At 69.5% G+C, this 53,397-nt stretch carries 63 protein-coding genes and 1 tRNA gene (2 of these 64 only partly in view); 43 read left to right on the plus strand and 21 right to left on the minus strand.

What is annotated here, in order from left to right; translation table 11 throughout:
- Positions 1-201, minus strand: partial view of a halocyanin domain-containing protein gene (locus tag ACT4MF_RS00825; RefSeq protein WP_444681468.1) — the beginning only. It extends 363 nt beyond the left edge of the window; 201 of the gene's 564 nt are visible here — the first part of the coding sequence; its start codon is at positions 199-201; the stop codon falls past the left edge of the window.
- Positions 202-336: 135 nt separating this feature from the next.
- Between ACT4MF_RS00825 and ACT4MF_RS00830 the strand changes: the two genes are divergently transcribed.
- Positions 337-936, plus strand: coding sequence for a hypothetical protein (locus ACT4MF_RS00830; RefSeq protein WP_099254954.1), 600 nt, complete (start codon positions 337-339; stop codon positions 934-936).
- Between the two features lie 11 nt (positions 937-947).
- Here ACT4MF_RS00830 and ACT4MF_RS00835 read toward each other — a convergent pair whose 3' ends face one another.
- Positions 948-1,301, minus strand: a complete 354-nt coding sequence (locus tag ACT4MF_RS00835) for a helix-turn-helix transcriptional regulator (RefSeq protein ID WP_004050160.1) — start codon at positions 1,299-1,301, stop codon at positions 948-950.
- A 136-nt stretch (positions 1,302-1,437) separates the two neighbouring features.
- Positions 1,438-2,262: an NRDE family protein gene (locus tag ACT4MF_RS00840; protein ID WP_099254955.1), complete on the minus strand. Its 825-nt coding sequence runs from the start codon at positions 2,260-2,262 to the stop codon at positions 1,438-1,440.
- A 107-nt stretch (positions 2,263-2,369) separates the two neighbouring features.
- Here ACT4MF_RS00840 and ACT4MF_RS00845 point away from each other — a divergent pair, with 107 nt between their 5' ends.
- The 5 genes from ACT4MF_RS00845 (at position 2,370) to ACT4MF_RS00865 (ending at position 6,207) form a co-directional block, all read left to right on the plus strand.
- On the plus strand, positions 2,370-3,440 hold the full coding sequence (locus tag ACT4MF_RS00845; protein ID WP_099254956.1) for a glucose 1-dehydrogenase: 1,071 nt from the start codon (positions 2,370-2,372) through the stop codon (positions 3,438-3,440).
- Entirely contained in the window at positions 3,427-4,062 is a 636-nt protein-coding gene (gene gfcR / locus ACT4MF_RS00850) for a transcriptional regulator GfcR (RefSeq protein ID WP_099254957.1), read from the plus strand. The genes ACT4MF_RS00845 and gfcR overlap by 14 nt, the downstream gene beginning before the upstream one ends.
- A gap of 109 nt (positions 4,063-4,171) precedes the next feature.
- Positions 4,172-4,516 (plus strand): glutaredoxin family protein, encoded by a 345-nt coding sequence (locus ACT4MF_RS00855; protein ID WP_099254958.1) that lies wholly within the window; start codon positions 4,172-4,174, stop codon positions 4,514-4,516.
- A gap of 268 nt (positions 4,517-4,784) precedes the next feature.
- Positions 4,785-5,354: a DUF7110 family protein gene (locus ACT4MF_RS00860; RefSeq protein WP_008849440.1), complete on the plus strand. Its 570-nt coding sequence runs from the start codon at positions 4,785-4,787 to the stop codon at positions 5,352-5,354.
- 136 nt (positions 5,355-5,490) lie between these two features.
- Positions 5,491-6,207: a diphthine--ammonia ligase gene (locus ACT4MF_RS00865; RefSeq protein WP_099254959.1), complete on the plus strand. Its 717-nt coding sequence runs from the start codon at positions 5,491-5,493 to the stop codon at positions 6,205-6,207.
- A 21-nt stretch (positions 6,208-6,228) separates the two neighbouring features.
- On the opposite strand, the gene ACT4MF_RS00870 is transcribed toward ACT4MF_RS00865, so the two are convergent.
- Both ACT4MF_RS00870 and ACT4MF_RS00875 read right to left on the minus strand, forming a co-directional pair.
- Positions 6,229-7,482, minus strand: coding sequence for a Glu/Leu/Phe/Val family dehydrogenase (locus ACT4MF_RS00870; RefSeq protein ID WP_099254960.1), 1,254 nt, complete (start codon positions 7,480-7,482; stop codon positions 6,229-6,231).
- Between the two features lie 55 nt (positions 7,483-7,537).
- Positions 7,538-8,431, minus strand: a complete 894-nt coding sequence (locus tag ACT4MF_RS00875) for an HpcH/HpaI aldolase/citrate lyase family protein (RefSeq protein WP_099254961.1) — start codon at positions 8,429-8,431, stop codon at positions 7,538-7,540.
- Positions 8,432-8,517: 86 nt separating this feature from the next.
- Here ACT4MF_RS00875 and ACT4MF_RS00880 point away from each other — a divergent pair, with 86 nt between their 5' ends.
- Positions 8,518-8,985, plus strand: a complete 468-nt coding sequence (locus ACT4MF_RS00880; RefSeq protein ID WP_099254962.1) for a MaoC family dehydratase — start codon at positions 8,518-8,520, stop codon at positions 8,983-8,985.
- A gap of 33 nt (positions 8,986-9,018) precedes the next feature.
- Here the strand turns inward: ACT4MF_RS00880 and cyaB are convergent, their stop codons facing one another.
- Entirely contained in the window at positions 9,019-9,615 is a 597-nt protein-coding gene (gene cyaB, locus ACT4MF_RS00885; protein WP_099254963.1) for a class IV adenylate cyclase, read from the minus strand.
- 161 nt (positions 9,616-9,776) lie between these two features.
- Here cyaB and ACT4MF_RS00890 point away from each other — a divergent pair, with 161 nt between their 5' ends.
- Together ACT4MF_RS00890 and ACT4MF_RS00895 are read left to right on the plus strand one after the other, a co-directional pair.
- Positions 9,777-10,694, plus strand: coding sequence for an FKBP-type peptidyl-prolyl cis-trans isomerase (locus tag ACT4MF_RS00890; RefSeq protein ID WP_099254964.1), 918 nt, complete (start codon positions 9,777-9,779; stop codon positions 10,692-10,694).
- 101 nt (positions 10,695-10,795) lie between these two features.
- Positions 10,796-11,059: a DUF8049 family protein gene (locus ACT4MF_RS00895; RefSeq protein WP_099254965.1), complete on the plus strand. Its 264-nt coding sequence runs from the start codon at positions 10,796-10,798 to the stop codon at positions 11,057-11,059.
- Positions 11,060-11,078: 19 nt separating this feature from the next.
- Here ACT4MF_RS00895 and ACT4MF_RS00900 read toward each other — a convergent pair whose 3' ends face one another.
- The 4 genes from ACT4MF_RS00900 to ACT4MF_RS00915 form a co-directional block, all read right to left on the minus strand.
- Positions 11,079-11,732: an RAD55 family ATPase gene (locus ACT4MF_RS00900; protein WP_099254966.1), complete on the minus strand. Its 654-nt coding sequence runs from the start codon at positions 11,730-11,732 to the stop codon at positions 11,079-11,081.
- A 74-nt stretch (positions 11,733-11,806) separates the two neighbouring features.
- Positions 11,807-12,481: a MinD/ParA family ATP-binding protein gene (locus ACT4MF_RS00905; RefSeq protein WP_180271743.1), complete on the minus strand. Its 675-nt coding sequence runs from the start codon at positions 12,479-12,481 to the stop codon at positions 11,807-11,809.
- An 82-nt stretch (positions 12,482-12,563) separates the two neighbouring features.
- Positions 12,564-12,956, minus strand: a complete 393-nt coding sequence (locus ACT4MF_RS00910) for a YlbF/YmcA family competence regulator (protein WP_099254968.1) — start codon at positions 12,954-12,956, stop codon at positions 12,564-12,566.
- A 98-nt stretch (positions 12,957-13,054) separates the two neighbouring features.
- On the minus strand, positions 13,055-13,717 hold the full coding sequence (locus ACT4MF_RS00915) for an alpha/beta hydrolase (RefSeq protein ID WP_099254969.1): 663 nt from the start codon (positions 13,715-13,717) through the stop codon (positions 13,055-13,057).
- 190 nt (positions 13,718-13,907) lie between these two features.
- Between ACT4MF_RS00915 and ACT4MF_RS00920 the strand changes: the two genes are divergently transcribed.
- The 3 genes from ACT4MF_RS00920 to ACT4MF_RS00930 all read left to right on the plus strand — a co-directional run bounded on the left by ACT4MF_RS00920 (position 13,908) and on the right by ACT4MF_RS00930 (position 17,042).
- Positions 13,908-14,609: a hypothetical protein gene (locus tag ACT4MF_RS00920; protein ID WP_099254970.1), complete on the plus strand. Its 702-nt coding sequence runs from the start codon at positions 13,908-13,910 to the stop codon at positions 14,607-14,609.
- A 96-nt stretch (positions 14,610-14,705) separates the two neighbouring features.
- On the plus strand, positions 14,706-15,749 hold the full coding sequence (dph2, locus tag ACT4MF_RS00925; RefSeq protein WP_444681469.1) for a diphthamide biosynthesis enzyme Dph2: 1,044 nt from the start codon (positions 14,706-14,708) through the stop codon (positions 15,747-15,749).
- A 216-nt stretch (positions 15,750-15,965) separates the two neighbouring features.
- The gene (locus tag ACT4MF_RS00930) at positions 15,966-17,042 is read left to right on the plus strand and encodes a receiver/sensor box histidine kinase (RefSeq protein WP_099254972.1); all 1,077 of its coding nucleotides are present in this window, start codon (positions 15,966-15,968) and stop codon (positions 17,040-17,042) included.
- An 11-nt stretch (positions 17,043-17,053) separates the two neighbouring features.
- On the opposite strand, the gene ACT4MF_RS00935 is transcribed toward ACT4MF_RS00930, so the two are convergent.
- Entirely contained in the window at positions 17,054-17,503 is a 450-nt protein-coding gene (locus ACT4MF_RS00935; protein ID WP_099254973.1) for a TIGR00725 family protein, read from the minus strand.
- Between the two features lie 93 nt (positions 17,504-17,596).
- On the opposite strand from ACT4MF_RS00935, the gene ACT4MF_RS00940 reads away from it, so the two are divergent.
- The gene (locus ACT4MF_RS00940; RefSeq protein ID WP_099254974.1) at positions 17,597-18,253 is read left to right on the plus strand and encodes an HAD family hydrolase; all 657 of its coding nucleotides are present in this window, start codon (positions 17,597-17,599) and stop codon (positions 18,251-18,253) included.
- A 65-nt stretch (positions 18,254-18,318) separates the two neighbouring features.
- Complete coding sequence (locus ACT4MF_RS00945) at positions 18,319-20,691, plus strand: ATP-dependent DNA helicase (RefSeq protein WP_444681470.1); 2,373 nt, start codon at positions 18,319-18,321, stop codon at positions 20,689-20,691.
- A 350-nt stretch (positions 20,692-21,041) separates the two neighbouring features.
- On the opposite strand, the gene ACT4MF_RS00950 is transcribed toward ACT4MF_RS00945, so the two are convergent.
- The 3 genes from ACT4MF_RS00950 to ACT4MF_RS00960 form a co-directional block, all read right to left on the minus strand.
- Positions 21,042-21,653: a translation initiation factor IF-2 subunit beta gene (locus ACT4MF_RS00950; protein WP_050034145.1), complete on the minus strand. Its 612-nt coding sequence runs from the start codon at positions 21,651-21,653 to the stop codon at positions 21,042-21,044.
- A 159-nt stretch (positions 21,654-21,812) separates the two neighbouring features.
- Positions 21,813-21,887, minus strand: a tRNA-Met gene (locus tag ACT4MF_RS00955).
- A 106-nt stretch (positions 21,888-21,993) separates the two neighbouring features.
- Positions 21,994-22,242 (minus strand): hypothetical protein, encoded by a 249-nt coding sequence (locus ACT4MF_RS00960; RefSeq protein WP_099254976.1) that lies wholly within the window; start codon positions 22,240-22,242, stop codon positions 21,994-21,996.
- A 159-nt stretch (positions 22,243-22,401) separates the two neighbouring features.
- Between ACT4MF_RS00960 and ACT4MF_RS00965 the strand changes: the two genes are divergently transcribed.
- A complete protein-coding gene (locus tag ACT4MF_RS00965) occupies positions 22,402-24,018 on the plus strand; it encodes a long-chain-fatty-acid--CoA ligase (RefSeq protein ID WP_099254977.1) in 1,617 nt (538 codons plus the stop codon).
- 48 nt (positions 24,019-24,066) lie between these two features.
- On the opposite strand, the gene ftsY is transcribed toward ACT4MF_RS00965, so the two are convergent.
- The 7 genes from ftsY to ACT4MF_RS01000 all read right to left on the minus strand — a co-directional run bounded on the left by ftsY (position 24,067) and on the right by ACT4MF_RS01000 (position 28,489).
- Entirely contained in the window at positions 24,067-25,170 is a 1,104-nt protein-coding gene (gene ftsY / locus ACT4MF_RS00970; protein WP_099254978.1) for a signal recognition particle-docking protein FtsY, read from the minus strand.
- Between the two features lie 9 nt (positions 25,171-25,179).
- Entirely contained in the window at positions 25,180-25,635 is a 456-nt protein-coding gene (pfdA, locus tag ACT4MF_RS00975) for a prefoldin subunit alpha (RefSeq protein WP_099254979.1), read from the minus strand.
- Positions 25,635-25,811: a 50S ribosomal protein L18Ae gene (rpl18a, locus tag ACT4MF_RS00980; protein ID WP_004050131.1), complete on the minus strand. Its 177-nt coding sequence runs from the start codon at positions 25,809-25,811 to the stop codon at positions 25,635-25,637. The genes pfdA and rpl18a overlap by 1 nt, the downstream gene beginning before the upstream one ends.
- A 364-nt stretch (positions 25,812-26,175) precedes the next feature.
- A complete protein-coding gene (locus ACT4MF_RS00985; RefSeq protein ID WP_099254980.1) occupies positions 26,176-26,841 on the minus strand; it encodes a translation initiation factor IF-6 in 666 nt (221 codons plus the stop codon).
- Between the two features lies 1 nt (position 26,842).
- Positions 26,843-27,121, minus strand: coding sequence for a 50S ribosomal protein L31e (locus ACT4MF_RS00990; RefSeq protein WP_099254981.1), 279 nt, complete (start codon positions 27,119-27,121; stop codon positions 26,843-26,845).
- The gene (locus tag ACT4MF_RS00995; RefSeq protein ID WP_004050128.1) at positions 27,122-27,274 is read right to left on the minus strand and encodes a 50S ribosomal protein L39e; all 153 of its coding nucleotides are present in this window, start codon (positions 27,272-27,274) and stop codon (positions 27,122-27,124) included.
- A 96-nt stretch (positions 27,275-27,370) separates the two neighbouring features.
- Positions 27,371-28,489 (minus strand): M20 family metallopeptidase, encoded by a 1,119-nt coding sequence (locus ACT4MF_RS01000; RefSeq protein WP_099254982.1) that lies wholly within the window; start codon positions 28,487-28,489, stop codon positions 27,371-27,373.
- A gap of 108 nt (positions 28,490-28,597) precedes the next feature.
- Here ACT4MF_RS01000 and msrA point away from each other — a divergent pair, with 108 nt between their 5' ends.
- The 28 genes from msrA to ACT4MF_RS01140 all read left to right on the plus strand — a co-directional run.
- Positions 28,598-29,134 (plus strand): peptide-methionine (S)-S-oxide reductase MsrA, encoded by a 537-nt coding sequence (gene msrA / locus ACT4MF_RS01005; RefSeq protein ID WP_099254983.1) that lies wholly within the window; start codon positions 28,598-28,600, stop codon positions 29,132-29,134.
- Between the two features lie 540 nt (positions 29,135-29,674).
- Positions 29,675-30,079, plus strand: a complete 405-nt coding sequence (gene ribH, locus ACT4MF_RS01010) for a 6,7-dimethyl-8-ribityllumazine synthase (RefSeq protein WP_099254985.1) — start codon at positions 29,675-29,677, stop codon at positions 30,077-30,079.
- Between the two features lie 31 nt (positions 30,080-30,110).
- On the plus strand, positions 30,111-31,265 hold the full coding sequence (locus ACT4MF_RS01015; RefSeq protein ID WP_099254986.1) for a pyridoxal phosphate-dependent aminotransferase: 1,155 nt from the start codon (positions 30,111-30,113) through the stop codon (positions 31,263-31,265).
- 128 nt (positions 31,266-31,393) lie between these two features.
- The gene (locus ACT4MF_RS01020) at positions 31,394-31,906 is read left to right on the plus strand and encodes a universal stress protein (RefSeq protein WP_099254987.1); all 513 of its coding nucleotides are present in this window, start codon (positions 31,394-31,396) and stop codon (positions 31,904-31,906) included.
- 79 nt (positions 31,907-31,985) lie between these two features.
- Entirely contained in the window at positions 31,986-32,336 is a 351-nt protein-coding gene (gene gatC / locus ACT4MF_RS01025) for an Asp-tRNA(Asn)/Glu-tRNA(Gln) amidotransferase subunit GatC (RefSeq protein ID WP_099254988.1), read from the plus strand.
- Positions 32,337-33,644: an Asp-tRNA(Asn)/Glu-tRNA(Gln) amidotransferase subunit GatA gene (gene gatA / locus ACT4MF_RS01030; RefSeq protein WP_099254989.1), complete on the plus strand. Its 1,308-nt coding sequence runs from the start codon at positions 32,337-32,339 to the stop codon at positions 33,642-33,644. It begins immediately after the preceding gene.
- A 108-nt stretch (positions 33,645-33,752) separates the two neighbouring features.
- Positions 33,753-34,469 (plus strand): hypothetical protein, encoded by a 717-nt coding sequence (locus ACT4MF_RS01035; RefSeq protein ID WP_444681471.1) that lies wholly within the window; start codon positions 33,753-33,755, stop codon positions 34,467-34,469.
- 133 nt (positions 34,470-34,602) lie between these two features.
- Positions 34,603-35,109 (plus strand): DUF5797 family protein, encoded by a 507-nt coding sequence (locus ACT4MF_RS01040; RefSeq protein ID WP_444681472.1) that lies wholly within the window; start codon positions 34,603-34,605, stop codon positions 35,107-35,109.
- 102 nt (positions 35,110-35,211) lie between these two features.
- Positions 35,212-36,381 carry a bifunctional phosphopantothenoylcysteine decarboxylase/phosphopantothenate--cysteine ligase CoaBC gene (coaBC, locus tag ACT4MF_RS01045; protein ID WP_444681473.1) on the plus strand — a complete coding sequence of 390 codons (1,170 nt, stop codon included), beginning with the start codon at positions 35,212-35,214 and terminating at the stop codon, positions 36,379-36,381.
- A 154-nt stretch (positions 36,382-36,535) separates the two neighbouring features.
- On the plus strand, positions 36,536-37,810 hold the full coding sequence (locus ACT4MF_RS01050) for a monovalent cation/H+ antiporter subunit E (protein ID WP_444681474.1): 1,275 nt from the start codon (positions 36,536-36,538) through the stop codon (positions 37,808-37,810).
- Positions 37,807-38,112, plus strand: coding sequence for a cation:proton antiporter (locus ACT4MF_RS01055; protein ID WP_099254994.1), 306 nt, complete (start codon positions 37,807-37,809; stop codon positions 38,110-38,112). Before ACT4MF_RS01050 ends, ACT4MF_RS01055 begins: the two co-directional genes overlap by 4 nt.
- Complete coding sequence (mnhG, locus tag ACT4MF_RS01060) at positions 38,112-38,438, plus strand: monovalent cation/H(+) antiporter subunit G (protein WP_099254995.1); 327 nt, start codon at positions 38,112-38,114, stop codon at positions 38,436-38,438. Before ACT4MF_RS01055 ends, mnhG begins: the two co-directional genes overlap by 1 nt.
- Before the next feature lie 17 nt (positions 38,439-38,455).
- Positions 38,456-39,052 (plus strand): DUF4040 domain-containing protein, encoded by a 597-nt coding sequence (locus tag ACT4MF_RS01065; protein WP_180271746.1) that lies wholly within the window; start codon positions 38,456-38,458, stop codon positions 39,050-39,052.
- Positions 39,049-39,738: an MnhB domain-containing protein gene (locus ACT4MF_RS01070; RefSeq protein WP_099254997.1), complete on the plus strand. Its 690-nt coding sequence runs from the start codon at positions 39,049-39,051 to the stop codon at positions 39,736-39,738. The genes ACT4MF_RS01065 and ACT4MF_RS01070 overlap by 4 nt, the downstream gene beginning before the upstream one ends.
- Positions 39,735-40,229, plus strand: a complete 495-nt coding sequence (locus ACT4MF_RS01075; protein ID WP_180271744.1) for a cation:proton antiporter subunit C — start codon at positions 39,735-39,737, stop codon at positions 40,227-40,229. The genes ACT4MF_RS01070 and ACT4MF_RS01075 overlap by 4 nt, the downstream gene beginning before the upstream one ends.
- Positions 40,222-41,856, plus strand: a complete 1,635-nt coding sequence (locus ACT4MF_RS01080; protein ID WP_444681475.1) for a proton-conducting transporter transmembrane domain-containing protein — start codon at positions 40,222-40,224, stop codon at positions 41,854-41,856. The genes ACT4MF_RS01075 and ACT4MF_RS01080 overlap by 8 nt, the downstream gene beginning before the upstream one ends.
- Positions 41,853-44,075, plus strand: coding sequence for a cation:proton antiporter (locus ACT4MF_RS01085; protein WP_444681476.1), 2,223 nt, complete (start codon positions 41,853-41,855; stop codon positions 44,073-44,075). Before ACT4MF_RS01080 ends, ACT4MF_RS01085 begins: the two co-directional genes overlap by 4 nt.
- Positions 44,072-45,859, plus strand: coding sequence for a Na(+)/H(+) antiporter subunit D (locus tag ACT4MF_RS01090; protein ID WP_099255000.1), 1,788 nt, complete (start codon positions 44,072-44,074; stop codon positions 45,857-45,859). Before ACT4MF_RS01085 ends, ACT4MF_RS01090 begins: the two co-directional genes overlap by 4 nt.
- A gap of 129 nt (positions 45,860-45,988) precedes the next feature.
- Positions 45,989-47,440: a CRTAC1 family protein gene (locus tag ACT4MF_RS01095; protein WP_444681477.1), complete on the plus strand. Its 1,452-nt coding sequence runs from the start codon at positions 45,989-45,991 to the stop codon at positions 47,438-47,440.
- A gap of 121 nt (positions 47,441-47,561) precedes the next feature.
- Complete coding sequence (locus tag ACT4MF_RS01100; protein WP_099255002.1) at positions 47,562-47,762, plus strand: DUF7576 family protein; 201 nt, start codon at positions 47,562-47,564, stop codon at positions 47,760-47,762.
- Between the two features lie 102 nt (positions 47,763-47,864).
- Positions 47,865-48,590, plus strand: coding sequence for a ribosome assembly factor SBDS (locus ACT4MF_RS01105; protein WP_099255003.1), 726 nt, complete (start codon positions 47,865-47,867; stop codon positions 48,588-48,590).
- Between the two features lie 117 nt (positions 48,591-48,707).
- The gene (locus ACT4MF_RS01110; protein ID WP_099255004.1) at positions 48,708-49,202 is read left to right on the plus strand and encodes a YbaK/EbsC family protein; all 495 of its coding nucleotides are present in this window, start codon (positions 48,708-48,710) and stop codon (positions 49,200-49,202) included.
- 139 nt (positions 49,203-49,341) lie between these two features.
- Entirely contained in the window at positions 49,342-50,367 is a 1,026-nt protein-coding gene (locus ACT4MF_RS01115) for a metal ABC transporter solute-binding protein, Zn/Mn family (RefSeq protein WP_099255005.1), read from the plus strand.
- A gap of 91 nt (positions 50,368-50,458) precedes the next feature.
- A complete protein-coding gene (locus tag ACT4MF_RS01120; RefSeq protein ID WP_099255006.1) occupies positions 50,459-51,199 on the plus strand; it encodes a metal ABC transporter ATP-binding protein in 741 nt (246 codons plus the stop codon).
- Positions 51,199-52,278, plus strand: coding sequence for a metal ABC transporter permease (locus ACT4MF_RS01125; RefSeq protein WP_444681478.1), 1,080 nt, complete (start codon positions 51,199-51,201; stop codon positions 52,276-52,278). Before ACT4MF_RS01120 ends, ACT4MF_RS01125 begins: the two co-directional genes overlap by 1 nt.
- 125 nt (positions 52,279-52,403) lie before the next feature.
- Positions 52,404-52,688, plus strand: coding sequence for a DUF7545 family protein (locus tag ACT4MF_RS01130; RefSeq protein ID WP_444681479.1), 285 nt, complete (start codon positions 52,404-52,406; stop codon positions 52,686-52,688).
- Between the two features lie 114 nt (positions 52,689-52,802).
- Complete coding sequence (locus tag ACT4MF_RS01135) at positions 52,803-53,237, plus strand: thioredoxin domain-containing protein (RefSeq protein ID WP_099255008.1); 435 nt, start codon at positions 52,803-52,805, stop codon at positions 53,235-53,237.
- Positions 53,234-53,397: the 5' portion of a GIY-YIG nuclease family protein gene (locus tag ACT4MF_RS01140; protein ID WP_444681480.1), read on the plus strand. It continues 373 nt past the right edge of the window; 164 of the gene's 537 nt are visible here — the first part of the coding sequence; the start codon lies at positions 53,234-53,236; its stop codon lies off the right edge, out of view. The genes ACT4MF_RS01135 and ACT4MF_RS01140 overlap by 4 nt, the downstream gene beginning before the upstream one ends.

The raw sequence follows: 53,397 nt of genomic DNA on the forward strand, positions 1-53,397 counted from the left end.
GACGTCGTCGGACGCGGAGCCGCCGCCGTCGGATCCGTCCGAACCATCAGAACCGTCGGATCCGTCCGAACCGTCGGATCCGTCCGAACCGTCACCGCCGTCCCCGCCGTCCCCGCCGCCGGAACAGCCGGCGAGCGTTCCCAGGGTCAGCGCGGCTCCGGTTCCGGCGACGTACCGCCGTCTAGACAGTCTATTAGACATCACTGTTTGGTAGGGGTTGGAGCCTTACAAACCCCTTGATGCGCCTCACCGTTCGGGAACTGAGCGACGGTTCTTGAGCGGGAGAAACGGCCCGCCGTCGGCGGCTTTATTCGCTGTCGCCTCCGAGGTCGGTCCATGCGGGAGGACGAGCTGGCGACGCGCGTGGTCGACCACTACGCCGCGGTCCACGACGACCCCGAGATCCGGTTGGAGGAGCCGTACGACGCGGAGGGTCGTCGCGGGGTCGTCGACGTGTACGTCCGGGTTCGCACGCCCGAGCGCGTCGACCACGTCATCGAGCTCAAGGGCGACGCCGCCGTGCGGGGCGCGACCGGCGCCAACGAGGTCCTCCGGCAGTACCGCCGGATGGAGCGGTACTTCCACGCCGACGCGAGCCACGCGCTCCGCCCGAAGCTCGGACGCACCGAGCCGGGCGCGCGGTTCCTGCTCTGTTTCGCGCCGACTCCCACGTGCGTCTACCACGTCGCGACCCACCGGTCGCTCTACGGCACCGTGGACCAGGCGGGCCGGGTCGACGACGTACCCGCGGTGCGGACGGTCGCATTCCTCACGGGGCTCGACGACGACCCCGCCGACCTCGGCATGGTGTCGGTCAACGCGGACGCGCCGTTCGGTTCCGCGGCGTTTCTCAGCGCCGTGCCGGACGGCTCGCGGCTGGCGGAAAGCATCCGACGGGTCGACGACGACGTGATCGACCCGGAGAACGAGAAATAGCGGCCGGAGGCTCAGTACTCTTCGTACGCGAGGTTCATCATCCACTGCGAGAAGGCGTCAGCCTGCGCGTCGACCTCTTCCTCGCCGATGAACGGCGACAGCATGTCGCCGGCCATGAGCAGGGAGAAGTCGAGGTCGCGGGGCGCGGGTTCGAGGTAGTAGGTGTTGTGGCCGTCGTAGACGGTGTCGGACCGCTGGATGAGCCCGGACTCCTCTAACGCCTCCGCGATCCGGCTCCCCTTCCGCGAGGAGACGTCGAGTTCCTTCCAGAAGTCGCTCTGGTGGATGCCACCGGTCTCGCGGATGAGTTCGAGGCCGGCGCGTTCGTCCTCGGAGAGGTCGGCCTCGAGTTCGGACACACTCATATCATACAGGGCGCCCGCGAGTCGCTTAAAACTGGCTTTCCGCGCCGTCGCCGTCGCTGCGGCGATCCATCCGATCCGCTCGGTGGCTCCGCTCCGTCGGATCCGCCGGCTCGTAGCTTCCGCCCGCTCGGCTTCCCTACCGGCTCTCGCCCGACCCGAATCCCGCCGGCAGCGGCACCGTCTCCGCGGGCGTCTCGCAGGGCGGGCCGGCGGCGTACGCGAACTCAGGGGAGGCCTCGGAGGCGGAGGTGGAAGCGGTCCGAACACGGGTGAACGACCGCGTTCCGAAGCCGTCGCCGTGCAGGCAGGCCCCGTACTCGTGGTCCGCGAGCACGGCGCTCGCGCGGTCGAGCCACGCCTCGCCGAACTCGCCGGGCTCGGGCGCCAGCGCGGCCGCGACCGCCCGGGCGCTGTCGGCGCGCTCCGCGCCGAACTCCCGTCGCCGGTCCGGGATCGCGAAGCGCTCGACGCCGTTGACAACGCCGCCGACGTTGCCGACGACGTGGACGCCGGGATCCAGCCGGGTGATCGCCAGCCCGCCGTCGTACGAGAGGAGGAAGGCGGCGATCTCGTCGGCGAGCACCAGGTTGAACCCGTCGTACGACCGGGTTTCGAGGTCGCGCTCGACGGCACGCACCGCGGCCTCGGCCGAGTCCGCGGTCAGGCAGTCTCGCACGAGGAGTCCTCTGGAGCGGTCACGCTCGCGGTCGGCGTCGAGCCAGCGGTTCGTGACCGCGGCGACGACCCCCGACTCGGCGAGCCCGATCCACGTCCCGCCGGCGTCGGCGTCGCGGGGAGCGACGTACCTCGCGTCGCCGCTGCCGTCGCTGTCGCCGTCGAATTCGCCGTCGCCGCGGAGGGTCGGCGGCTCGGACGGCCGGTCCAGCGCCTCGTCGCGGTTCGCGGCGAGCGCGATCGGCGCGTCACCGAACGTCCGCCACGCGAGTGTGAGCGTGCACACGGCGGTGGTCCGGGGGCCGACGAGGAAAAACCCGCGGTCGGGAGAGGCGGAGATTCTTTACTCATAATAAAAGAAATCTTTTGGTGGCTGACCGTCAAAGCAGTTTCATGAAAGCGATCGCCGTGTACGACGGGACGGACGAACCGGTCGTGACAGAGAAGCCGCGACCGGACCCGGCACCCGGGGAGGCGCTCGTCAGGACCCTCCGGGTCGGCGTCGACGGGACGGACCACGAGGTCATCTCCGGAAGCCACGGCGGCTCTCCCGAGGGCGAGGACCACCTCGTGTTGGGCCACGAGGCGGTCGGCGTGGTCGTGGAGCCGAACGACACGCCCTTCGACGCCGGCGATATCGTCGTGCCGACTGTCCGGCGACCGCCCAACGGGGCGAACGAGTACTTCGCGCGCGGCGAGCCCGACATGGCGCCGGACGGCCAGTATCACGAGCGCGGCATCGTCGGCGCCCACGGGTTCATGGCGGAGTATTTCACCAGCCCGGCGGAGTTCCTCGTCGAAATCCCGCCGGCGCTGGCCGAGTGGGGGTTCCTCGTCGAGCCCGTCTCGATCGCGGAGAAGGCGATCGAGCACGCCTACGCCAGTCGGTCGGCGTTCGACTGGGAGCCCGAGTCGGCGCTGATACTGGGTAACGGCTCGCTCGGGCTCCTGACGATCGCGACCCTCGACGAAGAGTTCGACCGGATCTACTGTCTCGGCCGCCGCGAGCGCCCGGATCCGACGATTGACATCATCGAGTTCCTCGACGCGACGTACGTCAACTCCAACGAGACGCCGGTGCCGGCGGTGCCGGCGGCTCACGAGCCGATGGATCTCGTCTTCGAGGCGACCGGCTACGCGCCGCACGCCTTCGAGACGATCGAGGCGCTCGCGCCGAACGGCGTCGGCGCGCTGCTCGGGGTCCCGGGGGACTGGGAGTTCGAGGTCGACGGCGGGCGGCTCCACCGCGAGTTCGTCCTCCACAACAAGGCGCTCGTCGGCAGCGTCAACTCCGGCTACGAACACTTCGAGGCCGCCGTCGACTCGCTGTCGGGCTTTTCGGACGCCTTCCTCACCGATCTCGTCACGGGCGTGCACGGGCTCGACGACTTCGAGGCCGCGTTCGCGGATGACGACACGACTATTAAAACGGCGGTCGAATTCAGCGCATATGAAGAACGTTGACGACCTGATAGACAGCGCAGCCGAGCTCGCGGAACACGGGCTCTCGAAGGGCGAAATCGCCGACGAGCTGAACGTCTCCCGAGAGACTGCCAGCTGGCTCGTCGAGCGCGGCGGCGGCAACAGCTCGAGCGGCGAGGTCGCGGCGACGACCTCGACGGCGGACATCCACGTCGATTGGTCGGCGCTGGGGCGCGACTCGACGCGGCTCCAGTACGCCGCGAGCGCGATGGCGGACCTGCTCGCCAAGCAGGGGGAGAACGTCGACCTGACGGTCGGCGTCGAGAAGGCCGGCGCGCCGCTCGCGACCGCGGTCGCGAATAAGCTCGACACGGATCTGGGCACGTACGCGCCCGCGAAACACCAGTGGGACGAGGGCGACATCGACGAGCAGGGCGGCGGCTTCTCCCGGAACTTCGCCGCCATCCGCGACCGCGACTGCTACGTCGTCGACGACATCATCACCTCGGGGACGACGATGCGCGAGTCGATCGACGCGATCCGCGAGCAGGGCGGCGAGCCCGTCGCGTGCGTCGTGCTCGTCGACAAGCGCGGCTACAACGAGATCGACGGCGTCCCGGTGTACTCGCTCGTCGACGTGGTCCGGGTCGACCGCGAAGAGTAACCCGCGCGTCGCGCCCCCGCAGAACGCGGGCTGGAAACACCGATCCCGTGCGAGGCGAACGCCGATCCCGTGCGGAACCCATTTGCATCGCCGGCGCATACCGGCCGTCATGACGTTCCAACCCGAGACCGACGCCGAGCCCGACGAGATCGCGGCCCGAGTCGAGGAGACGATCGCCGACAACGACGTGGTGCTGTTCATGAAGGGGAACCGCCTGATGCCGCAGTGCGGCTACTCGAAGCGCGCCGTCGAGCTGATCGGCCAGCACGTCGAGGAGTTCGAGACGGTCGACGTGCTGCCGGCGCTGCCGCACTACCGCGAGGCGCTGGAGTCTCACAGCGGTTGGGAGACGATCCCGCAGACGTTCGTCGACGGCGAGTTCGTCGGCGGGAGCGACGTGCTCGCGGAGCTCGACGAGCGCGGCGAGCTGGCCGCTGAGCTGGGCGCCGAGTAACCAGAGCCGAACACCCGGAGCCGATCGTCTCGCGTCCCGATTTTTCCCGGATGTCACCGATCTACCTCGACTCCGTCAAACGGGTCCCGATCCGTCGAAACGACGCTCGCGGCGGAGCCGACGCCGCCGGCACGTCGGCGTGTGCCGTGTTCGATCTTCGAAAGTCGAAGGGCAGGCGATATAAACCCACGGACCGTAAGTAGGGTAGGTGCAGCAGTCGTTGCTGCCGCCGTGGCGATCGGTTCGACCCCACCTCACCCAACTAACAATGACAGGCCGCGTGTTCAGACTTCATTCGACGCTCGAACTGCCACTCGAAGACGTGGAGACGTACTTCGAAGAAGATCCCGACCTCCCGCCGGAGATCGACGACATCGACATCACGCGTCGAAACAACACCCTCATCATCAAGGCCCTGTCCGACGACGAGAGCATTAGTAAGTACACGCCGACCGCCCAGCTGAAGGCGTCGGTCACCGAGACGCGCGTGTGGGAGGAAGAGCCCCCGCGCGCCGGCGGTCCCCAGTGGATGGACGACGAGGAGGAGGAGATCCCCTCCGAGCTCGTCGAGTTCGCCTGCTTCAAGGGCGATCGCGAGACCGTCCTGCAGAACTCCGCGCTCCAGTACCCGATGTTCCTGGTGCTTCGGAAGATCGCGACCCTCTCCGAGAAGGGGACGCTCACCGCGATCACCGAGGAGGACGGCGAGCTGGAGGCGACCCGCATCGTCGAGGGCGAACCGCGCCCCGCGAGCATCGAGGTCGTCGAGAGCCCACAGGGGGCGGGCGACGGCGACGGCGGCGTCAACTGGCGCGACAACGAGTTCATCTCGGACTGAGACCCGGTTCGGAGCGGACGATTCGTCGGCCCGACCCAGATGCTTACCGTTTTCCTCCGCTGTTCCGCCGTTCACCGCCCCAGCGACGGCGTCGCGGACCGCCGACGCTTTAGGCGCGCCGAGCGTTCTCCCGCCAATGACCGACGACTGGGTGAGTCTCTTCTCGGGCGGGAAAGACTCCTCGTGGGCGCTGTACCGCGCGCTGGAGGCGGGCCTCGACGTCTCGCGACTTCTGACGGTTCACCCCGCAGGCGACTCGTACATGTATCACACGCCGGCGACCGAGCTCGCCGAACTCGCCGCCGAGAGCGTCGGGATCGACCTCGTCGAGGTGTCGCCCGATGACTTCAGCGCCGACGACGTCGACGACGCGGGCGCGCAGGGAGACGCCGAGCTGGAGCCGATGGAGGCGGCGCTTCGCGAGATCGCCGCGGGAGACGACATCGACCTCGCGGGCGTCACCGCCGGCGCGGTCGAGAGCGAGTATCAGACGAGCCGTATTCAGGGAATGTGCGACCGGCTCGGGATCGACCTGTTCGCGCCGCTGTGGCAGGAGGACCCGGTCGAGCTCGCCGAGGCGATGTTCGAGGCGGGGTTCGAGATCCGGATCGTGCAGGTGGCCGCCTACGGGCTCGACGAGTCGTGGCTCGGCCGACGCTACGACGCGGCGGCGCTCGCCGAGCTCGTCGATCTCAGCGAGGAGTACGGGGTCCATCCGCTGGGCGAGGGCGGCGAGTTCGAGACGTACGTCGTCGACGGGCCGCATATGGACCGGCGGATCGACATCGAGTACGACGCGGTCTGGGAGGGCGACCGCGGCCACATCGAGATTCGGGACGCGCGGCTGGAGTAGACTCCTTCTCGAAGGGCCGGACTACGGCCAGTTGCCGGCCTGTTCGGAGGCGTCGACGATCCGACTGATCGCGACGACGTACGCCGCGGTCCGGAGGTTCGGCGCCTCGGTGGCGTCGAAGGTGTCGACGATTCCGTCGAACGCCTCGGTGATAACGCGCTCTAGCTCCTCGTTCACCCGCTCTTCCGTCCAGTGGAACCGCTGCCGGTTCTGGACCCACTCGAAGTACGAGACGGTGACGCCGCCGGCGTTCGCGAGGATGTCGGGGACGACGTACACGTCCTTCTCGGCGAGCACGTCGTCGGCGGTGGGGGTGAGCGGTCCGTTCGCGGCCTCGACGATCACGTCGGCGCGCACGTCGGCGGCGAGGTCGCCGTCGATCGCGTTCTCCAGCGCGGCCGGCACGAGGAGGTCGACATCGAGCGTCAGGAGCTCCTCGTTCGTGATCGGCTCCGCGTCGCCGTACCCGCTGATGCTCCCCGTCTCGGCCTTGTGGTCCTTCGCCGCGCGCGGGTCGAGTCCGTCGGGCACGCGGATGCCACCCGAGGAGTCGGAGGCCGCGACCACGTCGGCACCGAGGTCGTCGAGCAGCGCGGCGGCGATCGAGCCCGCGTTCCCGTACCCCTGAACCGCGACCGTCGCACCCTCGATGTCGCGGTCGAGCCAGTCGAACGCCTCCCGTGCCGCGAGCGCGACGGAGCGACCGGTCGCCTCGACGCGCCCCTCGCTGCCGCCCGAATCGAGCGCTTTCCCGGTGATGACGCCGGGAGCGGTCGTGTTCTCTAACGTCTCGTAGGTGTCTTTGATCCAGTTCATCTCCCGCTGTCCGGTGTTGACGTCAGGTGCGGGGATGTCGCGGTCCTCGCCGATCAGCGGGCGGAGCTCGGTCGCGAACGCGCGGGTGAGCCGCTCCAGTTCGCTCTCGGAGTAGGTGGCGGGATCGATCGCGATCCCCCCCTTGCCGCCGCCGTACGGGATGTCGACGACGGCGCACTTGTACGCCATCCACCCCGACAGCGCCTTTACCTCGTCGCGGGTCACGCCCGGGTGATACCGGATCCCGCCCTTGTACGGGCCGCGGTCGCCGTTGAACTGCGACCGGTACGCGCGGACGGTCTCGAGCGAGCCGTCGTCGAGCTCGAAGGTGAGGTTCGTCTCCAACACCCGCTCGGGGTTCTTCAGGCGGGTGACTACACCGGACGGCGCGTCGAGGAAAGACACGGCGTCGTCGACTTGTTCTTTGAGGCTCTCAAAGGGATTAGCTTGACCGTCCATACTTCTGTCTCCCTGCGGATTGTGGTTAACTGTGACGAACGGTTCGGTTCTTGACTCAACCGGAGCCCTCCGAACCGCCCGCGGCGGCCCGCTCGACGATCCGCTCCGCCTGCGCGATCAGGGGTGCGTCGATCATCTCGCCGTCGACTTGGAAGACGGCCCGCCCCTCGCGATCCGCGGCGTCGCGGGCGCTGAGCACCGTCTCGGCCCACTCGACCGCCTCGGCGTCCGGCGTGAACGCCGCGTTGATCGGGTCGACCTGAGCCGGGTGGATCGCGAGCTTCCCGTCGTAGCCGAGCGTGAGCGCGAACGCGGCCTCCTCGCTGAGCCCTTCGGTGTCAGAGAAGTCGGTGTACACCGTGTCGATCGCGTCGACGTCGGCGGCGCCGGCCGCGAGGACGACGTGCTCGCGGGCGTACAACACTTCGGTCCCGTCGTCGGTACGGGTGGCGCCCACGTCGGCCGCGAGGTCTTCGGCGCCGAAGACGAGCGCGTCGGTCGCCGGGGCGGCCGCGATCGACTCCGCCGAGAGGACCCCCGACGCGGTCTCGACGAGCGCGAACACCGCCGGGTCGAGTCCGCGTTCCGCACAGAGCGCCGCGGCGTCTTCGACGCGATCCGGCGACTCCACCTTGGGGAGCATGACCGCGTCGAGCCGCAACGATCCGTCGGGATCGCCCGAGTCGCCGCCGTCCGCGGGTCCCGAACCACACAGCGCGTCGAGGTCGGCAACCGGGTCGGCGGCCGTGATCCGGACGCACACCTCCGCGTCGGGGTCGAAGTCGGGGTCGGTGAGCACCGCGCGGACCGATTCGCGGGCCTCCGCCTTCCGATCGGGCGCGACCGCGTCTTCGAGGTCGAAGCAGATCACGTCGGCGCCGGCGCCGGGTGCCTTGCGCATGAGCTCCGGGCGGTCGCCCGGCGAGAACAGCAGGCTTCGTCGTGCCATGTCGCCCGGTCCGCACGCATCGACATAAATCGTCCCGACGCCGGGAGAGCGGTAGCGATTTGACCCCGCCCGCCGACGGTGGCGCCATGTCCGGACGCTACTACGAGGAGTTCGCGGTCGGTGAGACGATCGAGCACGCGAAGCGGCGAACGATAAGCGAGGCCGACAACCAGCGGTTCTGCGACATGACGATGAACCAGCAGCCGCTGCACCTCGACGCGGAGTTCGCCGAGGAGACGCAGTTCGGCGACCGGCTGGTCAACGGGCTCTACACCATGTCGCTCGCCGTGGGGGTGTCGATCCCGGAGACGACCGACGGCACCATCGTCGCGAACCTCTCGTACGACAGCGTCGAACACCCGAATCCGGTGTTCCACGGCGACACGATCCGCGCGCGATCGACCGTCACGGACAAGCGGGAGACGAGCGACGGCGAACGCGGCGTCGTGACGATGCACGTGGAGGCGTTCAAGATCGACGAGGGCGACGACGTGCTCGTCTGCGAGTTCGACCGGACCGTGCTCTCGGAGAAGCGGCCCGACGGCGAGGAGTAGCCGGCCGTCGGGAACCCGCCGTCGGGCGCCGGCTCAGTCGTCCCGCTCGCCGTCGGCCAGCAACAGCCCGAGATACGACGTGCGGACCTGCGAGTCGCCGTCGAGCCCGAGCCGGTCGAGGGCCGCCAGCGCCTCGTCGCGGGTGGCCTCGATCGCCCCCTCGTCGCCGATCTCGCGCTCGATCTCGACGAACTCGCCGACGCCGTCGACCGCGTCGAGAGTGACGGTGAACCCTTCGAACGACCAGAACTCGCGGCGCTTCTCGACGACCGCGGCCGGGTCGAATCCGAGTTCGGAGAGCACGCCGGCCATCGCCTCGCCGTCGTCGACGGCGGTCTCGTGTTCCACGCGCGTCTTCGACTCCCGGTCGAGGCGGGGCCCCTTGTACGTGAGTTTGGTCGTCTCCGCGGACGAGTCCGCCGACGACCGGGGCTCTCCGTCGATCCCGTCCGAGAGGGGGACCTCCCGTCTGACCCGAAGCGCCTCGTCCGTCTCGGCGAAGTCCCGGTGGGGGGCGTCGTAGTACGCGTCCCGCTGGCGCCGGGCGTCGACGCGCTCGGCGCCGGCCTCCCGCAGTCGCTCTCGAACGACACCGACGTCCGCCGGGACCTTGATCTCGACCTCGTACATACCCGGACTCCGCCGGCGCGGTTGTTAAGCGCGATGGGACGCGCTCGCTGGGAAGGCCCGTTCTCGCGGCCGTTCGCTCCGTTTCGACGGGAGCGTCGTGAGCCGCTGCGACGCCGGGTCGAACCGTGCGCCTTAAGGGTGTAACAAGAGACGTTCAGGGTATGAGCGATCAGGAGCAAGCGGACGCGGCCGAAGACGCCGACGAGGCCGAGACCGAGGGACTCGCCGACGGCGACTTCGTGCGCGTCGCGTACACGATCCGAACGGCCGACGACGGCCGCGTCATCGACACGACCGACGAGGAGACCGCCGAAGAGGCCGAGATCGACACCGAAGAACACGAGTTCGAGCCGCGCATCATCGCGCTGGGCGCGGGTCACGTGTTCCCGTCCGTCGAGGAGGCCTTCATCGGCGCCGCGGTCGGCGACGAGGGCGTCGTCGACGTGCCCGCCGAGGACGCCTTCGGCGCGTACGACCCCGAGGAGGTCGAGACGGTCAAGGCCGACAAGATCCCCGAAGACAGCCGCTACCCCGGCGCACAGGTCCAGATCGACAACCAACAGGGCTACCTCGAGACGATCATCGGCGGCCGCGCTCGCGTCGACTTCAACCACCCGCTGGCCGGCGAGGATCTCGAGTACGAGTACGAGATCTTAGAGCAGATCGACGACCGCGAGCAGCAGGCGTCCGGTATGCTCGGGATGTACCTCCAGGAGGCGCCCGAGGTCCGCATCGAGACGGTCACCGAAGAGGAGGAGAGCGTCACCGAGGACGACGACGGCGAGGAAGTCGTCGAGACCGAGGAGGTCGAGAAGGACGTGCTCTACGTGACGGCGACGCAGGCGATGCAGATGAACCAGCAGTGGATGTTCCAGAAACAGCAGATCGCGCAGGACCTCATGAGCCGACTCGACCTCGACCGCGTCGTCGTCGAGGAGGTCATTGAGGGCGGCGGCATGGGCGGTCTCGGCGGTATGATGGGCGGCATGGGCGGCGCCGGTGCGGGCGACATCGAGGAGGCGCTCGAAGACGTCGACGTCGACGCCGACGAGATCGTCGACGAGATCGACGAGGAGTAACTCCGACCCCGGTCGAATACATCGGACCGGCCGGATCGGCCGAACCGTTCGTGCGACCGCGAACCGATCCCTTTTGAACTGCGGTCGACCCACGGAGAGACATGGAAATCGAACGTGCGCGCGACGACCTCGTCGTCGCCGCGAGCGCCGGGGGTACGACGATCGCGATCGCCCTGCTGTCCGGCGTCGCCGGCGTCGTCGAGGTGTCCACCGTGCCGACGCTGGCGCCGCTCCTCGTCTATGCGGGGTACCTCTTCTCGCGGAAGGGCGGGCCGTACGGCTCGCTCGACCGCCCGCGGAACTGGGCGGCGACAGCGGTGCTCGTGGGCAGTATCGTCGTCGCGGCGTCGATGCTATCGGGGTGACGCCGGCCCGCGCGCCGGCTCAGGCGATGTCTCGACTCGTGTCAACCGACACGGTGTCGGTGAGTTTCAGTTTGAGGGGCTCCTCGAGGGCCGCGCCGCCGCGGAACTTCGGCACGATCAGGCGATTCACGATCTCCGTGCCGGTGACCGTCGTCCGGAGGTCGAAGACCACGTCCGCGATCTGCTCAGTGACGGTCCGGTTTTGTCCGTTCTCCCCCTTGAGTGCGTGTATCACCGCGATTCCCCCCGACTCGGCGACGTGGCCGCGAAGGTCGGTGAGAAACGACCCGTATCGCGATCGGTCGGCCGCCTCCAACGGCTCGACGGAATCGACGACGAGCGTCGCGCGTTCCGGGAGATCCGCGGCGGCCGCCAACACGTCGTCGATCGGGTCCTCGCGGTCCGTTTCCTCGACGACCGTGTCCCCGTCGTCTCCTTCCGTCCCGTCGCCGTTATCTCCCTCTCTCTCCTCGTCGAGGACGAGGGACGCTTCGACCGCGTCGGCCGAGCGCACCGTCGTGAGGTAGCGACACTCTCGCGGGCGCGAGAACCGGTCGACAATCAGCTCCGACTGGCTTGCGGGGTCCGCCTTCAACACGACGAGGCTGCCGCTCGGGAGTCCGCCGCCGAACTCCCTGTCCAGCACGGAGATCCCAGTCGGGAGCGTCTCCATACCCTCGCTGCCGGCTCTGGAGGTTTGGCTCTGTCGATGGGGGACGAGCGCCCGACCTGAACCGGGTGCGGGGCTCACGCGACCCGCCAGCGCTCCGCCCCGTGTGCGTCGGCGAGGCGGCGAGCCAGGTCGTCGTACGCCGCTCGCACCGACGAGTCGGACAGCGGCTCCGGTTCGGCCCGCGGGACACGCCCGAGCACCTGACAGCCGAGCAGGTCGCTCACTCCCGCCGGGACCGACTCGGCCCGGACGGCGACGACGCCGATCGGAGCGCAGTCCAGTCGACGCGCGAGCGCAGCGGTCTTCGCGGCGTCTCGGAGCGCCGCCCGCCGAAGCGGCGTGACGAGGAGAGATCTGTCGGCAGCTCGGAGCGGGGCCGCGGCGTCGGGCGACGCTCCCGCGGGACAGTCGACGAGAGTCGGCGAGTCGTCGGGAACCGCCGCTGACAGCGCTCCGAGGGCTCGCCTTGCATCGGCATCCGCGGGCGCGTCCGGCGGCGAAAGCACCGTCGGCGCCCGGCGGTCCGGGGAGATTTCTCTCTCGCCCCGGACCGCGTCGAGCACGGTCGGCGCGTCCGCGGCGGACTCGCGGTCCGCACCGGTCGCGCTCGCCAGCCGTGCGAGGTTCGGGAGGTCCCAGTCGGCGTCGGCGGCGACGACGGGGGCGCCCCGCCGCGACAGCGCCCGCGCGAGCCCCAGCGTGGTGGTCGTTTTCCCGCTTCCGCCCTTACCGCCGGCCACAGCTATCACGGGGTGTGTGCGGCGGGATCGCCGATAAAATACGGGAGAGGAACAGGGAGGGTCGGGGGGAGGCGGGTGAGGTCGGAACGACTCAGTCCTGACAGCAGCCGCCGGCCTCGCCGCCGAAGTCGACCGCGAGCGGCCCCGAGATGGCCTCGTTCACGGCCTCGAGAGTGTCGGTCAGCTCCGCCTGGGCGTCGAGGAACTCGCTCATGACGGGCATCGAGTGAAGCTCGTCTTGGGCCGCTTGGACCTTCTGGAGCCCGGAGTTCGTCGCCTGTCCGGTTTCGCGAGCCTGCATGAACTCCGCGCGGAGCTGCTCGAACTCGTCGATCTTCGCCTGGACTTCCTCGTCGCGCTGGACCGCTTCGCGAGCCGACTCGAACCGCTCGTACTCCTGCGTTCGGGCGATTCGCTCGCCGAGCTCGCGACCGAGGTCCTCGATGGTGGCCTGTTCGTCCGGAGAGGCCTGTTCGACGCTCATACCCGATCCTCGGGACGGATCGGTTTCAACCTGCCGGAGCCGGGGGTGTCTGGGTGCGTCGGTCGGGACGCCGACGAGCCGCCGTTTCGGCCGTCCGGTCACTCGGCTCCCGCGACCTGCGACTCCACGAACGCCACGACATCGCTCAGCTCCCGTTGGCCGATACCGTGACCGCCCGGGTAGCTCCCCCGCGTCACGGCGGCGCCGACCTCGGCGAACCGGTCGGCCGCGGCGGCCGACCGCGACTCCGGAATCACGCGGTCCCCCGCCCCGGCGCCGACGAACACCGGCTTTCCCTCGATCCCGTCCGGCTCGAGGTCGCCGTGCGCGTCCGCGAGGTAGCCGTGGAGCGCGGCGACCCACGCGTAGCGGTCCGGGTCCTCCAACAGGAGCGAGAGGCTCGTGATCGCCCCCTGGCTGAATCCGAGCAGGCCGATCCGGTCGGCGTCGAGGCCGTACTCGTCGACCGCGGCGTCGACGCTGTCGGCGACCAGGTCGAGGCTCCGTCGGAAGCCCGCCGCGTCCGGCTGGCTCGCTTCGAGGCCCCCGGCGGAGAGGTCGAGCTCGTACCACGTGTACCCGCCCTGCAGCGGGTCGGGCGCGCGCAGGCTCACGACGTGAAGCCGGTCGGGGAGGCGCTGCGCCACCGGCAGCAGGTCCTCCTCGTCGGCCCCGCGGCCGTGGAGCACGAAGACGCCGGGGGCGTTCTCGGGGTCGTCGTCGGGCGCGACGTGAACGTGTTCGAGGGGAAGGTCGGCCATGTGTCCCGCGTTCGTCGGCTCGGGGGTTGTATCCGTCGGCCGCGGCAGCGATCGGGCAGGCAGAGAGGTGGACCCGAAACCGGACCAAGTGGGTGGATCGGACGGCGAGTCGGGGGCCAATCAGACGGCGGCCGCGATCCGCGACGATCCGCGCGTGACCTATTTGTGGGTCGCGTCGGGAGTGCACATCATGGATCCCCGCACCACCGCCGCCGTAACCGCGACCCTCCTCCTCGTGGCCGGAATCGCCGCCGCCCCGATGGCCGACGCGCGCGCACCGCCAACGCCGATATGCGGCGTCTGTGACCTCGATCGGACGGCGCCGGACGGAACGAAAGTGACCGCCGGCGAGAGCTCCCTGACCGTTACGCTCCACGGGAACGGGTCGACGACGTGGGAGGCGCGGGCCGATCTCGCGGCCGGCAGCGACGCGCTCACGGCGAACGAGTCGCTCCGACGAACGGTCGTCGCCGAGGCGGTTCGCGACGGGATCGCGGAACCGAGGGACGTCGACGCCCGCATCGACGGAGACACGCTCTCGGTCGAGTATCGCGATCCGAACGTCACGGAACGCCACTTCGGCGTCGTGGTGTTCACGCCTCTGACGCCGGCATCCCCCTCGGGTCTACTCGTCGCCGGTGGCGAGGGGCCGCGGTACCTCGGCGCCGATCGGCTGACCGTCCGCGGGGCACCCGGCTGGGAGGTCCGCGGCAACGCGAGCGCGAGCCGTTCCGACGGGCGTCTCGTCTGGACCGACGACGCCGGCGAACCCGACGATCGGGGGCGGGTCTTCGTCGGCGTGGAGCAGGACCCGGTCGCCGTCGAGGAGCGTGCGATACTCCCCGGCCCGCGGGCGTGGATCGGGCGGCTGCTCACGAGCAACACCCTCTGAGGTCGTGCGCACCGCTCTGGAACGTTCACGAACGTCTCGGACGGAACTCACGGTCGAGCGCGCCGTTTAACCGTCCTGCCGCACAATTCGTTCGACATGAGCGGCTCCACGGAGGGCGACCTCACCAAGACGGGGATGGCCCTGAAACACGATCGCGAGTGGGACTACGAACTCGACCGGATCGTCGAAGCCATCGAAGAGCGCGACGCCTCCAAGGTCGGCCTCCAGTTCCCCGAGGGACTCAAGCGCCGCGGCCCGAAGGTCGCCGACGACCTCCGCGAGGTGGCGCCGGACGACGTCACCTTCATGCTGTCCGGGCAGCCCTGTTACGGCGCCTGCGACCTCGACACGTACCTGATGCGCCGGACGGACGTGTTCGTCCACTTCGGCCACACGCCGATGAAGGAGTCCGACAGCATCGTCTACGTCCCGCTGTTCTCGAACGTCGACCCGTTCCCGATCATGGAGGACGCGCTGGAGGAGGAGCTCGCGCCGCCCGAAGAGGACGCCGACGTGGGGCTCGTCACGACTGCCCAGCATATGAACCGGTTCGAGGAGATGACCGACTGGCTGGAGGAGCGCGGCTACGAGGTCCACACCCGCCGGGGCGACGACCGACTCACGAAGGAGGGGCAGGTGCTCGGCTGTAACTACGCCTCCGCGGACATCGACGCCGAGCAGGTGTTGTACGTCGGCGGCGGGAAGTTCCACCCGGTCGGGCTCGCGATGGAGCACCCCGACAAGCGGGTCGTCATCGCCGACCCCGTCAACAACGCGGTGTCGGTCGCCGAGCACGACCAGTTCCTCAAGCAGCGCTACGCCTCGGTTCACAAGGCGATGGGCGCCGAGAAGTGGGGCGTCATCTTCTGTACGAAGATCGGCCAGGGCCGCTGGGAGAAGGCCCAGGAGATCGTCGAGAACAACGAGAACGCCTACCTGATCACGATGGACGAGGTGACGCCGGACCGCCTCCGCAACTTCGACATGGACGCGTTCGTCAACACCGGCTGTCCCCGGATCACGACCGACGACGGCCCGCGGTTCCACAAGCCGATGTTGACGCCCGGCGAGTACGAGGCCGCGATCGGCGAGAAGCCGCTCGACTCGATCGAGTTCGACACGTTCCACGACACCTGGTAGGCCCGCGGGACGCCACGGCTCGCCGTGCCGCCGGCTAGGCCCCTTCGCCGTACCGCCGGTTGACCCCCATTCGCCATTTCGTCGGTTGACGCACTTTCGCCGTGCCACAGTAGCGGCGTCGGCCGTGGATCGCAGTTCTTCCTCGGGCACCGGCTCCGAGTCAGCGCCAATACTTATACCGTGAGCGACCGCGGGATCAGTACACGGGTTAGCGAAATGGCATCGGCCGGCAACTCCGTCACCGTCGCCCTCGCCGCGAGAACGCCGAAGCGAGCGGCAGCGATGGCGACATCGCTGGAACGCACGGACGGTCGCTTCGTGGTCGAGCCGGTGTCGGGAACCGACGCAGCGCTGAGCATGCTCGAAAACTCGGCGGTGGACTGCGTGGTCGCCGTGGGCGACCCCGCCGGCGCGACCGGGGTTCGGTTCGTTGAATCGGTCCGGGACCGGCACCCGACGCTCCCGATCGTGTTCTGTCCCGGCGGAGCGCGCGAGCCGGAAGCCGTAATTGAGGCGTTCGAGGCGGGCGCGACCGATGTCGCGCGAGCGTGCGGAGAACCGAACTGGACGCCCGTTCTCCGACGCCGGATATCGAACGCCGTCGCGTCCGCCCGCGCCATCGCCGAGGCCGAGCGACACCGCAAGCGCCTCGAAGCGTTCGTGAACGGGGTGTCACACGACCTTCGGAACCCGCTCAACGTCGCGCAGGGGCGGCTCGACCTCGTGCAGCGCGAGGGCGACCTCGAACACGTCGACGACGCGGCGGCCGCGGTCGATCGGACGCTCGAACTGATAACTGACCTGCTGACCCTCGCGAAGCAGGGGGAGCGACCGGAGGAGCTGGAGTCGATCGAGCTGTCCGAACTCGCCGACCGCTGTTGGGGGAACGTCGCGACCGGCGACGCGACGCTCGTCGTCGACAGCGACCGGACGGTGGTTGCGCATCCGAGCCGGCTGAAACAGCTGTTGGAGAACCTGTTCCGGAACAGCGTGGAACACGGCGGAGACGACGTGACCGTCACCGTGGGGGACATCTCACCGATGTACACCACGACGCGCGCCGAGGCCGTCCTTCCCTCTGGATTTTTCATCGAGGACGACGGACCGGGCATCCCCCCCGCCGACCGCGAACGCATCTTCGAGGTGGGGTACACGACGGACGAGAACGGCACGGGGTTCGGCCTCAACATCGTTAGCGAAGTCGCCAGCGCCCACGGGTGGAACATCGAGGTGTCCGAAGGGACCCGCGGAGGCGCCCGGTTCGAGATCACGGGCGTCGAGAGCGGCGGCTGATCGCCGGGCTGTCAGTCCGTTCTCGCGGCGCGCTCGACGTATGCCACCGCGTCGCTCGGCGATCCGACCGCTTCCACGCCGGCGACGTCGTGCGTGTCGAGCCCGGCGACGGCGCGTCCGTGCGCGAGCGCCAGCCCGATCTCCGAGAGCGTGCCGTGTGCCCCGTCGACCGCGATCGCGGCGTCTCCGTTCAACACGACCAGCGCGTTCCGGGCGTGGCCGAGGCCCGTCGCGATCGGGACGGTGACGTGGGGGTTCGCGTCCGCGCGGCTGTCGGTCGGCAGGATGCCGATCGTCTCCCCGCCGGCGTTTGCGGCGCCCCGGCAAACGGCCGCCATCACCCCGCCGAGCCCGCCGCAGACGACCGTGTGACCACGGTTCGCGAGCCGTTCGCCCAGCTCTTCGGCGACCGCCGCCGTCTCGGGCGGAACCGAGCTCCCGCCGATGACGCTGACGCGCATACTCCGGGTCGGGGGCCGGGAGTATATAAACGAACGCCGTATCCGCCGTGGGATTGGTGAAACCCTTTTAAGTGCTGAGCGTCGATGGTTCCTATGACGTACGATACCGTCGTGTTCGACAACGACGGTGTCCTCGTAGGCCGCACGCGCTTCGACGTGCTCCGGGATGCGACCCGGGACGCGTTCGAGGAGTGCGGCGTCGAGGAGCCCGATCCGGACGACGTAGAGCGCATGACCATCGGTGCGACCCCCGGCAGCGTGGGGACCGTCTGCCAGACGTACGACCTCGATCCGGGGTCGTTCTGGCGGACTCGCGACGACGTGGTCTCGAAGGCCCAACAGCAGGAGGCGCGCGAGGGACGCAAGACGCCCTACGACGACCTCAACGAGCTACAGAGCCTCGACGTGGAGATGGGAATCGTCTCCTCGAACCAACAGGCGACCGTCGACTTCCTCGTGAACCACTTCGACGGATTCGACCGATTCGGCGCCGCATACGGCCGAGAGCCCACGATCCACTCGCTCCAGCTCCGTAAGCCGAACCCTCACTACATCGAACAGGCGCTCGGCGACCTCGACGCCGGGAACGCCCTGTTCGTCGGCGACAACGAGTCCGACGTGCGCGCCGCCGAGAACGCGGGCATCGACTCCGCGTTCATCCGCCGGCCCCACCGGCGCGACTGGGAGCTGAACGTCTGGCCGACGTGGGAGATCGATCGGCTCTCGGACCTCCACGACATCGTCGGCTAGGACGACCTCGCCGGTCGGCACCGTTCTCTCAAGCTTTAACTCCGGTCGGGAGCAACGCCGCCACAGTGACAGACGCCCCCCCGTGGACCGACTTCTTCGGCCACGAAGAGCCGTATCCGGAGCAGGCCGACGGGATCGACGCGGCGATCGACGCCGCCGAGGACGGCGGCTTCCTCGCGCTCGAGGGCGCGTGCGGGACGGGGAAGACGATGCTCGCGCTCACCGCCGGGATCGACCGCGTCCGAGACCCGGACTCCGACTTCGAGCGCGTTCTCGTCCTCACGAGCGTCAAACAGCAGCTCCGCCAGTTCGAGACGGACCTGGAGACGGTCAACGCGAACCTCCCCGACGGCTACGACCCGGTCTCCGGACTCACCTTGGTCGGGAAGGCCGACGTGTGTCCGTACGCCCGCGAGAACCGCGGCGGGATCGACCGCGAGAACGTGTACGAGCGCTGTGAGGGGCTCCGCGAGCGCACCCGCAACCTGGTCGGGGACGGCGGCGCGACGACGACCTCGAATCTCGTGAGCGAGGCGCGGAACCAACAGGTCGGGCTGCTGGACTCCGGGACCGCAACCGCCTCGACCGGCGACGGAGGCGGCGGCTCCGGCGCCGCCGACTACCTCGCCGTCGACGGCGAACCCACTCCGTACAGGCCGGACACCGAGGAGTTCGAGGGCACCGAGTTCTGCCCCTTCTACGCCGGCTTCCTCGACGACCTCCCGGAGGACGGCGACCCCGCGGAGGCGGTCCCGTTCGACGTGACCGAACTCGGCCACGTCGGGCCGGCGGAGCTGGTCCGGCTCGCCGCCGGCCACGGCACCTGCCCCCACTCGATCATGGGCGCGCTCGTCCCCGAGGTCGAGGTCGTGATCGGCAACTACTACCACGCGTTCGACCCCGTGACGACGGGAACGTTCACGGGCGCGCTGCTCGACGACTCGACGTACGTCGTCTGTGACGAGGCCCACATGCTCGAACCGCGCGTGCGCGACCTCGTGAGCGACCGGGTCGCCGACGCCAGCCTCCGGGACGCCGAGAACGAACTCACGCGCGTCGTCCAGCCGCTTTCCTTCGAGACGGCGGGCGCGGAGTCTGACGACGCCGCGCTGGTCCGCGGCGAACTGGAGGACGCCGACGTAAGCGTCGACGAGATCCAAGTGGTTCGGGAGTTTTACGCCGATCTTCGCGGCGAGCTCGATCGCCGGGTTACCGAACGACTCGACCGCGAGCGTCCGGACTGGCGGGCGTCGATGCGCGATCTCGACGACGATGAGATCGCGCTCCGCGACCCCGAAGAGCCGGCCGAAGACGAGATCACGACGTGGGCGAAGCGGGAGGGGTACGCAGACCGCGTCTGGGCCCGCGCCGAGCAGGTCGGGGCGGTCGTCAAGCGCGTGCTCGACTCGCTGGAGGAGGAGGACAAGAAGCGCGCCGCGCCGGGTGTCGGTCGCACCCTCAACGCGTGGTACCGCGAGGACCACGAGGAGTTCTTCCGCGCTATCGACTTGGAGCGGACGTGGGACGAGACCGCGCCGCCCGACTCGTGGCGGCGCGCGTACAACGCCGGCCTCGCGCTGTACAACTGCCTGCCGAGCGAGCCGATCGGCGACCGGCTCGCGGAGTTCGGCGGCGGCGTGCTGATGAGCGCGACGTTGGAGCCGATGGACGTGTTTCGCGAGGTCACCGGACTCGATCACCTCGAAGACCGTGGGCGGCCCGTCGTCGAGCGCACCTACGGGCTCTCGTTCCCGGAGGCGAACCGCGCGAGCCTCGCGGTCGACGCGCCGAAGTTCACCCATCAGAACCGCGGTGCGCCCGGGGAGGAGAACGACACGCGCCTCGCGCACCTCGACGCGACCGCGGCGGTGGCGAGCCGCGAGGGGAACGTGCTCGTCGGGATGCCGAGCTACGCGGAGGCGACGTGGATGGCGGAGTCGCTCTCGGAGCGGCTCGACAAGCCGGTGTTGCTCGACGAGTCGTCGGGCGACCGCGCCACGGAGTCCCTGAAGGACGACTTCTTCTCCGGAGCGGGGAAGGTGCTCGTGACGAGCCTCCGGGGGACGCTCACCGAGGGCGTGGATTACCGCGGCGATCGCCTGTCGGCCGCCGTGGTCTGCGGCGTCCCGATAATCAACACCGCGCGACCCCGGACGCGGGCGGTGATCACGGCGTACGACAGGCGGTTCGAATCGGGGTTCGAGACCGCGCTCACCGTTCCGGCGGTCCGGAAGGCCCGTCAGGCGGTCGGTCGCGTCATCCGCGGTCCGGACGAGCGGGGGGTCCGCGTCCTCCTCGACGCGCGGTACGCCCGCGAGTCGTGGAACAGCGTCCGCGAGTACCTCCCGGCGCACGAGCGCGAGGAGTACCAGCCGGTGAGCCCGGACATGCTCGGGCTCGCGCTCGATCGGTTCGAGCGGCGGGTCGGCGGCGACTGAGGCGTCGGGCAGTGAGCCGCTGGCGGCGGCTGAACCGACCGCGTATCGCGGGCGGTCCGCTGAAGTTACCACTCACGTAACGCCCCGTTCGACGGGGGTATCGGGCTCGTAACTAACCCCTCGGGGCGCCCAGAAGGCCATGATGAATCATTCGGGATCAAAACGGCGATACCACGTGGTCTGCAGAGAGTGTCGGCTCGAACGGCTGTTCAACATCGTCGACGACGCGGACAGCCTCGAACGCGAACACGTCTTGGAGACCGGCCATCGAGTCGCAGTCGAGCGGATCTGCTAACTCACGCCCTGAACGGGGCCGCTGCGGCGCGCGGTTCGAGAGCGGACGGAGAAGATCAGTTCTCGCGGCGGGCGAACGCGAGGTTTCCGGAGACGTTCTTGATGTAGGCCGTGACCGTTTCGCCTTCCTGCGCCCCGGGGACGAACACCGTGTACTCGCCGCGCTCGGCGACGCCGTCACCCTTGCGTCCGGTGCCGACGATCTCGAGCTCGTACGTGTTGCCCGACTCGATCGCCTCCTCCTGGCGCTGCGTGTTCGAGGTGTTCTGCTTGGCGACGGGCCGGAACGCCCCGCAGGCCTCACAGCGGAGCATCGGCGTGCGGTTCTCGGTCTCCAGCCGCGTGTCCGGGAGGCCGCACTCAGAGCAGGTGACGAACGACTCGATGTACGAGTCGATCGCGGCCTGGAAGTCGCGCTCACGGAAGTTCCCGCTGTAGCGGGCCCGCCCGTCCTCGTACTGGCCAGCGGTACCGAGCTCCTGCTGGATCTTCGAGTGGACGTGTTCGGGGTCGCGGCTCAACGCGTCGGCGATCGCGGAGAGATTCGTTAGTCGGGTGAACGCGCCGTCCTTCTGCGCCTCCGGGTCCGGGACCGACAGCCGCTCGTCGGAGCCGCCGAGGTCCGGTACCTCCTCCATCGCACGGTCGAGGCTCGATTCGTAGTCCATACCGGACGGAACGGCGGCGCGACGGAAATCGCTTCCGGGTTCGGAATCGATCGACGGCGACACCGCTACGCGGCGGGAGATACGAGCCGAATCGGACGAGAACCGATGAAACGAGGGGGAACCGAACGCGCGACTCAGCGTGTGGCGTTCGTCCAGAAGTAGCGGGAGGTAGATTTGAACTACCGATCTCCGGGTTATGAGCCCGGCGGAATCTCCTGGCTATCCCATCCCGCTATCGTATCAAAACCGCGTGCGACTGTTAAGGGTTCTGATCCCGTCGCCGTGTGCGATTCCCCCACGATGCGTTTAAGTACCGATCGGCGGCGGTTGCAGCCGGGGATCAGCGCGCCTCGTCGTCGGCGGCAACATCGTCCGAGTCAGCGCTCGCGGCCGCGTGCCGCTGGCTGAGCCGAAGCGCGGCGAGCGCACCGATGGCGAATCCGATCGGTAACAGGGCCTGGGCGGGCTCACCCGAGAGCGCCCGCGGGGCGGTCAGTCCGGCCATCACGGCGAAACACAGCGCTATCAGCCCGGCGATCGGGACCACGTAGCCGTCGGTGATCGGCGATCGGTCGGAGTCGTCGCTCATACGGGTGTCTCCGGGTGGCCGGAGTAAAAACCCGGGGCGGACGCGACGGGGGTCGCGGTCGAGCCGGCTCCGAACGGGCCTCCTCGAGCCGAACCGATCGCGGCGTCCGTCTTGCTTCGGCCACAAACGCTATTATGAATCATAGATAGTTATAAATTGATGCGAAAACCGCTACTGACGACGGACTTCCTAGACCGGGCGCGGCGCCACTACGCCGACGAGGAGGCTGTCCTCGCCGTGGACGGAACGCGATACACCTACGCCGAGTTGGGCGAGCGCGCGGATCGGTTCTCCGCTGCCCTGCAGGAGCGCGGGATCGAGAAGGGTGACCGCGTCGCGGTGTTGGACCCGAACACCCACTACCACCTGGAGGCCGCTTACGGCGCGATGCAGACCGGCGCGATCCACACTCCGCTGAACTACCGACTCACGCCAGGCGACTTCTCGTACATGCTCTCCGATGCCGGCGTCGACGCCATCTACGCGGACGCCGAGTACGCCGCGAACGTCGAAGCGGTCCGCGACGAGGTGCCGACCGAGACGTTCCTCACGAACGACGCCGACGCGGTCGAAGGCGACTGGGAGTCGTTCGACGAGGTGCTCGACGACGCGGACCCCGATGCCTACGAGCGCCCGGAGATGGACGAAGACGACGTGATCACGATCAACTACACCTCCGGGACCACCGGCGATCCGAAGGGGGTCTGTCGCACCCACCGCTCCGAGACGCTGCACGCCTACCTGATCACGATCCATCAGGAGATCACCGACGACGACGTGTACCTCTGGACGCTGCCGATGTTCCACGTCAACGGCTGGGGGCACATCTACGCGATCACGGGGATGGGCGCCCGCCACATCTGCACCCGCGGCGTCGACGTCGCCGAGACGTTCGACCGGATCCGCACCGAGGACGTGTCGTACTTCTGTGCGGCGCCGACCGTCCTCAACATGCTCGGCGACCACTACGCCGAGCACGGCGGCGCGACGACCGGCAACAACGACGTGCGGGTCGCCACCGCGGGCGCGGCGCCGCCGGAGACGACGATCCGCACCGTCGAAGAGGAGTTCGGCTGGGGGCTCAAACACGTGTACGGCGCGACCGAGACGGGGCCGCTCGTGACGACATCGGACGCCAAGCGACACTACGACGCCGACTCCGACGACCGGTTCGCGATCAAGAAGACGCAGGGGATCGGCTACCTCGGCACGGACGTGCGCGTGGTCGACGAGGACGGCGAGGACGTGGCCGCCGACGGAGAGACGATCGGCGAGATCGTCGTCCGCGGCAACCAGGTGATGGACCGCTACTGGAACAAGCCCGAGGCCACCGAGTCGGCGTTCTCCGAGCGACTGGAGGGGTATTACCACATGGGAGATCTGGCCGTCGTCGACGAGGACGGCTTCGTCTCGATCCAGGATCGCAAAAAGGACATCATCATCTCCGGGGGCGAGAACATCTCCTCGATCGAGTTGGAGGACACCCTCTTCGAGCACGATGTCGTCTCCGACGTTGCCGTCATCCCCGCCCCCGACGAGCGGTGGGGCGAGACCCCGAAGGCGTTCGTCGTCCCCGAGAGCGGCGATCCCGACGACCCGGGCGCGACGCCCGAAGAGCTCACCGCGTTCGTCCGCGATCGCGTCGCCGACTACAAGACGCCCGGCGAGGTGGAGTTCGTCGCCGAGCTACCGACGACGGCGACCGGGAAGATCCAGAAGTACGAGCTGCGCGAGCGCGAGTGGGACGAGGAGGACCGGATGGTCGGGGAGGGATAAGAGCCGACGGCGGAAGAAGAGCGGTCGCCTGGTCCGGCTCTCGCCGAATCAGTCCTCGCCGAGGAGGCTCTCGACGAGCTCCTCGGGCTCGAACAGGGTGAGGTCGTCGTACCCCTGCCCGGTCCCCAGGAAGAGGATCGGCTTCCCCGTGACGTACGCGACGGAGATGGCGGCGCCGCCGGAGGAGTCGGCGTCGGCCTTCGTGAGGATCGCGCCGTCGATCTCGGCGGCGTCGTTGAACTCCTTCGCGCGGTTCACGGCGTCCTGCCCCGCGACCGCCTCGTCGACGAACAGCGTCATGTCCGGGTCGACGACGCGGTCGATCTTCTCCAGCTGGGCCATCAGGTCGTCGCTCGTGTGGAGCCGGCCCGCGGTGTCGCCGAGGACCACGTCGATGTCGTTCGCCTCGGCGTACTCGACGCCGTCGTAGATCACCGCCGCGGGGTCGCCGCCCTGATCGTGGGAGATGAGCTCCCGATCGAGCCGGTCGGCGTGCTCCTGTATCTGCTCGTTGGCGCCCGCGCGGTACGTGTCGCCGTTCGCCATCACGGACGAGTAGCCGCGGTCGGCGAGCCATTCAGAGAGCTTCGCGATGCTCGTCGTCTTCCCGACGCCGTTGACGCCGGTGAAGACGATCGTGACGGGTTTGTCCGCCTCGGCGATCCGCTCTTCGAAGTCGAACTGCCCGACGGCGATCACGTCGAGGAGGGCGTCGTGAAGCGCCGATTCGACGAGCTCGCCGGTCGTCTCGACCTGTTTGCGCGACTCGCCGAGCATCTTCTCTCGAACGGTGTCCAGGATGCGCTCGGCGACGCTCATCTCCACGTCGCTCTCCAGGAGGGCCATCTCCAGGTCCCACAGCGGCTGCTCTAGGTCCTCCTCTTCGATGATGATCCGACCGGTCGCGAACGCCTTCGCCCGCTGGAAGGTGCTCGGCTCGTTGTCGCCGTCCTCGTCGTCAGCGGCGGCGTCCTCGGCCGGCGATCCAGCGGGGGCGGTTTCGCTCGCCGCGGGCTGCTCGCCCCCGGAATCCTCGGGGGCTGCGCTCTCGTCCGCCGCTGCCTCGTCCCGCTCTGCGGGCTCCTCGACCTCGGCGTTCTCCTCGACGTCCTCCCGGAACCCGGAGAGCTTGTCTTTCAGTCCGTCAAACACGGTCGGTCGTTACTCCTCGTCGCCCTGGCCCTGCTGCATCTGCTGCATCTGCTGTTGCTGCATCTGCTGTTGCATCTGCTGGGCCTGCTGTTCGAGCTCGTCGCTCTCGTCTTCGAGCTCGTCGACCTCCTCCTCCGTCTCTTCGATGCGGTCGTTGAGCGCCTCCTGCTTCCGTCGGAGCACGTCGATGGCGTCCTCCTCGCTCTGCTCGGCCGAGTAGTTGCCGCCGAGCGAGACGATGATCTCGTCGATGTCCTGAACCTCGGCGCGGACGTAGGCGCCGCCGCCGAGCGGAACCTGCACCGTCGAGCCCGAGTCGAGGGTCTCGATCGCCTCGACCGCGTCGTCGATGTCGGACTGCTCCTCGCGGTAGTCGGCGATCTCGGCTTCGAGCGCCTCGATCTCCTCGTCGAGCGCCTGCAGCTCCTGGGAGAGCTGCTGGAGCTGCTGTTGCCCGCCGCCCATCATGCCGCGGACACCTCCTCGATCTCGATCTGGGTGCGCTTCCGGCTGTGCTGGCTCCCGACCGTCGTGTAGATGCGCTCGCGGGCGAGGTCCTCGTTCTCCGCCTCGACGTCCTTGGTGAACGGCTGGAAGCCGTCTCGACTCTGGAACCGTCCACTCACCGTGTAGGTACTCATGTTCACCGATCCGGCAGGGACAGGGAAGTATCTTCCTAAAAAGCGAGACGCGAACGCGCACGGCCGAACCAACCTGAGCGCCACACAGCGGCCCACGTAGTCCGAAATTCGACACCACCGACTGGCAGCATCCGTCTCCCTGTGACGCACGGCCGCAGAGCGCGATCGGCCTGCCGGAACCGGGGGCCCGGAGTCGTCTCGCCGGCGGCCACCGTCGGGAATCGATCTCTCGTCGGGAACCGACATTCGATAGCGGACACCCAGTACGGACAGACACCCGCCACTCTGCGGCGCGTTGAAACGAGGGACAGAACCGCCGGAAAAGGCGCGGTCGGAGCGGCTGAGTGTGAAGGGCGTGCCGGCCTCAGTCGATGAAGCCGAGCGTCTCCTCGATCCGGCCCAGTTCGGGACCGGTCGTCTCCTCGCCGACGACATATCCGTCGTCGGTGGCGACGAGCCCGGAGCCGACGAGCGGCGCGCCGTAGTTGATCGTTCCGAGGTCGGCGCGGACGTCGAGCGCCTCCTCGACGGCCTGCAGCTCCGATTCGGTCGATTGGGGGTGACAGAGCACGCCGGTGTTGTTAGCGACCGCGGCGGTGCCGACCGTTCGCACGTCGCCGAGGTCGCCGCGGACCACGGGGACGTCGAGGGTCTCTCTGATCGTCACGATCGACTCGCGCGGCAGGTCCGGGTGGACGTAGGCGCCGTAGTCGTTCGCGAGGACGACGTTCCCGGCCGCGTTGATCTCACCGGGGAGCTCCCCGACCTCGCGGTCGGCGGCCTCGGCGATTCGCGACTGCTCCCGTTCGGTCGCCCTCGCGGAGACGAGCACGCCGTTCTCGTTGCCCGTCGCGAGGGAGCCGACGGTGTTGGCGCCACCGACGGTCGTGAGGAGGGGATCGGCGCCCAGTTCCTCGCCGAGCGCGTCGGCGAGGTCCTCGTCGACGTCCGGCCGGACCAACAGGAGGTCGTCGATCGCGCGGGCGAACACGCCCACGTACGACGAGCCGGTGAAAGTCGCCCGTAACACGTTACTCGGCGTGCTCGGCTTCGACGACGGGCTCGCCGTCCTCGACGAACCGGGCCGCGCGGACGCGGACCTTGCTCGGCGGGTTCTGGCGCCCGTTCGCCCAGACGACCTCGTTGACCGAGGTGTCGAGGACGACCTCCTCCTCGTCGACGGAGAAGTGCTGCGCGAGGTGTTCGCGGACGATCTTCATCGCGAAGTCGGCGCGTTCCTGGACCGGCTTGTCGTTGGCGTCGCGGAGCGGGACGGTGACGACGCGCTCCTCGAAATCACTCGTCGACATTTACTCGTCCAGGTCGTTCCGGCGCCAGTTGCGCCGCTTGGGGTTTCGCGTCACGTTCATGTCGGTCTTCATCATGACCCACGCGGGGACGCGGGTGTTCTGGCGTTCCGCCTTCGCCAGACGCTTCTTTTGAGCCTTCGACTTGTCTCCCATAGTGGCGCACACTTCCCCCGGGGCGCATAAAACCCCTTCCATACCGCGTCGCTCGGTGGGATCGAGCGTCGCGCGGCGCACCGCGTCGCGGCCGGGTCAGAACGCCCGCTCGCCGAGGGTCTCGTAGATCCGGTAGCAGCGCTCCAGCACGTCGACCGCGACGCTCTCCGACTCGGTGTGCGCCTCGCCCGGCTCGGAGGCTCCACAGACGACGCAGTCGGTGCCGGCCTCGGCCAGCCAGCCCGCGTCGGTGGCGTGGGGTTTGACGACGTGTTCGGGCGCGTCGAGCCCCAGTTCGTCGTGCACCTCGCTGGCGGCCGCGAGCGCGGCGTCCGCGAACGTGTCGTCGCCGCAGGCCATCGGCGGCAGGTCCTGATCGATCTCCCAGTCGACGCCGTCGACCGCCTCGGCGGCGCGAGCGAGGTCGGCGCGATCGCCGGGGACCGTGCGCTCGTCGATCGTCACCTCGCAGCGCTCGGGGATCACGTTCCACGTCTCGCCGCCGTGGACCATCGTCACCGCGAGCGATCCGGTGACGCGCTCGCCGAAGACGGTCGCCGACGGCGCGGCGAGCCCTCGCACCTCGTCGATCGCGTCGCTCGCGCGGTAGATCGCGTTCTCGCCGGCCTCGGGCTCGGAGGCGTGCGCCGCGACGCCGCTCGCGACGAGCGTCGAGGCGCGCCGGCCCTTGTGCGCGACGGCGATGTCGGTGACGCCCGGCTTCGAGTACTCCGTCGACCCCTCGGCCACGACCGCGTAGTCGGGGGCGAACCCCTCCTCGATCGCGTGGCGCGCGCCGGTCCCGCCGACCTCCTCGCCGACGAACGAGGCGACCGCGAGCTCGCGGCCGGCCGGCGGTTCGGCCTCCCGGAACGCGAGCAGACAGGCCGCGACCGCGCCCTTCATGTCCGCCGCGCCGCGGCCGTAGATCCGCCCCTCGCGGCGCTCGACGACGTAGTCGCCCGCGTTGCCTTCGCCGGTCGTCTGGCGGTCCGCCGGCGGCACCACGTCGTGATGGCCGACGAGCGCGAGGGTGTCGGCGTCGGGGTCGTCCGTCGCGCCTTTGTACGCGAGCACGTTGCCCGCGTCGTCGCGCTCGATCCGCGCGTCGGTCTCGTCGCGCAGCCACGCCTCGATCGCGTCGCCGGCGGCGGTCTCGTCCTCGTGGGACGGTATGGCGACCAACTCCTCGGTCAGGTCCGCGAGTTCGCGCATACGGTCGGGTCGGCGCTCAGCCGCTTAAAAACTGAGTGTGCGGAGACGGTCGCACCCCGGTCGCGGTGGCGCGGGCCATTAATACGTCTCCGAGCCCTTGCTCCCAGTATGTCCGATCAGCTCGAAACCGCGACGCTCGGCGGCGGCTGCTTCTGGTGTGTCGAGGCGGCGCTCGAACAGCTCGCCGGCGTCGAGTCGGTCACGTCCGGCTACGCCGGGGGCCACGTCGACGACCCGACGTACAAGCAGGTCTGCTCCGGGAACACCGGTCACGCCGAGGTCGTGCAGGTCGAGTTCGACCCCGACGTGATCGCCTACGACGAGGTGCTCGAAGCGTTCTTCGAGATCCACGATCCGACCCAGCTCAACCGGCAGGGGCCCGACGTTGGCTCCCAGTACCGCTCGATCGTCCTCTATCACGACGAGGACCAGCGCGCGGTCGCCGAGGCGTACATCGACGCGCTCGACGAGGAGTACGACGACGACGTGGTGACGGAGCTCGAGCGGCTGGAGACGTTCTACCGCGCCGAGGAGCACCACCAGGACTACTTCGCGAAGAACCCCGACGACGCCTACTGCACCTTCCACGCGAAGCCGAAGATGGAGAAGGTGCGCGAGAAGTTCGAGGCGAAGGTCGCGAAGTAAGACGGTTCCGAGCTCGAAGGCTCGAACGACTGTTTATCCGCGACCGTCGAGCGTTCGTCAGTGAACTCCTCGAAATCTCCAGCCGCTCGTTTTTAAGTGGTTGACGGCAGCGCCGCGGTGAACACCGCCAAAGCCCAGCCGCTCGGCTGTACAAAACCATTGACACCGCGAACACCGCCAAAGCCCCAGCCGCGAGGACTCGTGCGGCTCGCTGCGCGCTTCAGTCGCTCGCGGTGCTCGCTCCTTCCAGTGCTTGCGTCGCCGAGCTTCGCCCTCGCGACTGCCCCTTTGAGTCCCTCCCTACACACTGTAACCGCAGCCTCACGCCTCCCCAGCCTCGTCGGTCGCCCTCCGCGTTGCTTCGGACGACCGACTCCCTCGCACGCGCTCCTCGCGGCCGTTGGCCGCTCGGAGGCGCGCGCCACCGCGACCGAGGATTTATAAGAACATAGCAGCGCATCGTCCGCGACCCGATCGCGTTCGCCCGGCAACCCTCCTCCGGAACGGTAGACCTTTGCCGCCGCCGGTGCGAGCGAGCGTATGGTCTCGCTGGGACTGGTGGTGGCGCGGTTCAACGACTCCGTCACGGAGCCGATGGCCGAGGCCGCCCGGGAGGCGGCCGCCGACCGCGACGCCGTCGTCGTCGACGAACTGAGCGTGCCGGGAGCGTACGACAGCCCGCTGGCCGCCGACCGCCTCGCACGCCGAGACGACGTCGACGCCGTCGCGGTGATCGGCGCCATCGTCACCGGCGACACCGACCACGACCACGTGATCGCGAGCGCGACCGCCGAGAAGCTCACGCAGGTGAGCCTCGACCGTGACACCCCCGTCACGTTCGGCGTGAGCGGTCCGGGAATGTCCGGCGCGGAGGCGCGCGAGCGCATCGACAAGGGCGCAGACGCGGCGGACAGCGCGATCGACCTCGTGGAGGAGCTCGAATGACGGGCGCGCGGTCAGCACGGAGGACACCACAATGAGCGACGCATACGACTTTTCAGAGCGGATCGGACGCGTAGAGCCCAGCGCCACGCTGGCGATATCGAACCTCGCTGCGGAGAAGGAAGCCGAGGGCGCCGACATCGTCGACCTCTCGGTCGGCGAGCCCGACTTCGACACGCCGGCGAACATCGTCGAGGCGGGCAAAGCGGCCCTCGACGCCGGCCACACGGGCTACACCTCCTCGAACGGGATCCCGCAGCTCAAGGAGGCGATCGCGGCGAAGCTCCGCGGCACCGGCGTCGACGCCGACGCCGACGAAGTGATCGTCACGCCCGGCGGCAAGCAGGCCCTGTACGAGACGTTCCAGACGCTGATCGACGACGGGGACGAGGTCGTCCTGCTCGACCCCGCGTGGGTCTCCTACGAGGCGATGGCGAAGCTCGCCGGCGCCGACCTCTCGCGGGTCGATCTGGCGCCGCACGGGTTCCAGCTGGAGCCGGCGCTCGACGCGCTCGCGGAGACGGTCTCGGACGAGACCGAACTGCTCGTCGTCAACTCCCCGTCGAACCCCACGGGCGCGGTCTTCTCGGAGACCGCCTTGGAGGGCGTCCGCGACCTCGCGGTCGAACACGACATCGCCGTGATCTCCGACGAGATCTACGAGCAGATCACGTACGACGCCGACCACGTCTCGCTCGCGAGCCTCGAGGGGATGGCCGATCGGACCGTGACGATCAACGGCTTCTCGAAGGCGTACTCGATGACCGGCTGGCGGCTCGGCTACCTCCACGCGACCGACGAGTTCGTCGGGCAGGCCGGCAAGCTCCACTCCCACTCCGTCTCGTGCGCGGTCAACTTCGTCCAGCGCGCGGGCGTCGAGGCGCTGGAGAACACCGACGAGTCGGTCACGGAGATGCGGGACGCGTTCCGCGACCGCCGCGACCTCCTCGTCGACCTGTTCGACGAGCACGGCGTCGACGTCGACGTGGGCGACGGCGCCTTCTACATGATGATCCCCGTCGACGACGACGATCAGGCGTGGTGCGAGGCCGCCATCGAAGAGGCGTCCGTCGCCTGCGTCCCCGGCGGTGCGTTCAACGCGCCCGGGTACGCCCGGATCTCGTACGCCGCGAGCGAACAGCGCCTGCGCGAGGCGGTTGATCGGCTCGTCTCGAACGACTTACTGTAGGCCAGCGGGCCGGCGGCCGCTCTCCGCGACGGGGAGCCGACGACTCTCTGTCCGAAGCAGAACCGGCGTGAGAGGGAATCTGCGCTGCGTTTTTATATCTCCTATCCGAAACTTCTGCCGCTGATAACATGTACGACAACATACTATACCCAACGGACGGGAGCGCTGGGTCAGAAGCGGCGGCGGCGCACGTGGGGACGCTCGCGGCGACGTTCGACGCGACCGTGCACGTGTTGCACGTCGTCGACACCCGCGAGGGGGGGTTGGGCCTGAGCGGGGCGTTCCTCGACGAGGAGAGCCAAGCGATGAGCGGCCGAACGCCCGACGAGGGGTACATCGGTCGGCACGAGGACGGACCCGACCTGGACGAGATCGAGGCCGAAGTCACCGCCCACGCCGAGGAGCTCATCGAGGACTCGGCCGGCTCGCTCGACGGGATCGACGTGACCACCGCCGTCGTGATGGGGACGCCTCACTCGGCGATCCTGCAGTACGCTGACGACAACGACATCGACATCGTGGTGATGGGGACCCACGGTCGGACCGGCGTCGAGCGCTACCTGCTCGGCAGCGTCACGGAGAAGGTGGTGCGGCTCTCGGACCCGCCGGTGGTGACGGTCCGCGCCGACGAAGCGGAGTGACGCCGCGTTCTTTTTTGTACCGAGTGCGGCCGATGCGACGTTCCGAAACCCTTACTCCCGGTCCGGGACACCTCGAGGTATGAGCGATACGTCCGAGTCGACGGATGCCGCGGATGCGGACGGGGCGGGCGACGCCGACGCGTCCGCCGGTGCCGACGCGGCCGCCGTCGACGCCGACGAAGTCCGTCACGTCGCCGATCTGGCCCGGGTACGCCTCGCCGACGACGAAGTCGAGACGTTCGCCGCCCAGTTCGGCGACATTCTCGACTACTTCGAGGCCCTCGACGAGGTCCCCGAGACCGAGCGCGAGGAGGAGCTCGTGAACGTGATGCGCCCCGACGAGGTCGAGTCCGGGCTCGCCCAGGAGGAGGCGCTGTCGAACGCCGAGGAGACGGAGGACGGCTACTTCGTCGGGCCGAAGGTGTCGTAGATGGCGGCCGACCACAACGCCTTCATCACGGAGGCGACGATCGAGGGCGACGCCGACGCCGAGGGCCCCCTCGCGGGGACGACGGTCGCGGTCAAGGACAACATCTCCACCGCGGGAGTCCGGACGACCTGCGGCTCCGAGATGCTCGCCGACTACGTTCCCCCGTACTCCGCGACGGTCGTCGACCGCCTCACGGAGGCGGGCGCGACGATCGTCGGAAAGGCGAACATGGACGAGTTCGGGATGGGGACGACGACGGAGACCTCGGCGTTCGGCCCCACTCGGAACCCGGCCGACCCGGAGCGCGTCCCCGGAGGCTCCTCTGGCGGCTCGGCGGCCGCGGTCGCCGCGGGTGACGCCGACGTGGCGCTCGGCTCGGACACCGGCGGGTCGGTGCGCTGTCCGGCCGCGTTCTGCGGCGTCGTCGGGATCAAACCCACTTACGGGCTCGTCTCGCGGTACGGCCTCATCGCGTACGCGAACTCCCTCGAACAGATCGGGCCGATCGCGGGGACCGTCGAGGAGGCGGCCGCCGCGCTCGACGCCATCGCCGGTCCGGATCCCCACGACGGGACGACCCGCGACCTGTCCGAAGTCGAGGGCGCGGACCCCGACCCGAGCTACGCCGCGGCCGCCGACGGCGACGTCGACGGACTGACGGTCGGGGTTCCGACCGAGCTGTTCGACGGCGCCGACGAGCGCGTCGTCGAGACGGTCGAGGACGCGATCGCGGATCTGGAAGACCGGGGCGCCGAGACGACGGAGATCTCGCTGCCGTCGGTCGAGCACGCGGTGCAGGCGTACTACGTCATCGCGATGGCGGAGGCGTCCTCGAACCTCGCACGGTTCGACGGCGTCCGGTACGGACATCGCGCCGAGTCGGACGGCAACTGGAACGAGTCGTTCGCGGAGACGCGCGACGAGGGGTTCGGCGCGGAGGTCAAACGCCGGATCCTGCTCGGCACGTACGCGCTCTCTGCGGGGTACCACGACAAGTACTACAAGAAGGCACAGGACGCCCGCGCGTGGGTCCGGCAGGACTTCGAGGACGCGTTCGCCGACGTGGACGTGATCGCGTCGCCGACGATGCCGGTGCTCCCCTTCGAACTCGGCGAGAGCCTCGACGACCCGCTCCGGATGTACCTCGCGGACGCGAACACGACGCCGGTGAACCTCGCGAACCTCCCCGCGATCTCGGTGCCCGCCGGCGAGGCGGACGGGCTCCCGGTCGGGCTCCAGCTGGTCGGTCCGAAGTTCGACGAGGAGACGGTGATCCGCGCGGCGAGCGCGGTCGAAGACGCCAACTGACGATCGCCGGCGGCGGTGAACTCGCGGGCCGCGACTCTTAATCCGCGTAAAATCGCGTTGAGCGTCTCGGTCGGTTATGTGCCTCCCGCATCTCCGCCCGAGCGCACCATGACCGAAACCGAATCGACGACTGACGCGTTCGATCGCGACAGTGTTCGCTCCGCCAGTCGGATCGCCATCGCGGCGTTCGCGCTGGTGGGCGTCTTGTACCTGTTCACGCTGCTCCCGGGCGTCGACCGTCTGGTCCCGCTCACGCCGGTCACCTTCGCCGCGATCGCCAGCGCGGTGGTGACGGCCGCGGTGGTCTCCCTCCTCGTGTACGCCGCGCCGAAGGTCGCCTCGCTGACGCGCACCGCGCTGCACCGGACCGACGCCGCCGATCACGTCGAGCGAATCGCCGAGAACGGCGGCGCGATGGGGTACTGGCTCGTCGTGCTGGCGGCCGTGTTGGTCGCCCACCGCGGGTTCGCCGGCGTGGTCGTCCCCCTGCTCGACGGGCTCGCGTGGACCTACGACGCCGCGTTCCTGGTCGCGTCGTTCGTCCCGCTCGTCTTCTTCGTGGCGCGGTTGACCGTGACCGTCGACCCCCTCTCGGAACTCGTCGCCGACCGCGTGTCGGGGTCCGACCCGACGGGAGATGAGGGGACGGACGCGAACGAAGGGGAGCCGTCGGCGGGTCGCGGTGCGTCCGACGAACCCGCCGACGAGTCCACCGGGATCGACACGGCCGACGCGCACGGCCACTCGATCGCGGGGCGGTGGGGCGTCGACGACGAGTTCGGCGGGTCGGACGACGCCGGAGCGGACGAGCAGACCGGGTCCTGACGCCGATCGCGGAACGACCGGCCGAACCGATCGCCGGCTTTCCGTTGCGACCCTCGCTTCGGCCCCACTTCCCGATCCGCGGGTCCGGGCCGCGATCCGGAACGTCCATACCCGCCCCGGCGAACGACCACGTATGGCGCTGACCGACGAAGAGCGGAGCCGGCTCGCCGACGTCGTCCGCCTCCAGCCGACGAAGAACGGCGAGCTGCAGGACGCGTGGGAGCTCGACAGCGGCAGCGAGGTGCACCAGTACCTCGAGAACCACCTGAAGGAGTACTACTACCGCGACGACGACAGCCTGATCCGGTCGACCGCCGAGGCGAACGGCCTCGTCGACGTCGAGCCCGGGATCGAGGCGGACGCGGTCGCGAAGGGCGGCGCGCCGGAGACGATCCGCGTCCCCGAGCTGGAGGCGCAGGTGTTCGAGGTCGTGGCGGGCCCCGACGAACGCTCGCAGTCGGTCGTGGCCGTGCTCAACGCGGTCCGCGAGGCGTTCGACCTCGACCCCGACGTGGACGAGGTGCGGCGCGCGCTCCGGAGCCTCGAGCGCAAGAACGTGGTCGAGGTGGTGTACCGGACGGTGCCGACGTTCAAACTGGCCGTCGAGCGCGACGAGGTCACCGTCGAGATCGCGGAGTAGCGTCCTGTCGGTGGAGCCGGCGACGCCTCCGACGGCGCGGCGAGCGCGAGGGCGTTCCGCAACGACATCTTATAAGCCACCGGGGCGGAAACCGTCTCGGTAATGCTACAGGGGGTCAACGTCGCGCTCGGCGTCTCGGGGAGCATCGCGGCGGTGAAGGTCGTCGAACTCGCCCACGAGCTGCGCCGCCACGGTGCGAGCGTCCGCGCCGTCATGTCCCCGGCGGCGACGAACATCGTTCACCCGTGGGCGGTGGACTTCGCGACCGACGAGCCCGTCGTCACCGAGATAACCGGCGACGTGGAACACGTCGAGCTGTGCGGCCGAGACGGGTGGGCCGACGTGCTCCTGCTCGCGCCGGCGACGGCGAACACCGCGGGGAAGATAGCGGCCGCGGTCGACGACACGCCGGTCACCACCTGCGCGACGACCGCGCTCGGTGCGGGCGTGCCGGTGGTGATGGCGCCGGCGATGCACGAGCCGATGTACGACCACCCGGGCGTGCTGGAGGCGCTCGACCGGCTGGAAGCGTGGGACGTGCGGTTCGCCGATCCCCGGATCGAGGAGGGGAAGGCGAAGATCGCCGCCGAGGAGGAGATCGTGACCGAGGTCGCCCGGGCGACGGCCCCGCAGTCCCTCGCGGGGACCCACGTCGTCGTCACCGCGGGCGCGACGAAAGAGCGGATCGACCCGATCCGGATCCTGACGAACCGGGCGTCGGGGAAGACCGGTCGTGCGGTGGCGCGGGCGCTGTACGTCCGCGGCGCGACCGTGACGCTGGTGCAGGACGGCCCGACGGTCCCCTACGCCGACGTGGTCGCGGTCGAGACCGCGGCGGAGATGATGGACGCGTGCCGCCGGACCGCGGCCACCGCGGACGCGCTGATCTCCGCGGCGGCCATCTCCGACTTCACCGCCGACGCGGTCGATGAGAAGATCCGATCTGGCTCCCCGCTGTCGGTCGAGTTGGAGCCGACGCCGAAGCTGATCGACTCGGTCCGGGAGGCGTATCCGGACCTCCCGATCGTCGGCTTCAAAGCCGAGACCTCCGGCGACGACGACGCGATGATCGCGGAGGCGGAGCGGATCCGCGACCGGGTCGGGCTCGCGTTCGTCGTCGCCAACGACGCGAGCGTGATGGGCGGCGACGAGACCCGCGTCCTCCTCGTCGGCGAGGACGGGACCGACCCCGAGGCGGCCGCCGGCTCGAAGGACGCCGTCGCGGGACGGATCGCCGACAGACTGGCCGCGGAACTCGGGCGATCGGCGTAGCCCCGTCCGGATCTGCGGCGGCGACCGCTCCGCCGGCGGGGATTCCGAAACCGTCGCGGATACAAACTGTTTTGAGGCGGTAGAGAAAGGATCGGGACAGAGATACACATGTGCATAGAGACGGCGAAACTCGGCTCAGTCGGAGGTGTGGTGGGTGGCTGACACCGACGCCGGCAGCGACCCGACGGGCGGTGAGGCAGGTGACTCCGGCGACCCGGAGTCCGACTCCCCGTCTGCACCGACCGGGGGGCTCGTCGTTCCCGTCGAACCGACCCCGACCCTCCGTGCGACGGTCGCGTACGCGGTCGAGGCGGCGGCCGACAACGGGTTCTCGACGATTCACCTCGTGGAGATCGCGTCGTGGCGCAGCGGCGACCCCGACGCCGACGACCGGGCGTCGGCGGCCGAACGCGTCCTCGAACGCGCCGAGGCGTGGGCCAACTCCGATCTCGACGACTTCGACGGGGAGCGGCCGTCGGTAACGATCGCGACGAATCTCATCGGCGCCGACGAGTACCTGTTCGGGCCGGACGACTACGTCCAGGTGCTCGCCGCCTACGCGGAGGAACACGGCGCCGACACGGTGCTTCTCGACCCCGAGTACACGCCCGTCGGCAACACCACGCTGCTCCAGCCGCTTGAGTTCGCGCTGTCGAACACCTCGCTCTCCGTCGAAACCGCGCCGGTGACGCGCCCGACCCGGCGCGAGCGGCTCCGGAGCGAGGCGACCGGGAAGCGGTTCGTCGCGATGTTCGGCTTCTCGCTGGCGTTCTACCTCGTGCTCGGCGACCCGTTCTACTGGTTCGACTGGGTCACCGGCATCGCGACCGCGGCGATCGTGTCGATCACCCTCTCGCGGGTCAGCATCGACGCCGAGCCGGCGATTCCGCGGACGCCGATGCGGGTGTTCCGCGGCCTGATATACGTCCCCATCCTCCTCTTCGAGATCGTCAAGGCGAACGTCGAAGTCGCCCGGGTGATCCTGGACCCGCGGCTCCCGATCGAGCCGACGATGAACCGGATGCGCGTGATCGTCGGCAGCGGGCTTCCGCTGATGACGCTCGCGAACTCGATCACGCTGACGCCGGGGACGCTGACGGTTCGCGCCCGCGACAGCGATCTGTACGTCCACTCGCTCATCCCGGCCTCCCGCGACGGGCTCTTCGACGGCTCCCTGGAGCGCTGGACGCGGTTCGTCTACTACGGCCGGTCGTCGGCGCGGCTCCCGACGCCGCGCGAGCGGGACGACTGCGCGATTCTGCAGGGGCCGGACGCGACGGAGGAACTACCGATCGCCGCCGCCGACGGCGGCACGTCGTCGGCCGACGGCGGGGGCTCGTCTGCCGCTGCCGACTCGGCGGTCGCGTCCGGCGACGAGAAACGCGCTGATCGCGGGAAGCGCGGGGCGGCGGAGGTGGCCGACGAATGAGCGTGGTCGACGCCACGCTCGTCGCCGGCTACACGGTCGGCGACTTCCTGCTTCTCGCGGCCGCGGGCTTCACCGTGCTCGCGATCGGGATGCTCTACCGGGCCGTGAAGGGGCCGACGATGCAGGATCGGGTGCTCGCGGTGAACGTCCTCGGGACGAACACCGTCGTCATCCTCGCCATTCTGAGCGCCGCGCTCTCCGAGCCGACGTTCCTCGACATCGCGCTGGTGTACGCGCTGTTGAACTTCCTGATGGCGATCGCCATCTCGAAGTTCACCGTCGAGCGGGGTGGTGTCCTGTGATGGACGCGCTCGAGACCGCCCGGGTGGCGCTCGTCGTCGGTTTCACGCTGCTCGGACTGTTCTTCACGTTCGTCTCGATGACGGGCGTCCTCCGGCTGCCGGACGTGTACTCGCGAGCGCACACCGCCTCGCAGGCGGACACGCTCGGCGCCGGCTTCGGGCTGGCCGCGGTCGCGCTCACGATCGGCTGGGAGGCCGCCGGGGTCAAGAGCGTGCTCCTGCTGTTCTTCATCTTCGTGACGAACCCGACGGCGGCCCACGCGATCGCTCGGGCCGCCTTCGAGGAGGGGACCGTGCCGTGGACCGAGGGGGACGAGCGCCGATGACGGGCGCGGTTCCGCTCGTGACCGGCTCGGTCGGCTCGGTCGGTTCGGTCGCCCCCGTCTCTCCGGTCGTCGCACAGGTCACCGCGATCGAGGCGAGCCTGCTCGCGTTCGTCGTGTTCACGGCGCTCGCGACCGCGTTCGCCCGCGACGTGCTCGCGGCGGTCATCGTCTTCGGGGCGTACAGCCTCGGGATGGCCGCGCTGTACACGTTCTACCGCGCGCCCGACGTGGCGCTGACGGAGGCCGCGATCTCCGCCGGCGTGACGACCGTCCTGCTGCTGTTGACGCTCGCGAAGACGACCCGGATCGACCACGAGACCGCCTTCGAGTCGGTGAACCTCCCCGCCGCGGGCGCCGCCGGGTTCCTGTTCGCCGGGCTCCTGCTCACCATGGGGGATATTCCGGCGATCGGGTCGCCGGACGCGCCGGTCTGGTCGAATCCGGACGTGACGCAGTGGTACCTCACCGAAACCTACGCGCAGACCCACGTCGAGAACACCGTGATGGCGGTGCTGGCGGCGTTCCGTGGGTTCGACACCTTCGGCGAGGCGGTCGTCGTCTTCGCCGGCGGTATCGCGGCGCTGATCGTGCTACACCGGGAGGTGTTCGCATGAGCGACGCCGTCGACGACACCGACATGACCGACACAGCTACCAACAGCGGGGCAGACGCGCCCACCGACGCCGAGTCCGACCTCCCGCCGCACCGCGCCGCCGCCCGGTCGGGGCGTCTCGACTCGGAGAACCGGCAGGGAACGCCGTACACGGAGAGCCAGGTCATCATGCCGACCGTGAAAGTGATCGCGCCGTTCGCGTTCACCTTCGGCCTCTTCATCACCTTCCACGGGAGCGGCTCTCCGGGCGGCGGGTTCCAGGGCGGGGCGATCATGGCCGCCGTGGTGTTCATGATCGCGTTCGCGTTCGGCATCGAGTCGACGCGCGACTGGCTCGCGAACACCGTCGTCGTCGCGCTCGCGGTCGGCGGCGCGCTCGCGTTCGCCGGAATCGGACTCGTCCCGGTCGCGCTCGGCGGGGCGTTCCTCCAGTACGACCTGCTGCCGATCCCGATCCTCAACCCCGTCAAGTACGGGATGGAGGGGGTCGAGGTGATCGGGATCGCCCCCATCGTGGCCGGCGTGCTCATGGGGCTGTTCTTCCTGCTCGCGAACGGCTTCAGCTCCGACGGCGGCGGGTTCGGAAACGGCTCCCTCGACGAGGACGGATCGATCGACGAGGGCGAACCGGTCGACGATGACGGCTCCCCCGAAGCGGGGGCCGCCGACGCCGGGGGTGACCGATGACGGGCGCTCTCGACGCCGCGGTCGGCGTCGCCTCGGTCCTCGCGTCCGGGACCGCGACCGCCTCGGCGTTCGACGTGTTGACGACGAGACACTCGTACGTCGCCTTCGCGCTGCTGTTGTGTATCGGACTGTACATGATGATCGCCAACCCCAACCTCGTGAAGAAGATTATCGGCCTCAACCTGTTCCAGACGGCGATATTCCTGCTGTTCATCACCTCGGCGTACGTCGAGGGCGGCGCGATGCCGATCGTCCCCGAAGGGGCGGCCGAGACGCAGACGTTCGTCAGCCCGCTCCCCCACGTGATCGTGCTCACGGCCATCGTCGTCGGCGTGAGCCTCACCGCTGTGGGGCTCGCGCTCTGTATCCGTATCTACGACGAGTACGGGACGCTCCGGACCGACGTGCTCCGAGATCTGCTGCGCGACGAGGGGTCGCTCCCCGAGCGACCCGCGATCGGCGGTAACGACGGAGGTGAGGCCGATGAGTGACGTGCTCCTCCCGATCGCCATCGCCACCCCGCTGGTCGCGGCGACGCTCCCGCTCGCGCTCGGGCTGAAGTACGAGGACGCCGGGTGGTCGGTCGCGGCGGTCGCGACGACCGCCCTCGCCGGGCTCGCGGCGGGGATCGGCCTCGAAGTGGCCCGCGGCGGAACGCTCTCGCACGCGCTCGGAACGTACGAGCCGCCGATCGGGATCGAGCTGGTCGCCGACGAGCTGTCGGTCGCGGTGCTCGCCCTGGTCGCCGCCGTCTCGCTGGCGACGCTCGCGTTCGCGCGGGTGGCCGGCCCCCGCGGCAACTCGTTTTACAGCGGGTATCTGCTCTTAGTCGGGGGGCTCACCGGGCTCGTGCTCACGGGCGACCTGTTCAACATGTTCGTCTTCCTGGAGATCGTCGGGATCTCCACGTACGCGCTCATCGCGGCGGACCGGTCGGGCGCGAGCGCGTACGCCTCGCTGAAGTACCTCGTGGTGGGGACGGTCGGCGCCTCGCTGTACCTGCTCGGCGTGGGCTACGCGTTCCTCGCAACGGGGACGCTGAACATGCTCGACATGCAGGTGCAGATCCTCGAGCAGGCGAGCTACGCCGATCCGCTGATCCGCGCGAGCTACGCGCTGATCGTCGCGGGGCTCGGGCTGAAGATCGCCGTCTTCCCGATCCACGCGTGGCAGCCGGACGCGTACCAGCGCGCGCCGGACGCGGTGACGACGATCGTCGCGGCGCTCGTGTCGACCGCGAGCGCGTACGCGCTGATCCGCGTGTCGTACACCGTCTTCACCGTCGACTTCCTCGCGGCCAACGACGCGATCACGACGGTCATGCTGATCGTCGCCGGCGCGTCGATCCTCGCGGGCTCCGCGCTCGCGGCGATGCAGTCCGACCTCAAGCGGATGTTCGCCTACTCGTCGGTCGCGCAGTTCGGCATGATCGTCGCCGCGGTCGCGCTCGCGAACGAGACCGCGCTGCTCGGCGGGATCGTTCACCTCGTCGGGCACGGCCTGCTGAAGTTCGGCCTGTTCCTCGGAATCGGGCTGTTGGCGCTCGGCTACGGCGCCCGCGAGCTCGACGACCTCGCGAGCGCCGCCCGGTCCGCGCCGTACACGGGCGGTGCGGTCGCCCTACTCGGGCTCGGACTCGTCGGCATCCCGCCGTCGATCGGCTTCCTCGGGAAGTGGTACATCGGCGTCGGCGCGGTCGAGTCGAGCCTGGGCGGCGGCGGTCCCGCCGGAATCGGGATCGCGGTCGTGATCTTCATCAGCACGCTGTTCACGCTGTCGTACGTCGCGCGGGTGATAGAGCGATTCTACTTCGCCGGCGTCGGCGTTCCGGGCGGTCACGGCGACGACGACCACAGCGACGGACACGACGACGATGACCGCGGTGACGGGCACGCCGCCGAGGTCGCGGCCGACGGCGGCCACGAATCGACGACCGGAGACGGCGGTCCCCTCACGCCCGTCGAGGGGGCGGCGCGCTCGCGGTTCGTACCGGACCGCGTGCCACCGGCGTCGCTCGCGATCCTGATCCTCACGGCGTTCGCGACGGTCGGGCTCGGCTTCGCCGGCTACGCGCTGTTCGAGTGGTTCGATCCGTTCCTCACGGAGGTGTTCGCATGACTGAAGCTCCAATCACCGATCTACGTCCGCTACTGGCGGTTCTCGTCTCGTTCGTCGCGTCGTTCTTCATCGTCGCGTCGTACCGTTCCCCGAACGTCCGCGAGGGGTGGACGATCGCGGCCGCGGTCGCGAAGTTCGCGATCGTCGCCTCGATGCTGCCGGCCGTCCTCGGCGGCGCGGTGTTCGAGACCTCGCTCGGGACGTTCCTGCCCGGCATCGAGTTCGCGCTGCGCGCGGACGCGCTGGGGATGCTGTTCGCGTTCCTCGCGAGCGGGCTGTGGATCGTCACGTCGTTTTACAGCATCGGCTACATGCGCGGCAACGACGAGACCAACCAGACCCGGTACTTCGCGGCGTTCGCGGTGTCGCTGTCGGCGACGATGGGGATCGCGTTCGCGGGCAACCTCGTGACGATCTTCGTCTTCTACGAGGTCCTCTCGATCGCGACGTACCCGCTCGTCGCCCACGACGAGACGGACGAGGCCCGCGCGGCCGGCCGGAAGTACCTCGCGTACACGATGTTCGGCGGCGGCGTGCTCGTGCTCGCCGGCACCGCCCTCGTCTACCTGATCGCCGGCAACGTCTCGTTCACGGCCGGCGGGATCCAGGAGCTGGCCAACGCCGACCCCGGGCTCGCGATGCTCGCGTTCTTCCTGCTCGCGATCGGGTTCGGCGTGAAGGCCGGGATCATGCCGCTCCACCAGTGGCTCCCCGAGGCGATGGTAGCCCCGACGCCCGTCTCCGGGCTGCTCCACGCGGTCGCGGTCGTCAAGTCCGGGGCGTTCGGCGTCTCGCGGGTCGTCCTCGACGTGTTCGGCCCGGAGCTCGTGTTCGACCTATCGCTCCCGCTCGGCTTCTCGGCCGGGCTCGTGCTGTCGACCATCGGCGCGATCACGCTGACGGCGGCCTCGATCATCGCGCTGCGGAAGGACCACCTGAAACAGCGGCTCGCCTACTCGACGGTGAGCCAGCTGAGCTACATCATCCTCGGGCTCGGGCTGTTCGGCTGGTACGGGCTCGTCGGAGCGCTCCTGCACATCCCGGCGCACGCGTTCATGAAGCTCACCCTGTTCTTCTGTGCCGGGAACATCCACGTCTCGACGCACACCGACTACATCTCGGAGATGGCGGGGATCGGCAAGCGGATGCCCCTGACGATGGGGGCGTTTACCGTCGCCTCGCTCGGGATGGCGGGCATCCCGCTTCTGGCCGGGTTCGTCAGCAAGTACTACATGCTGATCGGCGGGATCCGGATGGGCGCCCAGCTGACCCCGGTCGCCTACTACCTCGTCGGTGCGCTGCTGCTGTCCGGCGTCCTCAACATCGCGTACTTCTGGCCGGTGATCTACACCGCCTTCTTCGAGGCCGAAGACGCCCACGACGCGAAGCCGCTCGTCGACTTCCAGCTGGGCGGGGAGTCGCGGTCGACGCTTCCGGCGACAGACGGTGGGCGCGCAGCTGACGACGCGGCGACAGACGGGGGCCGCGCAGCTGACGACGCGGCGACAGACGGGGGCCGCGCAGCTGACGACGCGGCCACCGATGGAGGCCAGCCAGAAGACGAAGGCGGAGACGACGAAGCCACCCTCGACGACGTGGTCGAGAGCGCCGAGGGCGACGCGACGGTCGACGCCGAGGACGCGGAGTCCGTCGGCGACGACCCCGAGGTGCCGGACGACTCGGACATCCCCGACGCGGAGATGGACGACCTCCCGACCGACGAAGAGGGCGTGGTCCGCCCGGACTTCAACACGAGCGACCGCGACTTCTCCGAGCCGGCGGAGCGCGTTGACACCGGCGACTACGCGGTCGACGCGCGACCCTCGGACGCCGACGTGCCGTTCGGCGTGGGGGAGAGCGGCGACGGCGACGGAGCCGACGGTCGCACCGGCCACGGCGACGACGATACCCGCGACGGCGGCACCCGTGACGACGATACTCGCGACGACGACTCCCGCGACGATCAGGACGACGGCCAGGAAACCCACGCTCACGACGACCACGGCCACGCCGGCGGACCGCCCGCGGGCGGCTGGGAGCACGTTTCCGGCCTCGAGGCCCTCCGCGGCCGCGAGTCCACGTGGTTCATGCTCGGACCGATCCTCACCGCGATGGCGCTGGCGGTGCTGCTCGGCGTGATTCCCTACGAGATGGGCTTCTTGGAGCTGATTGAGCTCATCGTCGACACGCGGCTCCCCGAGGAGGTGATGCGGCCATGAATCCGATCCTCACGTCGGTGCCGCCGTACGTGCTGCTCGCGCTCGCTGCGCTCGCCGTCCTCGCGCTCCCGCGCCGCCTCGGCCACGCGGCGGCCGCGCTGGCGACCGGGTTCACGTTCGTGCAGGCCCTCCTGCTCGGCGACGGGGGGACGGGGACGCACCTCGCGACGCAGTTCCTCGGCTTCGACGTGGTGTGGTTCAACGTCGACCAGTTCTCGCTGCTGATGGGCGTCGTCGTCGGCTTCCTCGCGACCGCGGCGGTGTTGTACGCGTACGGCACCGAGGCGCCCACGTGGGTGACGGCGTTCGCGCTGATCTACGTCTCCTCGACGGTCGGGACGATCTACGCCGGCGACTGGCTCACGCTGATCTTCTTCTGGGAGCTGATGGCCGTCACCTCGACGCTGCTCGTGTGGCAGTACGGCGGCGCGGCGGTGCGGGCCGGCTACCGCTACGCCCTGTTCCACGGGATCGGCGGGACGTTCCTGCTCGGCGCCGTCGTCGTCCACGGCGCGTCGATGCTCGGGAGCGTGCCGGCCAGCGAGATCTTCCTGTTCTCGTCGGCGACCGGGATCCACGCCAACGCGACCCTGCTCGCGGCGATCGGCGTCGGCGTCAACTGCGGGTTCATCTTCCTGCACACGTGGCTGCCGGACACCTACCCGCGCCCGCACGTGGCGGCGTCGGTGTTCCTCTCCGTGTTCACCACGAAGACGGCGGCGTACGTGATGTACCGCACGTTCCCCGAGGGCGGGATGTGGCTCGCGTACCTCGGCGGGTTCATGGCGGTCTACGGCGCGTTCTTCGCGCTGCTGCAGTACGACCCGCGCCGCCTGCTCTCGTACCACATTCAGGCGCAGCTGGGCTACATGCTGGCCGGCTTCGGGCTCGCGACGTACGTCGGCGAGTTCGCCGTCACCGGCGGCTTCGCCCACCTGTTCAACAACGTGCTGTACAAGAGCCTGCTGTTCATGGCCGTCGGCGTCGTGATCTACCGGACCGGCGTCGAGGATATCAGAGACATGGGCGGGCTCTGGCGAGAGATGCCGGTCACGTTCGTCGTCTACCTGATCGGCGCCGCCTCGATTACGGCCGTTCCGGGGTTCAACGGGTTCATCTCGAAGGGAATGGTGATCGACTCCGCCCACGAGCTCCACAACTTCGAGCTGCTGTTCGGCGAGGGGCTCCTCTGGTGGCTGCTGATCCTCGGCGGCGTGGGGACGTTCATGTCGTTCATCAAGCTCGGCTACTACGTGTTCTTCCACGGGTCGGCGACGCTGTCGCCGAAGGACGCCACGCCGTTCCAGACGGCCGGCATGCTGCTGGCCGGCGGCGCCTGCGTCTTCTTCGGTACGCCGCTCACCTACGGCTACCTCGTCGAGCTGATGCCGTTCACGGCCGAGGTCGCGCCCGAGCTCCACCCGTACAGCACGAGCCACCTGACGGAGAGCGCGGCGCTGCTCGTAACCGGCTTCGTCGGCTTCTTCGCGCTGAAGCGACCGCTCGGCTGGCTCGCTCACCACATGCGGGACATCGACGCGGTGACGTACCCGGCCGCGTTCTACCTCGCTCGCGGCTCGATCTGGGGCGTCACGGAGCTGTGGGCCGCCGTCGACCGCGCGGTGATGAGCACGATCGCGGCCGTCGAGTGGACCGGGATGCACCCGCGGGAGGCGCTGGCTCGCGCGGGCGTCGACACCGAGATCCGGACGGGGATCGGTCGGAGCGTCCTCTTCCTGACGCTCGCCGCCGGCGTCGCGCTGTTCGTGTTCGTCCTCGCCTAGCGCGGGGGGCGGCGATCCGCATGCGCCCGGCGCGGTCCGCCCTCGAGCGCGCTCGGTCGCGAGCGCATATATAAGGCTGTCCCCGGGCGGACCCGTGAGTTCTTATTCCCCGAGCGGTGACGGACGGCCATGTTCACCGAGCGGTCCGACCTCGTCGCGGACGACGACCCAGTTCGTGGGTACGGCGTCGCGGTGACGCCCGGCCGAGAGGGACCGCTCGTGTTCGTCGCGGGGTACGGGGAGCCCAACCGGCTGTACGCCCGCGACGGCGACCGCTTCGTCGACACGGCCTGCGGCATCGTCGCCGACGGGACCCGACACGGGATGGGCGTGTGCGCGGCCGACCTCGACGCCGACGGCTGCGAGGAGGTGTACGTCCACAACTGCACCAAGGGCGTCGACGGCGGCGGCGATCCGGACCTCCTCCTGAACCGGCTCGAGTCCGAGCGCTACCGGTGGACCGACCTGTTCGCGCTCGACGTGAACGCGGACCGGCTCGCCGTCCGCGCCGGGCGGTCGGTCGCCGCGCTCGACCGGCTCGGGACCGGGCGCTACGGAGTCGCCGTCTCCGGATACGCCGCCCCCCTCTCCTTCTACGAGATCGGCGACGACGGGGAGATCACGGACATGGCCGACGCGGTCGGCCTGGAGGTCGAAGGGGGATGCCGGTCCCTGCTCGCGGTGCCGCACTGCTCGGGGGAGGGCGACCTGTTCGCGGGCGTCGAGCGCGGGCCGAACCGGCTGTTCCGAAACGACAGGGGTCACTACGACAGCGCCGACGGCGGCGCGGCGCTCTCGGACCCGGCGGGCGACACGCGGGGCGCCGCCCTCGTCGACGAGGGGGGTCGGTTCGCGTTCGCGGTCGGCAACGAGAGCGGGCCGAACCGGCTCCTCCGGCAAACGCCCGACGGGGGGTTTGCCGATGCCGCGCCGCCAGCGCTCCGAGACACCGGGCGAGTCCGGACCGTCGTCGCCGCCGACTTCGACAACGACGGCCGGGAGGAGCTGTTCTTCAACGCCTCGGGAGAGCCGAATCGGCTCTTCGCCCGCGGCGGCGTGACCCGCGACGAGACGGACGGCGCGCGCTGGTCCCGTGTGGGGCCGGGGCCTGCCGCCGAGCCGGACGGGTTCGGGACCGGCGCGGTCGCGGCCGACATCGACCGGGACGGCGTGCTCGAACTGATCGTGGTCCACGGCGAAGTCGCGGCTCAACCGATCTCGGTGTACAAGGACCCGACCGCAGCAGACGCCGGGTGGCTTCGCGTCCGGCCGACCACGCGTCACGGAGCGCCCGCGCGCGGTGCCGTGGTTCGGCTCGAAACGACCGACGGCGTCCAGCGCCGCACCGTCGACGCCGGCGGCGGCTGCCTCTGCCAGACCGAGCCGGTCGCGCACTTCGGGCTCGGCGGGTCGACCCCGGTTCGGGTGGACATCCGGTGGTCGGACGGCCGCGAGCGGACGCTCATCGACCCGGCGGCGAACGCGGAGCTCGCGGTCGAACACCCCTCGCTGACCCCGGCGTCGGCCGGGAAGCGACGGGGGCGGAGCGACGGGGCGAAGCGGAGCGACGGGGGGCGGTAACACGAAAGAGACGACGGTCGCCCGGTCGGTCGGTGACCCCCGGTCGGTCGGTGAGCCCGGGCCGCTCGGCCAGAACTGCCGCCCTTCGCAGGTTCAAGTGTCCGGAGGTGTACGGACGGGTATGGTAGATCCGACTTCCGACCTCGAGGGGGACATCGACGAGGAGTCCGCGCCGCGCTGTGCGGCCTGTGGGGAACCGGCGCTCGGCACCGGGCGCCGGACGGTGACGTGGGTCGACGGCGACGACGCGGTGCATCGACAGTTCTGTTCGCAGGGCTGTCGGGACGAGTGGACCGACGAGCGAGCCTCGGCGGGGAAGTGACGCGGGGGGCGAAAGCGAGATCGAGGAGAAGGCCGCGACGGAGGGACCTCCCCGCGGCGCGTCGCGGGGGGCTTTTTCAGTGTAGGGGTGGTATCGGGGGGTATGATATCGCTCGACGAAGCCGTGACGGCCCGACTGGAGTCGCACGGCGAACGGTTCGAAGTGCTGATCGACCCGGACGCCGCGCTCGCGATGAAACGCGGGGAGTTCGAGGGCGAGTTGGAGGACGTGATCGCCGCCGAGGACGTGTTCGAGAACGCGTCCCGGGGCGACCGTCCGGCCGAGGAGGACTTGGAGACCGTGTTCGGCACGACCGATCCGCTGGCGATCATCCCCGAAGTCGTCGAACGCGGAGAGATCCAGATCACCGCCGAGCAGCGCGAGGAGATGATGGAGCGCAAGCACAACCAGCTCGTCACCACCATCACGCGCAACGCGGTGAACCCGCAGATGGACGACTCGCCGCACCCGCCCGAGCGCATCGAGCGCGCCCTCGAAGAGGCTGGCTTCCAGATCGATCCGATGGAGCCGGTCGAGAATCAGGTCGACGACGCCCTCGAGGCGCTCCGCCCCGTCATCCCGATCCGGTTCGAGGAGGTGACGATGGCGGTCCAACTCCCCGCCGACTACGCCGGATCCGGACAGGCGCAGATCCGCGAGTTCGGCGACCTCGAACGCGAGGAGTGGCAGAACGACGGGTCGTGGGTCGGCGTGCTCACCTTCCCGGCCGGCCTGCAGAACGACCTGTACGACCTCGTCAACGAGGTCACGTCCGGCGAGGGCGACGCCCGCGTGATCAAGGACAAAGACGATCTGCGGACGCGCTGACCGGCGACGGCTTCGACTGTCGCTTTCGGCGACCCCGATTCGGCTACTCTGTTTCGACCGACCCGCATAGTACCGCATCCGAGGGGTTGATGCCGGCTCCCGTCCCTCTGTGCCGGCATGCACGAACGCGCGGCGGAGTTCGCGGAGCGAGCGCGGGATCGACACGACATCGACCTCGAGGTGGTGGAGTTCGACGCGGGGACGAAGACGGCGGCCGCGGCCGCCGACGCCGTCGGCTGTGACACCGCGGCGATCGCCTCCACCATCGTGGTGTCGCTCTCGGAGCCGGAACGGGAGGCGGGACCGGACGACCTGATCGCGGCGATCACGAGCGGCGCGAACCGACTCGACCTCGACGCGGTCGCGGAGCGGTTCGGCGCGACCGCGGCGACGATGGCGGATCCAGGGCAGATCCGCGAGGTCGTCGGGTGGAGCATCGGCGGCGTCCCGCCGGTCTGTCACGACGCGGCGCTCCCGACGGTCTTCGATCCGACGCTCACGGAGTACGACACGGTGTACGGCGCGGCGGGAACGCCGAGCGCGCTGTTCGCGGTCTCCCCGGACGCGTTAGCCGACCTCGCCGGAGCGACGGTCGTCGACCTCACCGAGTGAGCGGTTCGCGAGCCGCCCGCCCGCGAGGACCGCCCGCAGACCCGTCGTTGTTAATCGCCCCCGCTCTCGACCCAGTGAGTTATTAAATTTCTATTGTGAAATAACAATCCTTTTCTGTTAAACTGCGGTAGCAGTAGGTATGACACACTCACGTCGATCGGTGCTGACACGCGGAGCGGGGCTGGTGGCCGCCGGCGCGGCGGCCTCCCTCGCCGGCTGTTCGGACGCCGCAGACGAGGGCAGTGCCGGGTTCGACGGCGGGTACACCGCCTTCTTCACGCTCAACGACTGGGCGAACGTGGTCGCCGGGGACCGCGCGAGCTTCGAAAGCCCCGTCGAGGTCGGGCGCCTCGGCCACGGCTGGACCCCCGACGGCACCCTCGCGACCGACGTGGCCTCGACCGACGCGTTCGTCTACCTCGACAACCCCGAGTTCTCGTGGGCGCAGGACCTCGCCGCGACGCTGGAGGCGGACTACGACTCCGTCGCCGTCATCGACGCGCTCGCCGACGTCGAAGACGACCTCTTGGAGTGGAACCACTCGCACGGGGGGGAGGACGGCGAGGACGGGCATGACGAAGGGACTCACGACGAGGAAACTCACGACGAAGAGACTCACGACGACCGCCAGTACGACCCCCACGTCTGGGTCGATCCGGTGTTGGCGGCCGACATGGTCGAGACCATCGCGACCGGGCTCGGTGAGGCCGATCCCGACAACGCCGATGCCTACGCCGATAACGCGGCCGCGTACGCCGAGGAGCTCGGCGAGGTCGACGCCGCCTTCGAGTCGATCGCCGAGGACGCCGCCCGCGACGTGGCCGTCATCGCGGGCCACAACTCCTTCCAGTACCTGGAGGCGCGCTACGGGTTCCGGCTCCACTCGCCGGTCGGCGTCTCGCCGCAGAACGAGCCGAGCCAGAGCGAGATCGCCGACACCATCGAGCTGGTGAACGACGGGGGGATCGACACGATCCTCTACGACCGCTTCGAGTCGACCCGGCTTGCCGAGACGATCGTCGAGAACAGCGACGCGACGGAGGCGACCGCTGTCTCGCCGGCCGGCGGCACCACGGAGGAGTGGAACGACGCCGGCTACGGCTACCTCGAACAGATGACCGAGGTAAACGTGCCCGCGTTCGAACGGGCGTTCGGCGCGCAGTGAGCGGGACGGTGGAGGAGCGGCGGGCGACCCCCGGCGCCGACGACGGACTAAAAGAGCTAAACGTTCGGGCGACCCAGAACGGGTACACGCAGTGACCGCAATCGTCGACCTCGACGGCGTGACGTTCGCCTACGGCGACACCGTCGCCGTGAGAGACGTCTCTCTGACGGTCGAGGAGGGCGACTTCCTCGGGCTCGTCGGACCGAACGGCTCCGGGAAGACCACCCTGCTCCACCTCATGCTCGGGCTCCACGAGCCCGACGAGGGCTCCGTCGAGCTGTTCGGCCGACCGGTCGACGAGTTCGACGACGGCGGCCGGATCGGCTACGTCTCCCAGAAGGCGACGAGCCGGGGCGGCGCGATGCCGGTCACCGTCCGCGAGTGCGTCACGATGGGACGGTTCGCGCACGCCGGCCGGGGGCGGCTCTCCGAGGCCGACCGCGCGGCCGTCGCGGACGCGATCGAGACGGTCGGCATCGTCGACCTCGCCGACCGGCTCGTCTCGGAGCTGTCAGGGGGGCAGAAACAGCGGGCGTACATCGCCCGGGCCCTCGCGAGCGACGCGGACCTCCTCGCGCTCGACGAACCGACCGTCGGCGTCGACGCCGAGTCGCGCGACGCCTTCTACGCCCTCCTCGACGAGCTGAACGGCGAGGGGATCACCATCATCCTCATCGAGCACGACATCGGCGTCGTCACCGACCGCGCGAACCGCATCGCCTGTATCAACACCGAGCTGTACCACCACGGGGACACCGAGTCGTTCGTCGAGAGCGACGCCCTCGCGGAGGCGTACGGCACCACCGGACAGGTCGTCCACCACCACCACTGATGAGCGGAGACACACCCTCGGGTCCGCGGGACGCAGACGCGGAAACGGGCATGGAGGCGAGGCCGGACCGCGGGCTCCGGCGGCGGGTCGAACTCGCCGGCATCGGCCTCACCGCGTTCGTCGCGCTCGGCATGCTCGGGTTCCTCCTGCTCTACTGGGCACGGGACTTCCCGGTCGCGAACCAGCTGTACGCGGCGTTCCGGTCGTTCGGGCGGGGGATGGACGCCGCCCTCGGGACGAACGTGTTCCGGCATCCGATCATGTGGCAGTCGATGGCGGTCGGCGTGCTCGTCGGCGTCGTCGCGCCGCTCGTGGGGTCGTTCCTCGTCCACCGCGAGATGGCGCTGATCGGCGAGACGCTCGCGCACACCGCGTTCGCGGGCGTCGCGATCGGGATCCTCGTCAACGCGACGACTGGGTGGAACGGCTCGCTGCTGCTGATCGCCCTGGTCGTCGGGATCCTCGGCGCGCTCGTGGTACAGTGGCTCACCGAGCGCACCGACGCCTACGGCGACGTGCCGATCGCGATCATGCTCAGCGGGAGCTTCGCGGTCGGCACGCTGATCGTCAGCTACGGCCGCGGGCTGACGGCGATCAACATCGAGGGGTACCTGTTCGGGAACCTCGCGGTCGTCACGGCCGAGGGCGCGCGGCTGATGGGCGCGCTCTCCCTCCTCGTCGTCGCCGGCGTGGCGCTGACGTACAAACAGCTGCTGTTCATCACCTTCGACGAGCAGGCCGCGCGGGTCGCCCAGCTCAACGTCACCGGCTACAACACCCTGCTCGTGGTGTTGACCGCGGTCGTCGTCGTGGGCGCGATGCAGGTGCTCGGCGTCATCCTCGTCGCGGCGATGCTCGTCGTCCCCGTCGCGGCCGCCTCGCAGATCGCCCGGAGCTTCCGCGAGACGATGTATCTCGCGGTGATCTTCGGCCAGCTGTCGGTGATCGGCGGCTTCGCCGTCTCCATCGGCCTCGGGCTCCCCTCCGGCGGGTCCATCGTCGTGACGGCCATCGCGGTGTACCTCGCGAGCATCGTCGGCTCCGGCTTCTCGGTGAAGGCGATCTCGGCACACGGGTGAAGGCGGCCGGAGCGACACCGGCGCGACCGCCGAGCGCGGCGCTCACCGCCGGTGAGGTTCCCTCGGCCAACCCGCCCCGCGCCCGGTTTCCACAGACCCTTATGTACGGCCCCCGTCCGACGGGTATGGGAGACACCGAGACGTACACCGTCACCGATCCCGACGGCAACGAGGAGTCCTTCGAACTGCCCGCCGGCCTCGTCGACGTGCTCAGCCAGCAGGGCGAGGAGCCGACCCGCGTCGTCAGCGACGTCGTGGTGCAGGCGATGGCCCAGCAGGCCCACGTCATCGCCCACCACAGCGAGGGCGAGGTGCCCGACGACATCGGGGAGATGAACGACACCGCCGCGGAGCTGTTCGAGGAGCGCTTCGGTCAGTCGCTCGAAGACGCCCTCGGCCACTCGCACTAACCAGCCCGTTCGGTCCGCCGTGGACCGCCGAAACTCAGCCGTTTTTGACGCCGCACCGACGCCCGAAGCCGCCCCGGCAGGCCGCTTAAGCCGCCGGAGCGCGTACCCGCAGGTATGGACACCGACCCGGACGCGCCGGTGCTGATCTTCGACGGCGACTGCCCGTACTGTTCCGTGGCCGCCGTGGCGCTCCGGCGGTTAGAGGGCGTCGTCGCGGTCCCGTGGGAGGCCGATCCGGTCGGGGAGTTCCTCGACGCGCAGTTCGGCGCTCGCCCGTTCGCGATGGTGTTCGTCGACCCCGGCGAACGGCGGGTGTACGCCGGGCGCTCGGCGGCCCAGGAGTTGGCCGATCGGGCGGGAACGCCGGGAATCGTCGGCGGGCTCGTGCGCGACAACTACGACCGGATCGCCGGCGTCGTCGGGGCACTGTCGGGGCGGGGTCGCGACCCGGACGACGTGCACGAGACGTATCAGCTGACCGACGCCGCGAGCGAGCTCGTGGACGACCTCCGCTCGGCGGCGAGCGAGCCGCCGGAGGCGCTGTCGTGAGCGGGGACGGGAGCGGGAGCACCGACCTCGGAAGCGACGCGGGCGGCACCTACACCCTCGTCGTCGAGCTCACGGCGCCGGCGACGATCGAGGTCGGTGCGCTCGGCGAACACCGGTTCGAATCCGGCGCCTACGCGTACACGGGCAGCGCGCTCGGCGC

This window comes from Halorubrum sp. FL23 (assembly GCF_052439115.2).
Taxonomy (GTDB): Archaea; Halobacteriota; Halobacteria; order Halobacteriales; family Haloferacaceae; genus Halorubrum; species Halorubrum persicum.

Excerpts from the sequence above, each read along its gene's own strand:
- ACT4MF_RS00875 (WP_099254961.1), bottom strand. The coding sequence starts at position 8,431 with ATGGCACGACGAAGCCTGCTGTTCTCGCCGGGCGACCGCCCGGAGCTC.
- ACT4MF_RS00895 (WP_099254965.1), top strand. The coding sequence starts at position 10,796 with ATGGAAATCGAACGTGCGCGCGACGACCTCGTCGTCGCCGCGAGCGCC.
- ACT4MF_RS00855 (WP_099254958.1), top strand. The coding sequence starts at position 4,172 with ATGACGTTCCAACCCGAGACCGACGCCGAGCCCGACGAGATCGCGGCC.
- ACT4MF_RS01015 (WP_099254986.1), top strand. The coding sequence starts at position 30,111 with ATGAGCGACGCATACGACTTTTCAGAGCGGATCGGACGCGTAGAGCCC.
- msrA (WP_099254983.1), top strand. The coding sequence starts at position 28,598 with ATGTCCGATCAGCTCGAAACCGCGACGCTCGGCGGCGGCTGCTTCTGG.
- ACT4MF_RS01085 (WP_444681476.1), top strand. The coding sequence starts at position 41,853 with ATGACTGAAGCTCCAATCACCGATCTACGTCCGCTACTGGCGGTTCTC.
- gatC (WP_099254988.1), top strand. The coding sequence starts at position 31,986 with ATGAGCGATACGTCCGAGTCGACGGATGCCGCGGATGCGGACGGGGCG.
- ACT4MF_RS00870 (WP_099254960.1), bottom strand. The coding sequence starts at position 7,482 with ATGGACGGTCAAGCTAATCCCTTTGAGAGCCTCAAAGAACAAGTCGAC.
- coaBC (WP_444681473.1), top strand. The coding sequence starts at position 35,212 with ATGCTACAGGGGGTCAACGTCGCGCTCGGCGTCTCGGGGAGCATCGCG.
- ACT4MF_RS00935 (WP_099254973.1), bottom strand. The coding sequence starts at position 17,503 with ATGCGCGTCAGCGTCATCGGCGGGAGCTCGGTTCCGCCCGAGACGGCG.
- ACT4MF_RS01000 (WP_099254982.1), bottom strand. The coding sequence starts at position 28,489 with ATGCGCGAACTCGCGGACCTGACCGAGGAGTTGGTCGCCATACCGTCC.
- gfcR (WP_099254957.1), top strand. The coding sequence starts at position 3,427 with ATGAAGAACGTTGACGACCTGATAGACAGCGCAGCCGAGCTCGCGGAA.
- ACT4MF_RS01125 (WP_444681478.1), top strand. The coding sequence starts at position 51,199 with ATGAGCGGAGACACACCCTCGGGTCCGCGGGACGCAGACGCGGAAACG.
- ACT4MF_RS00835 (WP_004050160.1), bottom strand. The coding sequence starts at position 1,301 with ATGAGTGTGTCCGAACTCGAGGCCGACCTCTCCGAGGACGAACGCGCC.
- ACT4MF_RS00920 (WP_099254970.1), top strand. The coding sequence starts at position 13,908 with ATGGATCCCCGCACCACCGCCGCCGTAACCGCGACCCTCCTCCTCGTG.
- ACT4MF_RS01035 (WP_444681471.1), top strand. The coding sequence starts at position 33,753 with ATGACCGAAACCGAATCGACGACTGACGCGTTCGATCGCGACAGTGTT.
- dph2 (WP_444681469.1), top strand. The coding sequence starts at position 14,706 with ATGAGCGGCTCCACGGAGGGCGACCTCACCAAGACGGGGATGGCCCTG.
- gatA (WP_099254989.1), top strand. The coding sequence starts at position 32,337 with ATGGCGGCCGACCACAACGCCTTCATCACGGAGGCGACGATCGAGGGC.
- ACT4MF_RS01020 (WP_099254987.1), top strand. The coding sequence starts at position 31,394 with ATGTACGACAACATACTATACCCAACGGACGGGAGCGCTGGGTCAGAA.
- rpl18a (WP_004050131.1), bottom strand. The coding sequence starts at position 25,811 with ATGAGTACCTACACGGTGAGTGGACGGTTCCAGAGTCGAGACGGCTTC.
- ACT4MF_RS01130 (WP_444681479.1), top strand. The coding sequence starts at position 52,404 with ATGGGAGACACCGAGACGTACACCGTCACCGATCCCGACGGCAACGAG.
- ACT4MF_RS00890 (WP_099254964.1), top strand. The coding sequence starts at position 9,777 with ATGAGCGATCAGGAGCAAGCGGACGCGGCCGAAGACGCCGACGAGGCC.
- cyaB (WP_099254963.1), bottom strand. The coding sequence starts at position 9,615 with ATGTACGAGGTCGAGATCAAGGTCCCGGCGGACGTCGGTGTCGTTCGA.
- ACT4MF_RS01110 (WP_099255004.1), top strand. The coding sequence starts at position 48,708 with ATGCACGAACGCGCGGCGGAGTTCGCGGAGCGAGCGCGGGATCGACAC.
- ACT4MF_RS00845 (WP_099254956.1), top strand. The coding sequence starts at position 2,370 with ATGAAAGCGATCGCCGTGTACGACGGGACGGACGAACCGGTCGTGACA.
- ACT4MF_RS00915 (WP_099254969.1), bottom strand. The coding sequence starts at position 13,717 with ATGGCCGACCTTCCCCTCGAACACGTTCACGTCGCGCCCGACGACGAC.
- ACT4MF_RS00950 (WP_050034145.1), bottom strand. The coding sequence starts at position 21,653 with ATGGACTACGAATCGAGCCTCGACCGTGCGATGGAGGAGGTACCGGAC.
- ACT4MF_RS00965 (WP_099254977.1), top strand. The coding sequence starts at position 22,402 with ATGCGAAAACCGCTACTGACGACGGACTTCCTAGACCGGGCGCGGCGC.
- ACT4MF_RS01105 (WP_099255003.1), top strand. The coding sequence starts at position 47,865 with ATGATATCGCTCGACGAAGCCGTGACGGCCCGACTGGAGTCGCACGGC.
- ACT4MF_RS00880 (WP_099254962.1), top strand. The coding sequence starts at position 8,518 with ATGTCCGGACGCTACTACGAGGAGTTCGCGGTCGGTGAGACGATCGAG.
- ACT4MF_RS00830 (WP_099254954.1), top strand. The coding sequence starts at position 337 with ATGCGGGAGGACGAGCTGGCGACGCGCGTGGTCGACCACTACGCCGCG.
- ACT4MF_RS01070 (WP_099254997.1), top strand. The coding sequence starts at position 39,049 with ATGAGCGACGCCGTCGACGACACCGACATGACCGACACAGCTACCAAC.
- ribH (WP_099254985.1), top strand. The coding sequence starts at position 29,675 with ATGGTCTCGCTGGGACTGGTGGTGGCGCGGTTCAACGACTCCGTCACG.
- ACT4MF_RS00995 (WP_004050128.1), bottom strand. The coding sequence starts at position 27,274 with ATGGGAGACAAGTCGAAGGCTCAAAAGAAGCGTCTGGCGAAGGCGGAA.
- ACT4MF_RS00930 (WP_099254972.1), top strand. The coding sequence starts at position 15,966 with ATGGCATCGGCCGGCAACTCCGTCACCGTCGCCCTCGCCGCGAGAACG.
- ACT4MF_RS00910 (WP_099254968.1), bottom strand. The coding sequence starts at position 12,956 with ATGAGCGTCGAACAGGCCTCTCCGGACGAACAGGCCACCATCGAGGAC.
- ACT4MF_RS01055 (WP_099254994.1), top strand. The coding sequence starts at position 37,807 with ATGAGCGTGGTCGACGCCACGCTCGTCGCCGGCTACACGGTCGGCGAC.
- ACT4MF_RS01075 (WP_180271744.1), top strand. The coding sequence starts at position 39,735 with ATGACGGGCGCTCTCGACGCCGCGGTCGGCGTCGCCTCGGTCCTCGCG.
- pfdA (WP_099254979.1), bottom strand. The coding sequence starts at position 25,635 with ATGGGCGGCGGGCAACAGCAGCTCCAGCAGCTCTCCCAGGAGCTGCAG.
- ACT4MF_RS00865 (WP_099254959.1), top strand. The coding sequence starts at position 5,491 with ATGACCGACGACTGGGTGAGTCTCTTCTCGGGCGGGAAAGACTCCTCG.
- ACT4MF_RS01080 (WP_444681475.1), top strand. The coding sequence starts at position 40,222 with ATGAGTGACGTGCTCCTCCCGATCGCCATCGCCACCCCGCTGGTCGCG.
- ACT4MF_RS01040 (WP_444681472.1), top strand. The coding sequence starts at position 34,603 with ATGGCGCTGACCGACGAAGAGCGGAGCCGGCTCGCCGACGTCGTCCGC.
- ACT4MF_RS00900 (WP_099254966.1), bottom strand. The coding sequence starts at position 11,732 with ATGGAGACGCTCCCGACTGGGATCTCCGTGCTGGACAGGGAGTTCGGC.
- ACT4MF_RS01095 (WP_444681477.1), top strand. The coding sequence starts at position 45,989 with ATGTTCACCGAGCGGTCCGACCTCGTCGCGGACGACGACCCAGTTCGT.
- ACT4MF_RS01135 (WP_099255008.1), top strand. The coding sequence starts at position 52,803 with ATGGACACCGACCCGGACGCGCCGGTGCTGATCTTCGACGGCGACTGC.
- ACT4MF_RS00940 (WP_099254974.1), top strand. The coding sequence starts at position 17,597 with ATGACGTACGATACCGTCGTGTTCGACAACGACGGTGTCCTCGTAGGC.
- ACT4MF_RS01100 (WP_099255002.1), top strand. The coding sequence starts at position 47,562 with ATGGTAGATCCGACTTCCGACCTCGAGGGGGACATCGACGAGGAGTCC.
- ACT4MF_RS01115 (WP_099255005.1), top strand. The coding sequence starts at position 49,342 with ATGACACACTCACGTCGATCGGTGCTGACACGCGGAGCGGGGCTGGTG.
- ACT4MF_RS00860 (WP_008849440.1), top strand. The coding sequence starts at position 4,785 with ATGACAGGCCGCGTGTTCAGACTTCATTCGACGCTCGAACTGCCACTC.
- ACT4MF_RS00990 (WP_099254981.1), bottom strand. The coding sequence starts at position 27,121 with ATGTCGACGAGTGATTTCGAGGAGCGCGTCGTCACCGTCCCGCTCCGC.
- ACT4MF_RS01090 (WP_099255000.1), top strand. The coding sequence starts at position 44,072 with ATGAATCCGATCCTCACGTCGGTGCCGCCGTACGTGCTGCTCGCGCTC.
- mnhG (WP_099254995.1), top strand. The coding sequence starts at position 38,112 with ATGGACGCGCTCGAGACCGCCCGGGTGGCGCTCGTCGTCGGTTTCACG.
- ACT4MF_RS00960 (WP_099254976.1), bottom strand. The coding sequence starts at position 22,242 with ATGAGCGACGACTCCGACCGATCGCCGATCACCGACGGCTACGTGGTC.